The sequence below is a fragment of the Pseudomonas sp. Lb2C2 genome (genome assembly GCF_052112205.1).
In the GTDB taxonomy this organism is placed as follows: Bacteria; Pseudomonadota; Gammaproteobacteria; order Pseudomonadales; family Pseudomonadaceae; genus Aquipseudomonas; species Aquipseudomonas kilonensis.
Genome location: NZ_JAUTYW010000001.1, coordinates 574845 through 632515, shown reverse-complemented (window position 1 = coordinate 632515; position 57671 = coordinate 574845). Strand labels below are relative to the sequence as shown.

The 57671-nt window shown below is 62.1% G+C and carries 44 protein-coding genes and 1 pseudogene (2 of these 45 cut by a window edge); 13 read left to right on the top strand and 32 right to left on the bottom strand.

Features of this window, described 5'->3' with window-relative positions; translation table 11 throughout:
* Positions 1–469, bottom strand: the start of a protein-coding gene (locus Q7F16_RS02660; protein ID WP_409555573.1) for a methyltransferase. Its footprint begins 545 nt before the window's first position; 469 of the gene's 1014 nt are visible here — the first part of the coding sequence; it begins with the start codon at positions 467–469; the stop codon falls past the left edge of the window.
* Between the two features lie 10 nt (positions 470–479).
* Positions 480–1865 (bottom strand): iron-containing redox enzyme family protein, encoded by a 1386-nt coding sequence (locus tag Q7F16_RS02655; RefSeq protein WP_046062384.1) that lies wholly within the window; start codon positions 1863–1865, stop codon positions 480–482.
* Between the two features lie 379 nt (positions 1866–2244).
* Here Q7F16_RS02655 and Q7F16_RS02650 point away from each other — a divergent pair, with 379 nt between their 5' ends.
* A complete protein-coding gene (locus Q7F16_RS02650) occupies positions 2245–3582 on the top strand; it encodes a cation:proton antiporter (protein WP_046062383.1) in 1338 nt (445 codons plus the stop codon).
* 128 nt (positions 3583–3710) lie between these two features.
* On the opposite strand, the gene Q7F16_RS02645 is transcribed toward Q7F16_RS02650, so the two are convergent.
* Entirely contained in the window at positions 3711–4247 is a 537-nt protein-coding gene (locus tag Q7F16_RS02645) for a hypothetical protein (protein ID WP_014338386.1), read from the bottom strand.
* 153 nt (positions 4248–4400) lie between these two features.
* Here Q7F16_RS02645 and Q7F16_RS02640 point away from each other — a divergent pair, with 153 nt between their 5' ends.
* Complete coding sequence (locus Q7F16_RS02640; protein ID WP_409555572.1) at positions 4401–4631, top strand: hypothetical protein; 231 nt, start codon at positions 4401–4403, stop codon at positions 4629–4631.
* A 127-nt stretch (positions 4632–4758) separates the two neighbouring features.
* Here the strand turns inward: Q7F16_RS02640 and Q7F16_RS02635 are convergent, their stop codons facing one another.
* The 3 genes from Q7F16_RS02635 to Q7F16_RS02625 form a co-directional block, all read right to left on the bottom strand.
* Positions 4759–6300 (bottom strand): ATP-binding protein, encoded by a 1542-nt coding sequence (locus Q7F16_RS02635; protein WP_046062381.1) that lies wholly within the window; start codon positions 6298–6300, stop codon positions 4759–4761.
* A 117-nt stretch (positions 6301–6417) separates the two neighbouring features.
* Entirely contained in the window at positions 6418–8760 is a 2343-nt protein-coding gene (locus tag Q7F16_RS02630) for an ATP-dependent DNA helicase (protein WP_409555571.1), read from the bottom strand.
* On the bottom strand, positions 8757–10487 hold the full coding sequence (locus Q7F16_RS02625; RefSeq protein ID WP_409555570.1) for a VRR-NUC domain-containing protein: 1731 nt from the start codon (positions 10485–10487) through the stop codon (positions 8757–8759). Before Q7F16_RS02625 ends, Q7F16_RS02630 begins: the two co-directional genes overlap by 4 nt.
* A gap of 222 nt (positions 10488–10709) precedes the next feature.
* Here Q7F16_RS02625 and Q7F16_RS02620 point away from each other — a divergent pair, with 222 nt between their 5' ends.
* Positions 10710–10934, top strand: a complete 225-nt coding sequence (locus tag Q7F16_RS02620; protein WP_014338391.1) for a YgdI/YgdR family lipoprotein — start codon at positions 10710–10712, stop codon at positions 10932–10934.
* A 128-nt stretch (positions 10935–11062) separates the two neighbouring features.
* Here Q7F16_RS02620 and Q7F16_RS02615 read toward each other — a convergent pair whose 3' ends face one another.
* The 7 genes and pseudogenes from Q7F16_RS02615 to Q7F16_RS02585 all read right to left on the bottom strand — a co-directional run bounded on the left by Q7F16_RS02615 (position 11063) and on the right by Q7F16_RS02585 (position 20796).
* Complete coding sequence (locus Q7F16_RS02615) at positions 11063–12916, bottom strand: polyurethane esterase (protein ID WP_409555569.1); 1854 nt, start codon at positions 12914–12916, stop codon at positions 11063–11065.
* A gap of 55 nt (positions 12917–12971) precedes the next feature.
* A complete protein-coding gene (locus tag Q7F16_RS02610) occupies positions 12972–14321 on the bottom strand; it encodes a TolC family outer membrane protein (RefSeq protein WP_082097923.1) in 1350 nt (449 codons plus the stop codon).
* A 14-nt stretch (positions 14322–14335) separates the two neighbouring features.
* Positions 14336–15671 (bottom strand): annotated as a pseudogene (locus Q7F16_RS02605) (HlyD family type I secretion periplasmic adaptor subunit).
* A complete protein-coding gene (locus Q7F16_RS02600; RefSeq protein WP_409555568.1) occupies positions 15668–17467 on the bottom strand; it encodes a type I secretion system permease/ATPase in 1800 nt (599 codons plus the stop codon). Before Q7F16_RS02600 ends, Q7F16_RS02605 begins: the two are co-directional and overlap by 4 nt.
* 136 nt (positions 17468–17603) lie before the next feature.
* A complete protein-coding gene (locus Q7F16_RS02595) occupies positions 17604–18032 on the bottom strand; it encodes an AprI/Inh family metalloprotease inhibitor (protein WP_409555567.1) in 429 nt (142 codons plus the stop codon).
* Between the two features lie 67 nt (positions 18033–18099).
* Complete coding sequence (locus Q7F16_RS02590; protein ID WP_409555566.1) at positions 18100–19557, bottom strand: serralysin family metalloprotease; 1458 nt, start codon at positions 19555–19557, stop codon at positions 18100–18102.
* A 333-nt stretch (positions 19558–19890) separates the two neighbouring features.
* Positions 19891–20796, bottom strand: a complete 906-nt coding sequence (locus Q7F16_RS02585; RefSeq protein ID WP_409555565.1) for a LysR family transcriptional regulator — start codon at positions 20794–20796, stop codon at positions 19891–19893.
* 132 nt (positions 20797–20928) lie between these two features.
* On the opposite strand from Q7F16_RS02585, the gene Q7F16_RS02580 reads away from it, so the two are divergent.
* Entirely contained in the window at positions 20929–22392 is a 1464-nt protein-coding gene (locus tag Q7F16_RS02580) for an MFS transporter (protein WP_409555564.1), read from the top strand.
* A gap of 193 nt (positions 22393–22585) precedes the next feature.
* Positions 22586–22864, top strand: coding sequence for a DUF1652 domain-containing protein (locus tag Q7F16_RS02575; protein WP_003201764.1), 279 nt, complete (start codon positions 22586–22588; stop codon positions 22862–22864).
* A 177-nt stretch (positions 22865–23041) separates the two neighbouring features.
* On the opposite strand, the gene Q7F16_RS02570 is transcribed toward Q7F16_RS02575, so the two are convergent.
* The 6 genes from Q7F16_RS02570 to Q7F16_RS02545 all read right to left on the bottom strand — a co-directional run bounded on the left by Q7F16_RS02570 (position 23042) and on the right by Q7F16_RS02545 (position 32113).
* On the bottom strand, positions 23042–25462 hold the full coding sequence (locus tag Q7F16_RS02570) for an efflux RND transporter permease subunit (protein ID WP_046062371.1): 2421 nt from the start codon (positions 25460–25462) through the stop codon (positions 23042–23044).
* A 52-nt stretch (positions 25463–25514) separates the two neighbouring features.
* Positions 25515–26618 (bottom strand): WD40/YVTN/BNR-like repeat-containing protein, encoded by a 1104-nt coding sequence (locus tag Q7F16_RS02565; RefSeq protein WP_409555563.1) that lies wholly within the window; start codon positions 26616–26618, stop codon positions 25515–25517.
* A gap of 69 nt (positions 26619–26687) precedes the next feature.
* Entirely contained in the window at positions 26688–28049 is a 1362-nt protein-coding gene (locus tag Q7F16_RS02560) for a DUF1329 domain-containing protein (protein ID WP_409555562.1), read from the bottom strand.
* 15 nt (positions 28050–28064) lie between these two features.
* Entirely contained in the window at positions 28065–29714 is a 1650-nt protein-coding gene (locus tag Q7F16_RS02555; RefSeq protein WP_079303415.1) for a DUF1302 domain-containing protein, read from the bottom strand.
* An 89-nt stretch (positions 29715–29803) separates the two neighbouring features.
* Complete coding sequence (locus Q7F16_RS02550; protein ID WP_409555561.1) at positions 29804–30571, bottom strand: coniferyl-alcohol dehydrogenase; 768 nt, start codon at positions 30569–30571, stop codon at positions 29804–29806.
* A 69-nt stretch (positions 30572–30640) separates the two neighbouring features.
* Entirely contained in the window at positions 30641–32113 is a 1473-nt protein-coding gene (locus tag Q7F16_RS02545) for a benzaldehyde dehydrogenase (RefSeq protein WP_409555560.1), read from the bottom strand.
* A gap of 284 nt (positions 32114–32397) precedes the next feature.
* Here Q7F16_RS02545 and Q7F16_RS02540 point away from each other — a divergent pair, with 284 nt between their 5' ends.
* Positions 32398–34173 carry a sigma-54-dependent Fis family transcriptional regulator gene (locus Q7F16_RS02540; RefSeq protein WP_046062365.1) on the top strand — a complete coding sequence of 592 codons (1776 nt, stop codon included), beginning with the start codon at positions 32398–32400 and terminating at the stop codon, positions 34171–34173.
* A 257-nt stretch (positions 34174–34430) separates the two neighbouring features.
* Here the strand turns inward: Q7F16_RS02540 and Q7F16_RS02535 are convergent, their stop codons facing one another.
* A complete protein-coding gene (locus tag Q7F16_RS02535) occupies positions 34431–35333 on the bottom strand; it encodes an AraC family transcriptional regulator (RefSeq protein WP_409555559.1) in 903 nt (300 codons plus the stop codon).
* Positions 35334–35606: 273 nt separating this feature from the next.
* On the opposite strand from Q7F16_RS02535, the gene Q7F16_RS02530 reads away from it, so the two are divergent.
* From Q7F16_RS02530 to Q7F16_RS02520, 3 genes are all read left to right on the top strand, one after another.
* Positions 35607–36920: an ABC transporter substrate-binding protein gene (locus tag Q7F16_RS02530; RefSeq protein WP_409555558.1), complete on the top strand. Its 1314-nt coding sequence runs from the start codon at positions 35607–35609 to the stop codon at positions 36918–36920.
* A gap of 159 nt (positions 36921–37079) precedes the next feature.
* Positions 37080–37853 carry an L-iditol 2-dehydrogenase gene (locus Q7F16_RS02525; RefSeq protein ID WP_046062362.1) on the top strand — a complete coding sequence of 258 codons (774 nt, stop codon included), beginning with the start codon at positions 37080–37082 and terminating at the stop codon, positions 37851–37853.
* A gap of 194 nt (positions 37854–38047) precedes the next feature.
* Complete coding sequence (locus tag Q7F16_RS02520; protein WP_046062361.1) at positions 38048–38899, top strand: CAP domain-containing protein; 852 nt, start codon at positions 38048–38050, stop codon at positions 38897–38899.
* 130 nt (positions 38900–39029) lie between these two features.
* On the opposite strand, the gene Q7F16_RS02515 is transcribed toward Q7F16_RS02520, so the two are convergent.
* Positions 39030–39914: a LysR family transcriptional regulator gene (locus Q7F16_RS02515; RefSeq protein ID WP_082097922.1), complete on the bottom strand. Its 885-nt coding sequence runs from the start codon at positions 39912–39914 to the stop codon at positions 39030–39032.
* A 113-nt stretch (positions 39915–40027) separates the two neighbouring features.
* Here Q7F16_RS02515 and Q7F16_RS02510 point away from each other — a divergent pair, with 113 nt between their 5' ends.
* Genes Q7F16_RS02510 through Q7F16_RS02500 form a run of 3 tightly spaced genes read left to right on the top strand, consistent with a single transcriptional unit; the run spans position 40028 to position 43060 of the window.
* Entirely contained in the window at positions 40028–41377 is a 1350-nt protein-coding gene (locus Q7F16_RS02510) for an acyclic terpene utilization AtuA family protein (RefSeq protein ID WP_409555557.1), read from the top strand.
* Positions 41377–41700 (top strand): AtuA-related protein, encoded by a 324-nt coding sequence (locus Q7F16_RS02505; RefSeq protein WP_003201468.1) that lies wholly within the window; start codon positions 41377–41379, stop codon positions 41698–41700. Before Q7F16_RS02510 ends, Q7F16_RS02505 begins: the two co-directional genes overlap by 1 nt.
* A gap of 52 nt (positions 41701–41752) precedes the next feature.
* Positions 41753–43060: a CitMHS family transporter gene (locus Q7F16_RS02500; RefSeq protein ID WP_409555556.1), complete on the top strand. Its 1308-nt coding sequence runs from the start codon at positions 41753–41755 to the stop codon at positions 43058–43060.
* Between the two features lie 623 nt (positions 43061–43683).
* Here the strand turns inward: Q7F16_RS02500 and Q7F16_RS02495 are convergent.
* From Q7F16_RS02495 to pedF, 11 genes are all read right to left on the bottom strand, one after another.
* Complete coding sequence (locus Q7F16_RS02495; RefSeq protein ID WP_409555618.1) at positions 43684–43824, bottom strand: hypothetical protein; 141 nt, start codon at positions 43822–43824, stop codon at positions 43684–43686.
* 292 nt (positions 43825–44116) lie between these two features.
* Positions 44117–45760: a malate dehydrogenase (quinone) gene (gene mqo, locus Q7F16_RS02490; protein ID WP_409555555.1), complete on the bottom strand. Its 1644-nt coding sequence runs from the start codon at positions 45758–45760 to the stop codon at positions 44117–44119.
* Between the two features lie 519 nt (positions 45761–46279).
* Positions 46280–47650, bottom strand: coding sequence for a hybrid sensor histidine kinase/response regulator (locus Q7F16_RS02485; RefSeq protein WP_409555554.1), 1371 nt, complete (start codon positions 47648–47650; stop codon positions 46280–46282).
* The gene (ercA, locus tag Q7F16_RS02480; RefSeq protein ID WP_085982611.1) at positions 47634–48791 is read right to left on the bottom strand and encodes an alcohol dehydrogenase-like regulatory protein ErcA; all 1158 of its coding nucleotides are present in this window, start codon (positions 48789–48791) and stop codon (positions 47634–47636) included. Before ercA ends, Q7F16_RS02485 begins: the two co-directional genes overlap by 17 nt.
* A 132-nt stretch (positions 48792–48923) precedes the next feature.
* Entirely contained in the window at positions 48924–48995 is a 72-nt protein-coding gene (pqqA, locus tag Q7F16_RS02475) for a pyrroloquinoline quinone precursor peptide PqqA (protein ID WP_003243383.1), read from the bottom strand.
* Between the two features lie 278 nt (positions 48996–49273).
* Positions 49274–50794, bottom strand: a complete 1521-nt coding sequence (gene exaC / locus Q7F16_RS02470; protein ID WP_014338422.1) for an acetaldehyde dehydrogenase ExaC — start codon at positions 50792–50794, stop codon at positions 49274–49276.
* Positions 50795–51078: 284 nt separating this feature from the next.
* Positions 51079–52854, bottom strand: a complete 1776-nt coding sequence (locus Q7F16_RS02465) for a PQQ-dependent methanol/ethanol family dehydrogenase (RefSeq protein ID WP_046062357.1) — start codon at positions 52852–52854, stop codon at positions 51079–51081.
* 296 nt (positions 52855–53150) lie between these two features.
* Positions 53151–54086, bottom strand: a complete 936-nt coding sequence (locus tag Q7F16_RS02460; protein WP_046062356.1) for a quinoprotein relay system zinc metallohydrolase 1 — start codon at positions 54084–54086, stop codon at positions 53151–53153.
* A gap of 16 nt (positions 54087–54102) precedes the next feature.
* Complete coding sequence (locus tag Q7F16_RS02455; protein WP_079304617.1) at positions 54103–54861, bottom strand: quinoprotein dehydrogenase-associated SoxYZ-like carrier; 759 nt, start codon at positions 54859–54861, stop codon at positions 54103–54105.
* Between the two features lie 9 nt (positions 54862–54870).
* On the bottom strand, positions 54871–55746 hold the full coding sequence (locus Q7F16_RS02450) for a substrate-binding periplasmic protein (protein WP_409555553.1): 876 nt from the start codon (positions 55744–55746) through the stop codon (positions 54871–54873).
* Between the two features lie 5 nt (positions 55747–55751).
* Complete coding sequence (gene pedF, locus Q7F16_RS02445; protein ID WP_018604055.1) at positions 55752–56213, bottom strand: cytochrome c-550 PedF; 462 nt, start codon at positions 56211–56213, stop codon at positions 55752–55754.
* 254 nt (positions 56214–56467) lie between these two features.
* Here pedF and exaA point away from each other — a divergent pair, with 254 nt between their 5' ends.
* Positions 56468–57671, top strand: the 5' portion of a protein-coding gene (gene exaA, locus Q7F16_RS02440) for a quinoprotein ethanol dehydrogenase (RefSeq protein WP_409555552.1). The gene runs 662 nt beyond the window's last position; only the first 1204 of its 1866 coding nucleotides appear in the window; its start codon is at positions 56468–56470; its stop codon lies beyond the right edge, outside the window.

Genomic DNA, 57671 nt, shown 5'->3' with positions numbered 1-57671 from the left:
GGGCAATCACGATCGCACCAACGCCAGCGCCACAACCGATGTCCACGGCGCGATGCACCGCAGTGAAGTTCTGTTGCAGATGAGTATGGATCAGTTGGGCAAAGCGGTAGCTGTCAGGGCCGAAAAACACCGCATCGGTGGCCTGGGTGGGGAACTGCGAATGCGCGAACAGCAAGCCATCCAGGCTCGACCAGCGCACCCGGCTACGCAACAGGCCGTCGTGTGCTTCCAGCACCTGGGCGTCTTGCAGTTGCCGCTGTTCGTCGGTGCTGATCAGCCCCGGTGCAAACGGCCGTGACCAGCCGAACACGTCCCGCAAGGTCTTGGCGCGTTCATTGCCGGGCCGCTGGTTGACCCGCTCGTGGGTCAACGGCGTCGGGGTAATGAAACGGTAGCCGTCGGCTTGCAGGCGCCGGCCCAGTTGCAACAGCGCAAGGTCCGTCTCGGACAGGCGTTCTTCCTCATTCATGCAGGGCTCCCTAGCGAAGTGCGGACTTGAGTTCGATGAAGCGGCGAGTCGCCAACAGCCCGGCCGGATGGCTATGGCAACGGGCACAGAGCCAGGGCATCAGTACCTGCATCTGCGCGTCGGGCGTGCGGCCTTGCAGTGCCTGTTGCAGGCTTTGCACATCGGGATCATCCATCGGCGTCGTTGGCTCGCAAGCAGCAACCGGACCACGTCGGACGCCGGACCTTGTGCCCTCGTCCAACCAGTCACCGGCTATCCAATCGTGCAGCAGCTGTTTTTCGTAGGGGCTGAACACGCCGAACATGGCCGCGCCGGCCCCGTCGATCAGCGCCCAGAAGCGGCTGTTCAGCGGGTCTTCATGGCGTTTTATCCAGCCTTTGCTCTGCATTGCCGCCAAGAACCCTTCCAACTGGCCTGGCGCCGAAAGCCACTGGTTGACGGTCTTGCCCTCGAACTTGCAGTAATCGGAATGCATGTGCTGGCCGAACGGGCGTTTGCGTTCGAGCATGTCCAGCACTTCGTGCTCCAGGTCGAACGAGGCGATGATGTCCCGGCTGCCCTGCCCCAGGTCGTTGAGGCGATAGCCCAACGTGACCCGGTGCCAGAAGGCTTCACGGTCCGCCTCCATCGGCATCAGTTGCAGCAATGCCTGCACGGCCTTATGGGCGTGGCCGGTACTGGCGTTGTCGATGGTGACGTGAAGGGTGAAATAGTAGGGATCGATGTCCAGTTCGCTCAGCTCATAGGCGCTGATCAACAGATGCAAGGGCAATTGTTCATAGCCCAGGTTGTAGCCGATGACCTCTGGCAGGTATTCGTCACCGGCATAGCCCAAGGCCAGTTGCACGGCGCCTTGCAGATAAAGGTCATCGTCGATGTCCGGGGCATCCGACAGGTCGTGTTCGGCAAGCAACTTGCGATAGAGCACCACATGGTTCTGCGCGGGTTGACCGTCCCCCAGTTCTTCCAGGTAGGTGCACAGCAACCCTTCGAAACGGTGGTCGTGCCAGTGCTTGACCACGCCATACAGCCAGGCACCGTCGACCCGTTTGGTCGGCGCCACGGCCTGGAGGAAGTACAGGGCGTGGGCCTTGCCGCTGAAGAACTCCCGCGGGCCGCCGTTTTTGCGCCGCTCCAGGTAGTCAGCGTATTGCCGGGCCACACCGGTGCTGTGCTGCTCGACCCAGGCCTGCAGCGCCATGGGGTCATCGGGCATCTCCTGGGGAAGCGCCGCAGCCTTTGCGATGCATTGCTGGAGGAACGCTTGGGCGACGGCTTGCTTGTCGGCGTCGTCGGGGCCCTGGAACAGTCGCTCATAGCATTGGCGCACGTGTCCATTAGGGGGGACAGGCTGGACGGTGGCCGGCCGGGATTGAAGGGGTGTCAGCGCAGTCATAAGGGCCTCTTGGGTTCTCGGCGGACGCTGAATCAGAACGTCTCTTCTGTTGCAGAGCGCCGGCAACGGCGAAAAATTCCGTTGGGTTGAAAGGCAGGCGGATAAACGGGTTGTTCTCTCAAGGCGGGAACCCTCGTTTCGCTCCAGCCCTCGAATGAGGACAAGTGCGCCAATACCAGCAAGTGAACACCCTTGTGGCGAGGGGATTTATCCCCGCTGGGGCGCGAAGCGGCCCCCCTCATTCAATCTGATACACCGAAGCGTTAGTTCTATGGGGCCGCTTCGCAGCCCAGCGGGGATAAATCCCCTCGCCACAGAATTGTGCTTGGCGGTCGTACAGGGTGTTGCGACTGACTCCCCTGCTATCCAAGGAGCAACGATGACTTTCACGGTATGGGTAGCAGTGCTCGGTGCGGTGTTACTGACCCTGGCCCTGACCTCCTCCTATCTGCGCTGGATGCCGGTCACCACCTCGGCGATGTGCCTGGTGTTGGGCGTCGCCATCGGGCCGATGGGGTTGGACGTGCTGAAGCTGGACATCAGCGACTCCTCGGTCTGGATGGAACACCTCACGGAAGTCGCGGTGGTGTTTTCGCTGTTCGTCAGCGGCCTCAAGTTGCGTTTGCCGCTCAAGGACCGCACCTGGCGCGTGGCCTTTGGGCTGGCCGGGCCGGTGATGATCCTGAGCATCGCCGGCCTGTGCCTGGCATTGCATTATCTGTTCGGCCTCAGTTGGGGCGTGTCGATGCTGATCGGCGCGATATTGGCTCCCACCGATCCGGTATTGGCGGCGCTGGTGCAGGTCAACGATGCGCGGGATGACGACCGGGTGCGTTTCGGCCTGTCGGGCGAAGCGGGACTGAACGACGGCACCGCGTTTCCCTTTGTCATCCTCGGCCTGTTGATGCTGCGTGAAGACGGCAGCGGTTTTCTCGGCGAATGGCTGCTGCGTAACGTCCTCTGGGCGGTGCCGGCCGGTTTGCTGGTCGGCTATTGGATGGGACGCGGGATTGGCAAGCTGACCTTGTCGATGCGCATCAGGAATGCCGACAGCACCTTGTCGCCCAATGACTACCTGGCCCTGGCACTGATTGCCCTGGCCTACGTCGTGGCCGAGTGGATCCAGGGCTACGGCTTTCTCTCTGTATTCGCCGCCGGCCTGGGGCTGCGCCAGGCCGAGGTCAAATCCACCGATGAAGCGGCACCGCCGGCGGAGCACCTGGTGCAACCGGTGGTGGGCCACGAAACCGTCGAGCCCCAGCAGGCTGTCCTGGGCGATACCGAGTCGCTGGACGACGGTCAATTGGCCGCTGGAGTCATGATGAGCGACATGCTCGCGTTCGGCAGCCTGGTGGAGCGGTCGATGGAAGTCTTCCTGGTGACCCTGCTCGGTGTGGTGCTGGCCAACCATTGGGACTGGCGGGCCTTGGCGATCGGTGCCCTGCTGTTTGCCGTCATCCGCCCGTTGAGTGTGCTGGCGTTACCCTGGGGGCGACTGCTCGACGGACCGCAACGGCTACTGATCGGCTGGTTTGGCATCCGTGGGATCGGCAGTCTGTTCTATCTGTTTTTCGCCTTGAACCATGACCTGCAGCCGGAGGTGGCGCAACTGTGCATCAACCTCACCCTGTCGGTGGTGGCATTGAGTATTCTGGTCCATGGTGTCACGACCCAACCCACCCTGGCATGGTACGAGCGCCATAAGCAGCCGAGGTGAGGCAATCGTGGCGAGGGAGCTTGCTCCCGCTCGGGCGCGTAGCGCACGCCTGCTTTTGGGGCTGCTGCGCAGCCCAGCGGGAGCAAGCTCCCTCGCCACAATGATGTTCGTCCTCAAGAGCGTGTGACTCAACCGCCAGGATCGCCCATCTGGATATAGACCGAATACACCCCCAGCAACACCCAGAAGGTGGCGAAGATCCATGGCGTACGCACCGAGAACAGCAACGATTTGCGGTAGCCCTTGTGCGTCGACTCCCGTTCGCTGAACAACGGCGACTCGTCGTAGGCCAGGCCCATCAAGGGTTCGGCGCGCAATAACTCGCTCTGTTTGAAATGCCAGTGATCGATGATCTCGTAGGCAGCTCGAATGCCCGGCCAGGCGTTGAGTGAGCTCAAGAAGCCCAGCAAGGCCAGGAATGGCGGCACGATCAACGTGAACAACTTGCCCCACTCCGGGTTCAGGTTGGCCATGCACGAGGCAAAGGCGATCACCAGGAACGATTGGGCGGCCAGGTAAGCATCGGTTCGGTTGGCCAGGATGCTGGTTTCGTACTGGATCTCACGGCGATAGAAATCCAGTCGCTCCTTGGGCGAGCCGAACAGTTTGGCGTTGTGTTCCGTCAGTTCTTCTTCCGGGGTGGGCCCGGTGAGTATTCTGGGCATTGCGCAGGCGGTGCCTCGGTGATGATTCGGACTCATTAGAAGAACCCGGCGCGCGGCAAGTTCAAGCCAATGGACCGCAGGCGCATCAAACCTTCGAGGAAACGCGCCCCAACCGCCAAGGTCTCTAGTTCATAAGGGCAAGAGGATGCTTGTGTGGATTATCTTGGATGGATGCAATGGCCAGCGATGCTCGTCACGGTGCTGGCCTCCTGGCTGATCGGCTCACGCCAACCGCGACGCCGGGTGGCGGGATTCAGTTGTTTTATTGCCAGCAATATTCTGTGGGTGATCTGGGGGCTTCATACCCACGCGTATGCATTGATCGTGTTGCAGTTTTGCCTGTGTGCGATGAATTTGCGTGGGTTCAAGAAAAATACCGAATAAACACATGTTCTTGTGGCGAGGGAGCTTGCTCCCGCTCGGGCGCGTAGCGCTCGTCTGCTTTTGGGGCTGCTTCGCAGCCCAGCGGGAGCAAGCTCCCTCGCCACGGGGGAAAACATTGCATTCCTGACTACTTCATCGTCTGCCCAATGATCTGCACCAGGTCTATCTGCTTGAACGGCTTGATCAACCGAGGCAATTGCGTGGCGAAACCTTCCAGGCGTTCGGCATAACCGGTGGCCAGGATGATGGGCAGGGTCGGTTGGCGGTCGCGCAACAGTTTCGCCAACTGTGCACCGTCCATCTGCGGCATGGCCATGTCGGTGATCACCAGATCGATGTCCGGGTTGATCTCATACAGCTCCAGTGCCTGGGCGCCCGATGGCGCGCAAAGGACCCGGTGCCCGAGGTCTTCGATGAGCAGGCGCGTGCTGGTGAGCACCAGGCTGTCATCGTCGACCACCAGCACTTTCAACGCGTCGACCGGCGGCGTTGTTTCCTGGATCGACGCTTTGCCCGGTGCCGGGTTGTCGGCCACTGGTAGCCACAATTGCGCGGTGGTACCGACACCTTTCTGGCTGCTGAGCGTCAGGCGGCCACCCAACTGTTCCGCCAGGCCATGCACCATGGACAACCCCAGGCCCGTGCCCTTGCCGACACCCTTGGTGGTGAAGAACGGGTCTACGGCCAAGGCCAGCGTGGCCTCGTCCATGCCCTCGCCTTCATCGGCAATCGCCAGGCAAATGTAGCGCCCGGGGGGCATTGGTTTGTCCGGGCCAGCATCAGACCCTTGCCGCTCTTCGGCAGTAATCATGAGCTGGCCGCCATGGGGCATGGCGTCCCGGGCATTGGTCGCCAGGTTGAGAATCGCCAATTCCAGTTGGTTGACATCGGCCAGCACCGGCGGCAGTGCCTCGGCGAAACGGGTCTGGACGTGTATCGACGGGCCCAGGGAGCTTTGCAGCAGGCCGCTGATGCCCTGCACCAGGGCCGACAGCTCGACCGATTCGTAGGTCAGTTTCTGCCGGCGGGCAAACGCCAGCATGCGTTGGGTCAGCGAAACACCGCGCAGCGCGCCCTGGGTCGCGTTGTCCAGCAACTGAGTGAGTTTCGGGTCGCTGGGCATGCGCTTGCGCACGATCTCCAGATTGCCAAGGATGACCGTCAACAGGTTATTGAAATCATGGGCGATGCCGCCAGTGAGCTGGCCGATGGCTTGCAGTTTCTGGGATTGGAACAGTGCCTCACGGGCCTGCTCGAGGGCCTGTTGGGCCTGGGTGACATCGGTGATGTCGCGTGTGATCTTGGCAAAGCCCAACAGCGTGCCGGTGTCGCTGCGGATCGCATCGATGACCACGTGAGCCATGAAGCGCGTGCCGTCCTTGCGCACCCGCCAGCCCTCGCCCTCGAAGCGTCCCTCATGTACGGCCGTGTCCAGCGCCCGTTGCGGCAGGCCGGCGGCGCGATCCTGATCGGTGTAGAAACGGGAGAAGTGCTGGCCGAGGATCTCGGCTTCCTCGTAGCCCTTGAAACGCCTGGCGCCGGAGTTCCAACTGGTGATGATGCCCGACGGATCGGTCATGTAGATGGCGTAGTCGACCACAGCGTCGATGAGCAGGCGAAAGCGCTGTTCCTCGTTCATGAGTGGGGTCTTGGGGTCGTTCTCAAGCATCTGGCCGGGGCATCCGTGTGGATTCTTTTTTTGCGAAGTATGGAGCAAGTCGGGCGCCAGGAAAATTCCTCAAGCCTTCAACCCTGTGGGAGCGAGCTTGCTCGCGATAGCGCTGGGTCAGTTTGCATCAATGCTGGCTGACAGTCTGCCATCGCGAGCAAGCTCGCTCCCACAAGGGGATTTGTGGGCCTCTTGGGTAACTGACCACCAGCGCGGCAACAAGTGCTGCACCCTCGCCTCGCCAAACCGGTCGTCGATCAGCATCACCACCCCGCTATCCTGTTGGGTGCGGATGACGCGACCGGCCGCCTGCACGACTTTTTGCAGGCCGGGATACAGGTACGTGTAGTCGTAGCCATCGCCGAAGATCGCAGCCATGCGTTGTTTCATCTGCTCATTGACCGGGTTGAACTGCGCCAGCCCCAAGGTGGCGATGAACGCGCCGATCAGGCGTGAACCCGGCAAATCGATGCCCTCGCCGAACGCACCGCCCAGCACCGCAAAGCCAATGCCTTGGCTGTGCTCCATGAACCGCTCGAGAAACGCCTGCCGAGGCGCTTCACCCATGCCGCGCGATTGCGTCCAGAGCGTAATCTGCGGGTACCGTTCGGCAAACAGCCCAGCCACTTGCTGCAAGTAATCGAAGCTGCTGAAAAAAGCCAGGTAATTGCCTGGGCGCTCGCGGAACTGGCGAGCCATCAACGCGGCAATCGGCTCCAGGGACGCCTGGCGATGGGCAAAGCGGGTGGAAATGCGGCTGACCACCTGCACGTCCAGTTGTTCGGCCTTGAACGGCGATTCCACGTCGATCCACACCGTTTCGCCCGGCGTCCCCAACAAGTCTGCGTAGTAATGCCGAGGGCTCAGGGTTGCCGAGAACAGCACGGTACTGCGCGCTGCGGTCAGCCTGGGCCGCAGGAACGCGGCCGGCACCACGTTGCGCAGGCACAGCGTAGACAGGCTGCGCTGGCGGCCAAGTTCGCGCTTGTGGATGTCGAACAGAAAGTGCTCGTCGAAGGTTTCCGCCACCCGGCCAAACTGCAACGCGTCGAAGTAGAACGCCTGCAATCCGCTGTCCAGGCCTTGGGGATGGTCGTTGAGATAATCGCCGATAGCCGTCGTGCAGGTGGCCAGGGCCTGGAGCAGTTTTTCCGGCAGCTTTTCATAGGCCTGATAGGCCGCCACCTGGGGCGTATGCAAGGCATTCCACTGGCGATTGACCCTATCCAGGGATTTCTTCAGCGGTTCGGGGGCGGTTTTGCGCACGCTGGTCAACGTGGCCTGGTCGAGGGTGGCGCTGTACATCTGCCGCCCCCGGTCCACCAGGTTATGGGCCTCGTCCACCAGGGTCGCGACGGTCCAGTTATTGGCTTGGGCCAGGCCAAAGAGCAAGGCGCTGAAGTCGAAGTAATAGTTGTAGTCGGCCACCACCACGTCGGCCCAGCGGGCCATTTCCTGGCTGAGGTAATACGGGCAGACCTCATGGGCCAGCGCAATCTCGCGCAACGCCGCCTGGTCGAGCAAGGTGACCTGGCTCGCCGCCGCCCGGGCGCCCGGCAAGCGGTCGTAGAAACCACGGGCCAGCGGGCAGGACTCGCCATGGCAGGCTTTGTCCGGGTGTTCGCAGGCCTTGTCCCGGGCGATCATTTCCAGCACCCGCAATGGCATCGACGGCGCGCTGCGGGTGATCACGCGCGCCGCATCCAGGGCCAGCTTGCGCCCCGGGGTTTTGGCCGTGAGGAAGTACACCTTGTCCAGTTGCTGCGGCGCCAAAGCCTTGAGCATTGGGAATAAGGTACCGACGGTCTTGCCGATGCCCGTGGGCGCCTGGGCCATCAGGCAGCGGCCGGTACTGACCGCTTTGAACACTGATTCGGCCAGGTGCCGTTGCCCCGGTCTGAAACCCGCATGGGGAAATACCAGCGATTGCGCGCCGAGGTTGCGCGCCTGTCGATGGGCCATTTCCTGTTCGGCCCAGGCCAGGAACAACGCGCATTGCGCTTCGAAGAAGGCTTGCAACTGCGCCGCTTCGAAACGTTGGGTGATGCAGGTTTCCTTTTCGCTGACGATGTCGAAATACACCAGGGCCACGTCGATGTGCGGCAACTGCAGTTTCTGGCACATCAGCCAGCCATAGATTTTCGCCTGGGCCCAATGCAGCTGGCGATGGTTGGCCGGTTGTTTGCTCAGGTCGCCGCGGTAGGTTTTCACTTCTTCAAGGCACTGGTGGGCCGGGTCGTAGCCGTCGGCCCGGCCTTTGACTGTCAGTGTCTGGTAATGACCGTCGAGGGCCACCTCGGCCTGATAACCCTCGCTGCGCCGCGAGGCGACGGTACGATGGCCGGCAATGCCTTCCAGGGCCGTGGGCGATGGTGTGAAGCGCAGGTCGAGGTCACCCACCTTGGCGGTGAACTCACACAGCGCCCGTACGGCGATGCTGTAGCTCGGTGCCGGGTTCATGCGGCCCCATCGCGAGCAAGCTCGCTCCCACAGGTGATCTGTGGTGACTCATCCACTGTGGGAGCGAGCTCGCTCGCGATGGCTGACTCTGCCCATTGCACATAACAAACGGCAACGGGCATCTGGTGTTCATGGCAGAACTCCAGCCAGCGCAGTTGGTTGTCTTGCAGGCGATCACCGGGGCCTTTGACTTCGATCATGCGGTAGGTCTTGTGCTGCGGCCAGAACTGGATCAGGTCCGGCATGCCGGCGCGATTGGCCTTGATGTCCAGCAGCAGACGGTCAAACCAGTGCTTGAGATGCGCGGCCGGCAGGCAATCGAGCGCTTGCTCCAGCAAGGGCTCGGACAGCGCGCCCCAGAATACGAAAGGCGACTGCACGCCCCACTTTTCGGCGTAGCGACGGCCGATGGTCTGCCGATAGCGACCATCGTCCAACTCTGCCAGGCAGGCCGCAAACAACTCGGCGCGACGGGCGTGAAAATCTTCGTTGAGCAGGTCCACCGGCCCGCGTTGGAACGGGTGGAAAAACGCGCCCGGCAACGGCGCGAAAATCGCAGGCCAGCACAGCAGGCCGAACAGCGAATTGATCAGGCTGTTCTCGACGTAATGCACTGGCGCGGTTTCGTCGTGCAGGTGGGCCTGGACGTGGTACTCCACCGACAAACTGGGATCGACGCGAGACAGGTGCAGCTCCAGGCGTTCCACTTCCCGGGCCATGGCCCGTGGCACTGGCGGGCCGCCCAACTTGCGCCGCAGACGGGGCACGATCCGCAGCAAGGCCTGGGTTTCGGCGGCACTTTGCGGTGCCTGCGCCGCCGCCTCGCCCAGTTCGAGGGCCAGGGTGTACTCGCCGATACGCTCCAGCACCCGGACCATCCGCAAGCGCGCGCCCGGGTAGGTGCAATCGCGATAGATACCCAAGGCCAAGGCGAAATCGCCAATGCGCTCGCCGTGCTGGCCGATCAGGAACAACAACTTGGCCCGGCGCCGCTCCAGCCACGGATTGTCCGGGGACAGCTCGTTGATTTGGGCGACGATCTCTTCCAGGGGCTCGCCGGCTTCGAAGCGTTGCTGGCAGTCGTGCAGGAACACGCAGGCATCGACGTCTTCGCGGCTGCGCAAGCCCCGTGACTCGGCGCTGAACTCGACGGTTTCGTAGGTGAAGATGCCCAGGTCCGCCAGGACAAACTCCGACCAATCCTGGTAAAGGTTGCCGAAGAACATCAACCGCAGTCGGTCGCACAGATTCATGATCGTCAGGCTGTACAGCCGGTCGTCAAGCTGCGGGCACCAGGCATGGAACGGCTGGGGTTGGTTGAGGTGATCATCCAGGGCCTGGAGCCATTCGGTCTTTTTCGCCTTGGGGTGTTCGATCAGATGGCCCAGGCACAGGAGGATTTCCGGCTTGAGCAGCACCTCGAACAGCTCGACGAGCCCGATGGGGGCCTGTTCCTCGACCCAACCCAGCGCCAGCAGTGGCGCGACGGCGGCGCCGATGTCGCCAATTTCCGGGTAATGCAGCTTGCTATGACGAAACCGTAGCCCCTTGCGCATCACCATCCGCACCAGCAAGCCCCGGGCGCCACGCGGCAGCGCGGCGAAGTGCTCGATGAAGCGCTGCTCTTCAGTGCTGAGCACATCGGCATAACGCTGCGTCAACCAAGCGAGCACCTGCTGGAAGTTGTTCAGGTAGTAAAACGGATCGTCGAGAGAACGGGCTGCCACGGAAAGAAACGCCAAGGGAATCGGGGTACTGGTTATGCATACAGATAACAGCTGTAAACCAGCCAGGCAACAGCAAAAGATGAACGGTCTCCTATATTTAAGGTGAAATCCTTCAGCCAGCGATGAACTTTCCTACGGCAAGCGAGACCAATGGCGGTTAGCTAATGTGATGGCGCGGTCGAATCAGCTGCTCCGTGTCCTTTTGATTGAGAGGTTATGGTTATGAACATCAGGTTTCTGGGCCTGCCCATGGTCGCCGTGGCATTTCTGGCGCTGGCTGGCTGCGCGTCGCCCACTGTAGTGACCTTGCAGAACGGTACCCAGTATTTGACCAAGGACACCCCCAATACTCGCACCGTCGATGGTTTCTACGAGTTCGAGGATATTTCCGGGAGGAAAGTCCGGGTCCGCGCCGATGATGTGGCAACCATTCGCAAGGAAGACTGATTACCAGTGATTCGCCTGCCGCACCGCCATCGCGAGCAGGCTCGCTCCCACAAAAGCTCGGTGGTGAACACAAATCCTGCATACACCCGAGCCCCCCTGTGGGAGCGAGCCTGCTCGCGATAGCGATATCAGGCGAACACGATCCCTTCGCCCCCTACCTGACCCAGACCAACGCCCACCAGCGTCACGGAACTGTCGCCGACCTTGAGCAGCGTGTCATTGCCCACTTGTGACAGGTACTGGCTGTAGTCATATCCTGCCCCGGCACCTGGTACGCCAAGGAACACAAGCTTGTCCCCCGCGTCGTAGCCGCTGATCCGGTCCTGGCCGAAGGCGCCGTTGAAGAGGAAGGTGTCACTGCCGCCCCCCGCTTGCATCTGGTCATTGCCCGCCCCACCGACAAAGGTGTCGTTACCCGCGCCGCCCACCAGCACATCGTTGCCGTCCTGGCCGAACAGCCAGTCACCCTTCGCCCCCGCCACCAGTGTGTCGTTGGCCGCGCTGCCCTTGATCGAGGAGGCATACGCCGTCAGGTTGGCGCCGGCCACCAGGCCATTGGCGGTGACACTGTGGCTCACCTCATCCTTGAGCAGCCCCCAGAACAACCCAGGCTCCTTACTGACCAAGGTGCCAATGTCGCGGGTGATGCTGATCGCGCCATGGGCGTCGCGCATATACAGCGTTCCGGCCCCGTCGTGGGCGAAACTGAAATCCTTCACCGACTGCTGCAGTTGCAGGCTGTTGTTGCCCTGCCCGCCCAATATCACGTTGTAGCCACCGCCATCGCGAAAGGTGTCGTTGCCGGCGCGGCCCTCCAGGTAGTCGTTGCCCTGGCCGCCCTGGATCAGGTCATTGCTGTCGCTGCCGATGATGAACGTGCTGCCGGTGTGGGTTTCGGCATTGCGATTGAGGTCCTGCACCCAGGTATTGGCGCGCGCGGGGTCAGACAGGTTGGCGACGATGATGGTGGAGTCTTTTTCGGTGAGATCGTAGAACGCCGACCCCATGATCCGGCCCATGCCATCGCCATAGCCGGTAGGCAGGTGGGAAATCCAGGTGGGGATGTTGAGGATGGAAAACGGCAACACGTTCCATGCCGTCGAAGCGTAGTGGTCATTGAAGCTGACGATGTTGTTGGTGGCCGATTCCTGTTGCCCATCGTGCACACCCACCGACGCGAGGTTGAACGTCGAGCCGTCCAGGGCGCGGAACACCGGATCGTTCTCGTAACCGATGTTCAAGACCTTGTCGGTACTGCTCTGGGTTGGCGAGGCGTAGGCGATGTAGTTGGCATCGGCGTAGAACCCCGACCATTGGCTGGCGCTCAAGTCCGCCAGGCTGTTGACCGCCAACCCGCCCAGGCTGTGGCCGCTGACCAGCACGTCGTTGCCCGTCAGGCCATGGGCCTGGGCAAACTTCGCGACGTCCCCCAGCAGGTTGCCAAAGGCTTCGCCGGCGTAGTTTTTCGCGTAGTCCTTGGGCCCCAGCGCGGCCATCAGGTCGCTGATCACGTCGCCAATGGTGTCGCCAATCAGGTTTTCCCGAGGGCCGCTGGTGCCGCGAAACGACACGCCGATTTCCTGCAAGTGCCCCGCGGCATCGTACTTGCCGAGGATCTCGACCTGCGCGGTGGTATAGCCGGTTTTTTCACCAAAAAATGTCCCGCGATCATCCACCTTGCCGGCGTAGCCCAGTTGCGCGGCGCTGATGGGCGTCCAGCCGGCTTTCTGTACCGCCTCCAGGGCCAGTTTTTCCGAGTCGGGGTTCCACGGCACGCCGGGAATCACCCCTTGGGAATCGGTGCTCCCCAGCACCGCGGTGACCAGGGTCGCCGGCAGCCCGGCACCAAAGCCGTTGTGCTGGTACCCAGCGGCAAAACCGTTGTCGAGGTTGTGGTAGGAATACAGCATGATCGCCATTGCGTCGCTGACCAGTGCCTTGGATTCGGTGGTGCCGAGGTTCTTGTAGTCGTAGATACCCATGGTTGTTGCCCTCTTTTGTTGTTGGAATCCCCTCGCCACAACGGCATCCGCGCGGTCATTGAATACCTGCCCGGGACACAAACGCCTCATCCACCTTCGCCAGGTCCTGCGGGCCGAGGGTGCCGGCGTAGTAATGCAGCTTGGTCCAGGCCATGAGGTAGTCGTAACGGGCCTGGGCCAGGTCGCGGCGGGTGGTGTAGAGCTGTTGTTCGGCATTGAGCGCATCGAGGTTGACCCGCTCGCCGCCAAGGATGCTTTGCCGGGTCGAGACCACCAGCGCTTCGGCGGAGCTCAGGGCCTTCTGATAAGCGCGCAGTTTGTTCACCCCGGACACGCAGGCGCTGAACTGGCGGCGCAATTCGATCAGCGTCTCGCGGGTCTTGGCATCCAGCTCGTATTCGGCCTGTTCCATATTGCGGCTGGCCTGGCGGGTCGACGCCGAGACCCCGCCACCGGCGTACAGCGGCACACTGACTTCCAGGCCGATGGTGTTGGTGTCGTAGCGCTGGTTATAGGTGTTGCCACTTTCCGATTCGTTCTGGCGCATCGTTGCGTAGGCACTGACCTTGGGCAGGTGCCCGGCGCGGTTGCGCTCCACCTCGAAACGCGCCACGTCCACGGCTTGGCGCTGGGACGCCAGATTGGGGTTGTTGCTCACCGCCAGTTCGTGCCAGGTATCGAAACTGGCCGGCTGCAAGGCAAAGGTCTGGAAGGTGTCGTGCAGCGGCGCCAGGTCGCCGATATCCAGGGCCGGAACGCCAATCAGCGAGCCCAGTTCACGCAAGGCGGCGTCCTGCTCATCCCGCGCCTCGATCTCTTCGGCGATTGCCAGTTCATAGCGCGCCTGCGCCTCGAGGATGTCGGTGCGCGTCCCTTCGCCCTGGCGAAACAGATGCTCGTTCTGGTGGAATTGCTGCTCGAACGCCTTTTTCTTGGCCTGGGCAATGTCGATCTGGTCCTGGGCGAACAGCGCCTGGGTGTAATGACTCAGCACCCGCACCAACAACTCCTGGCTCTTGCCTCGAAAACTTTCGTCGGCGAACAGCGCCTGGGCCACGCCCTTTCGATAGGCGGCGTAAGCCTCGTAGTCCAGCAGCGGTTGTTGCAGCGTCAGGCTGGAGCCGTAGCTGCTGTAGTTGCGATCGTCATGCTGGCTGGCGCCACGGTCATTGAGGTACGTGACCTTGGATTGGTTGCGGCCCTTGTTGTAGCTGTAGCCCAGGTGCGGCAACAGCCCGGCGCGGCCAATGGCGCGGTTCTCCAGGCCCGCATCGCGCTCCTTGATCGCGCCCAGGTAGACCGGATCATTGCGCAGGGCCTGCTCGTAGAACTCGAAGGGCCCCATGGCCCAGGCGTTGTTGCACACGGAAACGGCCAGCACGGCCACCCAATAGAAACGCTTCATAGCGCCGGACATCCTTATTCTTCGGTCAACGCAGAGCCGGCTCGGTCGAGCAGCGGTTTGAACAGGTAGTTGAGCAACGAGCGCTCGCCCGTGCGCACGAACATCTCGGCCGGCATGCCGGGCTTGATCACCAGGCCGTTGAGCTTGTCCATCGCCACGTCACTGACGCTGCTGCGCAGGACGTAATACGGCGCGCCGGTCTTCTCATCGAGCATCTGGTCAGCGGAAATCAAGCTGACTTCCCCTGGCACCCTTGGCGTGCGGTTCTGGTTGAAGGCGGTAAACAGGATGTCCACCGGCAAATGCGGGCCGACCTTGTCGATCAGGTGCACCGGCAAATGCCCTTCCACTTCCAACCGCGTACCTTGGGGGACGATTTCCAGCAAGGTGTCGCCCTGACGCACCACCGCGCCCTCGGTGTGCACCCCCAGGTTGACCGCGATGCCGTCGGCGGTGGCGAGGATTTCGCTGTGTTGCAACTCGAAGCCGGCGGATTTCAGTTGCTGTTGCAGGGTTTCACTCTTGAGCTGGGCGTCGGCCAACTGGCTACGCACCTCTTTCTGGTATTCCTCGTGGTGCTGCTGCAGCTTCAGGCTGCGACTCGACGATTCCCTGCTCCACCCGCCCGCTTTCGCCGCTGTTCTGCGCCAGTTCCTGCTGTACTTGCGACAGCTGGCGTTGATAGTCCAGCAGGCGGTTGCGCGGGATGTAGCCGTTGTCCGCCAAGGGTTGCAGGTTGCCCAGTTGCAGGCGCAGGGATTCGGCCTGGGCGGTCAGGTCGCTGCGGGCCCGGCGCATGCCCGCCAATTGCGCCGCGGCGCCCTCGATGCTGGCGCGCAACGCCGCCTGCTCCCGGGCGAAGGCTTCGCGGCGGCTGCTGAACAGTTGCCGCTGGCCTTCAAGCACCAGGGCCAGGCCTGGATCGGGATCGCGACTCAGCTCGGCCGGAAAACTCACCTGCAACAAGTTGTCCCGCTCGCTTTGCCAACGCGCCAGGCTCGCCCAGGTCATCCGGTACTGCGCCTGCAGCGATTGCACATCGGCGGCGGCCTGGGTCTGGTCCAGACGGAACAGCGGCTGGCCCTGCTTCACCGCTTCGCCTTCGCGCACCAGGATCCGGCTGACTACGCCGGCGCTCATCGATTGCACCGCCTTGCGCTTGCCTGAAACCACCACGGTGCCTTGCACCGGGATGCCCTGGTCCAGCGGCGCGAGGCTGGCCCAGGTGAAAAAACTGCCCGCGCCAATGAGCGCCAATGCCCAGCCAATGCGGGTGAAGAAACGGGCGTCGCGCTCCGGCTGCTCAACGTCCTGAGAATGTTCTAGATTCATGTCGCGCTCCTTGCTCATGCGCCACCGGGTTTGCTGGCGGCCTGGTACTGGCGACTCATGCTCAGTTCGTTGGGGGCCACCTGGGGACTGTTCGGCGGTGAGCTGCGCGGCGAGTTGTCCTGTGGGCCCGACTGGCCGGAAAGCGCCCGCAACACTTGCTGGCTTGGGCCGAAGGCTTGTAGCCGGCCTTCGTCGAGCACCAGTAACTTGTCGGCCTGGGCCAATGCCGAGGAGCGATGGGTGACCAGCACGACACTGGTGCCCTGGGCCTTCATCTGCGCGATGGCACTGGCGAGCGCCGCTTCGCCAACCGTGTCGAGGTTGGAGTTGGGTTCGTCGAGCACCACCAGGCTCGGCCGGTCGTACATCGCCCGGGCCAGCGCAACCCGTTGTTTCTGCCCGCCGGACAAACCACCGCCGTCCTCCCCCAGCACCGTGTCATAGCCTTTGGGCAGGCGCAGGATCAGCTCATGGACCCCGGCCTGCTGCGCGGCGGCGACGACTTTTTGCGGATCGGCTTGGCGAAACCGGGCGATGTTCTCGGCAATGCTGCCGCTGAACAGCTCGATGTCCTGGGGCAGATAACCAACGTGCGGGCCGAGTTGCTCGCGATTCCAGCGATGAATGTCGGCCCCGTCGAGGCGCACCGTCCCCGCGAGGGTCGGCCACACCCCCACCAGGACTCGGGCCAGGGTGGACTTGCCGGAGCCGGACGCCCCCAGCACACCCAGCACTTCCCCGGCAGCCAAGCTGAAGCTGACCTGCTGCAGCGTCGCATTGCGTTGTCCTGGTGGTCCCGCGCTCACTTGTTCAAAACTCACCTGGCCCTTGGGCGCTGGCAGCGTCATGCCGTCGTCCTGAGGCGCAAACGCCTGCAACAGCGCATCGAGACGCCGGTAAGCCAGCTTGGCGCCGCTCCACTGTTTCCACACGGCGATCAACTGGTCGATGGGGCTCAATACCCGGCCCATCAGGATCGATCCGGCGATCATCATCCCAGCGGTCATGTCGCCCTTGATCACCAGCAGTGCCCCCAAGCCCAGCACCAGCGATTGCAGGCACAGGCGCAGGGTCTTGCTCAAGGAGCTGATCACCGCGCCGGTATCGCTGGCCTGGTTCTGCAAGCCGAGAAACCGTGAGTGCACGGCAAACCACCGGCTGCGCAGCGCGCCGAGCATGCCCATGGCCTGGATCGTCTCGGCGTTGTGCAAATGGCTGGTAGCCAGTTGGCTGGACTGTTGCGAGTAGACGCTGGCCTGCCCCAAGGCTTTTTTGGTCATGGCCTCATTCAGGCAGGCCAGGCCGATCAGCAGCAGCGTGCCGACGGAGGCAAACACGCCGAGCCACACGTTGAACAGGTAGATCACCAGCAGATAGATGGGAAACCACGGCGCGTCGAAGAAAGCGAACAGCGCCGGTCCGGTGAGGAATTGGCGAATATGCGTGAGGTCGCCCAGAGATTGCCCGGCGTTGCCTTCTCCCTGGCGCAGATTGCGCTCGAACGCGGCCTGGTACACCTGGAGATTGAAGCGTCTCTCCAACTGGCTGCCGATGCGGATGACCACGAAGCTGCGGACCATTTCCAGCAGCCCGATGAATACGAAGAAGCCGACGACCATCAATGACAACATCGCCAGCGTGGTTTCGTTTTGGGATGACAACCCGCGGTCATATACTTGGAGCATGTATATCGAAGGCGCAAGCATCAAGACGTTAATCAACGCAGTAAAACAACCGACACTGATCAGAATATTTTTATAAGCGCCCAGCGCTTTAAACAGCGGCACGGCGACAACGCCCTGGCTCTTAGTCATGACTCTTCCTGCTGTTGGCTTCGCCGGATATACGGCTGTTATGCACTACCAATCTTTAATTATTAAATCGGCCCCGGCCGATGCGCACGCCTGATTGAACATACGCGTCTTGTTCCGGGATAAACGTAACAATTTGTTAACGCTCGATCGGGCGCTCAAGCCTGAGTATCAGGCCGGACTTCAAAGTGACTTGATAATGATGTTCTTGGCGCATCCCCAGATGCACTCTAGAGTTCTGTCTGCCAATTAGGGAAAGACCATCGGGTTCGGTAAACCAATGGACCGGTTCATCCCCCAGCCAGCGACCCAGGCATTCGGTTTGCCCACCGAGGGTCTGGTCCGCCTTGAGCTCGACAAGGCAAGTGTTGGCCGGTTTGTCCTGCATCGTCTGGCTTTGTGCAGTGTCCTGCGGGCTCGACAAAACGGCCAGCCACTGACCGGCCAACTGCGAGGGTTCTGCTAACAACAGGCTGCGCGCCATGGCGACTTCTCCACAAAACATCATCAGCGTAGCGAGCAACCCGGCGGTTGCCTTAGCGCTACTGGGCATGAATTTTCTACGCATTTTTTCATCCTGGCCTGGGTCCTGTAGGCGCTGTCGAGCGAAGCGACAGCTCCTACAGGGTTTAGCATCAGGCCACGATATCCGAGACCGCTGCCTGGCCAACGGTGCTGACCAGGAAGTCAGCCACGCCGAGCCCGGAGAAGTCCACCGACAGCAGGCTGTTGCCACCCGATGTCGACAACACCGCATCGCCCGCCGCACCGGTGAACGCGCTCACGAAGTGCAGGCCCGCGCCCTTGGTGATACCGGTCAGGTCGATCTTGTCCAGGCCGCTGACGAAATCAAGGATCTGGTCCGTCGCCCCCGGCCGCGAATCGGAACTGGCGGTAAAAACAAAGGTGTCCGAACCCGAGCCACCCCAGAGCTTGTCTGCGCCACCAGCGCCCCAAAGGATATCGTTGCCCGCGCCGCCCTTGAGTTCGTTGGCCACCGTGTTGCCAATCAGCAAGTCGCTGCCCGAACCGCCGATGGCGTTTTCGATGACGGCACCCTGGGCGATGGACACGTTGCCCACCATGCCGCCAACATCGGAGAACGAGGCGTCATTGAGGTTGATTTTCTGGTTCTGGGTAAAACCGGAGAAATCCAGGGTATCGCGCCCGCCCGCGTCCCATACCGAAAACACCACTTTGTCCGACGACGAAGATGCACTGAGAAAATCGCGACCGGTGTTGGAGTTGAAGCCGTAGGTCGAATCGCCGGTACGGGTCGTGGTGTTGGCACCATAGAGCTTCTGGATGGCCGCGATGTCATCCATCAGCGGACCGGAGGCGTAGGCTTCGACGCCGCCCTTGCTGAAGTTCTGGTCGGTATTGCTTTCGCTCCAGTAGCTCATGAGGCTGTAGCCACGGGTGTCCTGGCCATACGTAGCGTCATCGTAGGTCGGGCTGCCTTCGCCAGCGTTGTAGTCACCCGGGTGGGCCAGGCCGAGGGTGTGACCGATTTCATGGGTCAGGGTCTGGCGGCCGTAGTTGTTCAGGTCCGGGTTCTTGTTCTGGGTGTAGCTGCTGTTGATCAGGTACCAGGAAGTCCCGTCATAGCCGGCCCCCGTCCCCGGTAGATAAGCGAACGCCGCTGCGCCATCCTGGCCGCCGCTGTAGTTGCCGAAGGTCATGTGACCGTCGCCGCCGCTGGCTTTTTCGGTGAAGGTGACATTGGCCACGTCCGCCCAGGATTGCATGGCCAGGGCTGCCTGGCCTTTCTGCTGCGCACTGAACTGGCTGAAGCCGCTGATCCCATGCTTGTTCATGGTGCTGGAAGAGGCGGACGTCAGGAAGGTGTAGGTCAGCTCGATCTTGCCGCTGCCGTCCCGGTCCAGGTAAGCCGCGCCGTCGCGCAGCAACTGAGTGGCCGCCTCGTCGACGGAGTACGACGGTTTGCCGTTGACGGTCAGGTTGCCGCCCCGGTCGTATTGGTGGCTGAAACTATTGATCTGGTTGAACGCATTACTGGGAGCCGCCAATGATTGCGGCGCCCAGAGGAGTTGTTCGGCAGAATCGATAGCGCTGCTTTTGACTTTCGACATAAACACACTTCCTTGTTTGCAAATGGAACAGTTTTAGTCAGACAGACAATCTCTGGCGAGATCGTCCTATCACTCGCCCAATGAGGACGTAAGAAACCTGACACAATTGGAAATCAAACGTCTAGCAATTTTTTCCGTTCAATTTCACGGCCTATCCGTTAACGCCAACAAACAATAGGTTTCTGCCTCGTTAGTGCGCGTGCTCAACTGCCTGAATTAAGGATTGTCAGACAAAATTCTATTTAAATATTAAATATCGATAACTAGCAATTTGCGGACGGCGTCGCACTTCTTCCAACTAAGTGCCAGCGAAATGCTATTAATCAATATCTACTAAACCTCTACTGTTTTACGTGCGCACACTTCCCGCAGACAGCCTCGAAGCCAGCGATGCACAGGGTCGGCGTCCATCCGAGGATGCCAGAGCATGGCGATCGTGAACCCAGGTACTGGAAACGGCAGCGCAAAACTGTGCAGGCCGACCCTCAGGCTCGCGGTGTAGCGTTCGGGCACGCTGGCAATCAGGTCGCTGGAGCGGGCCAAGCCCAGCGCCGAGGAAAAGCCTGGCACGCTGGTGACGATTTCCCGGGACAAGTTCAACGCCGCCAGCGCCTGGTCGATGAGGCCATGATCCAGGCCGCGCATCGACACACCGACATGCCTGCCTGCCGCATAATCGGCGGCGCTCACCACTGCCTGGCACAGCGGGTGACCCGCGCGCACCACGCCAATCAAGCGATCGCTGAACAACGCCTGGGTTCGCAGTTCCGGGCTGGTGTCCTTGTCCACGACGGCGGTCTCCAGGTCCACGGCGCCTTCGCGAAGCGCCGTGCTGTCGCGGTCGGTCTTTTCCACGAAGCGCAGGCGCACGCCGGGCGCTTGCTCGTGGATGCGGGTGATCAGGTCGATGGCAAAGTTTTCCACGAACCCTTCGCGGGTGCGCAACGTGAAGATTCGGCTCAAGCGCCCAAGATCCGGGGTAGTCACTGGCCGCAGCACTGCCTGGGCCTGCTGCACCAGGTGGCTGACTTGTTCGCGCAACTCCAGCGCACGGGGTGTCGGTACCAGCCCTCGCCCGGCCCGCACCAACAGCGGGTCACCGGTGGTTTCACGCAGCCGCGCCAGTGCCCGGCTCATGGCCGACGGGCTGAGCTGCAAGCGCCGGGCGGCCCTTGCCACGCTGCCTTCCGAGAGCAGCACATCAAGGGTGACGAGCAGATTGAGGTCGGGAGAGGACATGGCGGGATCTCGGATTTAACAGATGGCGTTTGGTGCAGCTATAACCTGCAAATGCTGCGTCTTCCGCCATGTTATGCCCAGGCGTAACGTTCTGACAGCTCCGTTTCGAGCGCTACGGATACAGGTGACACGATGAAACCCGTCAACACACCACAAACCCGGCCGGCAACCGCGTCCGCACACCGGCTCTTTTCACCCCGTTTGGCCTTGGTCAGCCTTGCGCTTTCGACACTGCTGGCCTCTCTGGGCGCCAGTGTGGCCGCGGTGGCGCTGCCGACGCTGGCCCAGGCGCTCGATGCCTCTTTCCAGCAGGTTCAATGGGTGGTGCTGGCCTATCTGCTGGCAATCACCACGCTGATTGTCAGTGTCGGCCGTCTGGGAGACCTGATGGGCCGGCGCAAGCTGTTATTGGTCGGCATCATCCTGTTCACCTTGGCATCGGCGGTGTGCGGCCTCGCGCCTTCGCTTTGGCTTCTGGTCGCCGGTCGGGCGCTGCAAGGCCTGGGGGCGGCCATCATGATGACGTTGACCCTGGCCCTGGTCGGCGAAACGGTCGCCCAGGAAAAAACCGGCGGCGCCATGGGGCTGCTGGCCACGCTGTCGGCGGTGGGAACGGCCCTTGGGCCATCCTTTGGCGGCATGTTGATCGGCGGATTCGGCTGGCAGGCCTTGTTTCTGGTCAACATCCCTCTCGGCCTGCTGACGTTAGGGCTGGCGTGGTACTCGCTACCGGTGCGGCAAGTGCCGCCGAAGACCGAAGCAACCCACTTCGATGTAACCGGTACCGTGCTGTTGGCGATGACACTCGCCGCCTATGCCTTGGCCATGACCTCCGGGCGCGGGAGCTTTGGTGGGCTGAACATGGTGTTGCTGCTGATCGCGCTCGTGGGCGGCGGACTGTTCATTCGGGCCCAGTCCCGGGCGGTGTCGCCGCTGATTCCCTTGGCAGTCTTTCGCGACCGACTGCTGGTCTCGGGCCTGGTGACGAGTGCCCTGGTCGCGACGGTCATGATGGCGACGCTGCTGGTCGGGCCTTTTTACCTGTCCATCGCCCTCGGACTGCCGGCGACTCTCGTCGGACTGGTGCTGGCGGCAGGGCCAAGCGTCGCGGCATTAGCTGGAGTGCCTGCCGGACGCCTGGCGGATCGCTTCGGCGTAACGCCCATGCGACTCGCCGGCCTGGCGGCCATGGTCCTCGGTTGCCTGATGCTCTCGCTGGTTCCCCCTGCCCTTGGCATCGTCGGCTACCTCACGGCCATCATCGTGACAACCCTGGGTTACGCGTTCTTCCAGACAGCCAACAACACGGCCGTCATGGCCGATGTAGCGGCCCAGAGGCGCGGCGTCATCGCCGGGCTGCTGAACCTGTCGCGCAACCTGGGTTTCTTCACAGGCGCTTCCGTGCTCGGCGCAGTGTTTGCGGCTGCCGCAGCGACGAATGACATCACCCGCGCCAGCCCCGAAGCGGTGACGAACGGCCTGCACACGACCTTCGCCGTCGCCTTGGCGATGGTGACCCTGGCCCTGCTCATCGCCTGGAAAAGCCGCGAGCCAGAGCCCTTGCCCAAGCCTCGGGACAACCCCAGCCAAGCGTGATGGCATTCTGAGCATTACCGCTTAAGTCGTGATCCAGATCAAAAAAAGTGAACCAATCGCAAAACGGACTGAAAAAATCCACATGAGCTTCATTTTCAGGTGCTATTTTTAGTTCTCACTGGTAGAGCCATGATGGCTCTTCCTTCCTGACATGGGCAAAAGGAAGCGCTCGATTGAAGAAGGCGGGCAACACATGAATAAAGGATCTTTCAGCAAGGTTACGTTCCCCAACGCTTGCCAGTTGATGCGCTGGCACTTCCATCCCATGGGATTCGAAGCGAGCATGGATGCGCCTGGCAGCATGGTTGCCAGGCTGTTTGACCGTGCCAGCGGCGAGACCATGATCGCCATTGCAGGTATCCCCTGCGCGACCGTGATGAATGCTCCCGATGTGGAACGAATAATCGAGGCAGTAGAGGCCGAGCTGGAAGCTTTTGTGCCACCGGTCGGGTTGCGGCGGTTTGCCTCCTGACAGAACGGGTCACTTGAACGCTATGCAAAAGCGGCGCCTCCCTTTTTTATGGGAAGGTGCCGTTTTTTCTTTGGATTGATTAGGGCATATCCGTTGCTGCGGTCATGGCTGCTGGGGTCCCCCAAGTAGCCATGACCGCAGAAACGGATATACACACCCCCCAAATACCACGCCCCCTCAACCTCTCACCCACCGCTCCTGCCGACTCAATTCAGGCTTTTTTAAAAACACCTTCTGTGGCAGCAGCAACCAGGCCAAGGCCGGCAGTAGAATCAAGGCGCCAAGCATGTTCACCAGGAACATAAAGGCCAGCAAGATCCCCATGTCAGCCTGAAACTTGATCGGCGAGAAAGCCCAGGTCGACACCGCCACAGCCAAAGTCATCCCCGTCAGCAACACCACTTTACCGGTGAACAGAAGCGCCTGGTAATACGCCTGTGCCAGCGTATCGCCAGCACGCATTCGCGCCAGGATCACGCTCAACACGTAAAGCGCATAATCGACACCGATGCCCACGCCCAGTGCGATGACCGGCAATGTGGCGACTTTCACCCCCATGCCCAACCCCACCATCAGCGCCTCGCACAGGATCGAGGTGAGCATCAGCGGCAGCATCGCGCACAGGGTTGCGCGCCAGCTGCGGAAGGTCACCAGACACAGCAGACTGACGGCACCATAGACCCAGAACAGCATCTCGCGCATGGATTTCTTCACCACGATATTGGTCGCCGCTTCGATCCCCGCGCTGCCGGCTGCGAGCATGAACTTGACCTCCGGCATCTGGTGCCCAGCGATAAAGTTTTCACTGGCCTCCACCACCCGGTTCAAGGTGTCAGCCTTGTGATCGGCCAGGTAGACGTACAGCGACAGCATCGAACAACCCTGGTTGAACAGCTCTCGCGGGGCACGGGTTTGCACAGCACCCAGCGCGCCGTCGTTGGGGATCAGTTCATACCATTTGAAGTTGCCTTCGTTATAACCGGCCGTGGCGATCTTGCTCAGCGCGGCCATCGAGGTGGTCGATTCCACGCCGGGCAATTGCTCCAGTTGCCAGGCCAGCGCGTCTACCGCGGACAGGCTGGCGTAACGGGTGCATTGATCCTCGGGGGTCTTGATCATGACCACGAAAATATCCGAGCTGGCCGCATAGTTCTGGGTCATGAACAGCGCATCGCGGTTGTAGCGCGAGTCGGCACGCAGCTCCGGGGCACCGGGGTCCAGATCGCCGATTTTCAGCTGCAGGCTCACGGCAAAACCAAACGCGGCCAACAGCAAGCCAACCAACATGGCGCCAATCGCCCAGCGCCGTTGGGTGAACAGATCCAGCACCCGCCACAGGGGATGCTTGACCTGCGCCTGTTGCTCGGTGGTTTCCGCACTCAGGCTGCGTTGCGCCGCCGCTGGGCTGACGCCGATATAGCTGAGCAGGATCGGCAGCAGGATCAGGTTGGTGAAGATCAGCACCGCCACCCCGAGGCTGGCAGTGACCGCCAGGTCCTGGATCACCCGAATGTTGATCAGCAGCAACACGGCAAAGCCCACCGCATCGCAAAGCAAAGCGGTGATGCCGGCGGCGAACAGTCGGCGGAAGGTATAGCGCGCGGCAACCACCCGGTGGGTGCCGCGACCAATGTCCTGCATGATGCCATTCATCTTCTGCGCGCCATGGCTCATGCCAATGGCGAACACCAGGAACGGCACCAATGCCGAATAGGGGTCCAGTTCATAACCGAGCAGGGCTAGCAGCCCCAGTTGCCAAAGCACCGCCGCCAGTGAGCAGGTCACCACCACCAGGGTACTGCGTGCGCAACGGGTGTAGCCAAACAGCACCAAGACCGTCACCAGTACCGCCACCACGAAGAACAGCAGTACCTGGGTCATGCCCTCGATCAGGTCGCCGACGATCTTGGTAAAGCCGGTGATATGAATCCGCAGGTCATCGGTCTGGTACTTGTCTCGCAACGCCTCCAGTTGCCGGGAGAACTCGCCATAGTCCAGCGCCTTGCCCGTCTGCGGATTGATTTCCAGCAACGGCACGAAGATCACGCTGGACTTGAAGTTGCCGGCGACCAATTGTCCGACTTCACCGGAGCGGGCCACGTTGGTCCGCACCTGCTCGAGGCTGGTCGTCGACCCATCGTAGTCGTCGGGGATCACCGTGCCGCCGTCGAGCCCCTCCTCGGTCACGGCGGTCCAGCGCGTGGTCGGGGTCCATAACGATTTCATGTAGGGGCGGTCGACACCGGGCAGCAGATAGAGCTCGTCGTTGAGCTTGGCCAGGGTATCGAGGTAGTCCTTGGTGAAAATACTCCCCTGCTTGACCTCCACGGCGATGCGCAGCGAGTTGCCCAGGCCGCTCAACTCTTGGCGATTCTCCAGGAAATTGGCGACGTAGGGATGTCCGGTGGGAATGGTCTTCTCGTAACTGGCATTGATGCCGATGCGCGTGGCTTGCCAGCCGAGCACCAATGTCACTAGCAGGCACAGCAGGATCACCAGCGGTCGATGGTTGAAGATCGCCCGCTCAGCGAAGTTGCCTGACGCCCGGTCGAAGTCTTCCTGGCGGCCGATCACGGTTTGGGTTCTGTCGTCTTTCAAGTTTGACTCCTGTTGCACGAGCCGTGGCTCGATAGCGCTACACCGTGAAGTTTCAAGGTTTACCGGAGGCCCGCGGATCCTGGTCAGCGGCCACGCCGGTCAAGCCGACGCTGGCCAGGCTGCCGTCGACCGCCTGTTGCACGGCAGCGAGCGTCCCGCCGCTGCGGCTCTGACGCTTGTCAAAGCTTCGACCCTGGTCATGGCTGAATAAAAGTTCACCACTCTGGCTGGCCAACAGCAGGCCGCCGTCGCGCAGTTCGACGGCGCTCGCCAGTGTCGACTCGATACCGGTATCAAGGCGTCGCCAAGTGTTGCCACGATCCCCGGACCACCAGGCGTTTCCGCGCAAGCCATAGACCACCAAGGCCCCATCACGGGTGCCGAGCAGGCCGAAAAAGCTGCCCTCGTAAGGTGACCTCAAGGCCTGGAATGATTGCCCGGCATCGGTCGAGCGCAACAGCAAACCGCGCTCCCCCACCAACCACAGATCGTTGCCCAAGGCGCGGATGCCATACAGGTTCAAGCCCTGCGGATTGTCCACATGCCGCATCCACGGCTGCCAGCTTCGCCCGCCGTCGTCGGTACGGTAGATCTGGTTGTAGGCGCCCACGACGTAGCCGTGCAAACGGTCACTGAAGTACAGGTCGAGAAACGGTTTATCCGGTCCGTCATCGAGCATGCGCCGCGCCTGCGCCAAGTGGCTGGCACCGTCGGGTTGATTGACATCGCGCTCAGCAATCTGCACCGCCAAGGCGATGGCACGCCGACCGTCGAGTTGCTTTTGCCAGGTCTCCCCGCCGTCCCGGGTGTGCAGCACCACCCCCAGATGACCGACTGCCCAGCCTTGCTCGGCATCGACGAATTGCACCGCCGTCAGGCTGACGCTGACCGGCACTTTGGCCTGGCGCCAGTTGACTCCAGCGTCATCGGAGAGCAGCACGATCCCGCGCTCACCGACCGCCACCAGACGCTCGCCGGCCCGGGCCAGTCCGAGCAACACCGAGCGCTGGGCCTTGGCGGTCGGCAAAGCCGGCTGTTGCAGCACGGCCAATGTCGTGGCCTGTGCAACCAAGGGCACGCTCACCAACAGGCTCCCCACCAAGGCACAAACACCCCATAGCGGACTGCGGCGCGCTAAAAATTTTTCAACGTTCATATCGTTATTCCGCCCGGAAAATCGTAAGCGACCGCGACGAACCGCCTCCTCGCCACGGCCGCCACTGGTTCAACGCATGTTTTCGTTGGCCATGGCATCCGGCGTGTAATAGGACGCCGAAGGTCTCGCGATCTTCTGGTACTGCACCGCCAGGTCATTGCTCGATGCGTTGAGGAAGTAGGCCCCGGTGTCGAGGTTGTAGCTGCCCCACATGACCTGTGCGGTGAGGACCGGCATATCCGGCGCCAGCAGCGTCAGCGAATACATCTGCCGGCCGAGCTTGCCCTGGGCGTCATAACCGTCGGCCATCAGGATCTGCCAGGAGTCTTCGTCGAGGTAGTAGGTCCGACGCGGCACGACATGGCGCTTGCCGGATTTGAGCGTGGCCTCGACCACCCAGACCCGATGCTTCTCCCAACGCACCAGATCAGGATTGAGGAAGTTCGCCTTGACCAGGTCGTCGCTCTTGGCCAGCGCGGCGCGGTTATTGTTGTAGCCGACGATCAGCTCTTTCTTGCCCACCAGCTTGAGGTCATAGCGATCGGTAGGTCCGAACAGCATGAACGCTTCGTCGAACAGGCCGACGCCGGAGGTCACGAAGTCCGGCGTGTCATAGGCAATGTTCGGCGCCCGGCGAACCCGGCGCTGGCCGACCAGATACTGCCAGGCCGCCCGATTGGCCGGGTCCATGTCCCAATGGGTCATCAGGCCTTCGCCGGCCTTGGATGACGGCAACTCAGTCAACAGCTTGCCCACCTGGTACTTGCCCGCATAGTTTTCCAGGCTGCCGCCTTCGAAGTAGTAGGGAAACTGATAGGAGAACTGGGCCCGGGTCGCCTGGACTTTCTTGCCACCGGCGGTCATCAGCCAGGTATCGAAAGGCGCGCTGATGGTGTCGCCACCCTGCCAGGACAACCGGTAGTTCCACAGCACTTGGGCACCGTTTTCCGGGATTGGGAACGGGATACCACCATAGGCGTTGGAGACTTTCTCGCTGGCCACGTCCAGTGTGGCGCGGGTGGCGTTCTTGCTGGTGTTGTCATACACCCATTGTGGGGCGGCGGCCGAGCGATGGGTCGGGTACACGTCCAGGCGATAGTCCGGGTATTTCTTCAATAGCAGCTTGGTCCCTTCGGCCAATTCGCTGGCGTACTGCTCCATGTTGGAAGCTTTGATCGAATACAGCGGTTTCTCGCCGGCGAATGGATCGGGGCGCTTGTCACCCGGTTTATAGCCGGGTGTGACCTGGGTATAACCGCCCTGCCAAGCCGGGATACTGCCATCGGCATTGCCGGCACGCTCGCCACCCAAGGGGGTCAGATCGGTTTTCAAGCGCGCGGCCTGCTCAGGCGACACCGCTGCCTGCGCCAGCCCCATGCCAGCAAGGGCCAGGGTCAGGACGCAGGTGTTCAGGAATGTTGTGTTCTGCATGGCGAATCCACCTTATTAGAATGAGGTTTTCACGTAGAGCGAGACGAAGTCGCGGTCGGCCAACGACTGTCCGTAACTGAAATTACCGTCCTCGCGCAGCCCGGCTTTCGGTGCGCCGAAGAAGTTCACGTAATTGAGGCCGACATCCCAGCGTTGCAGATAGGTGGCTTTGAGCCCGACACTCCAGTCACCGGAATGGGTGTTGCCGAAGCCGGATTTATTGACCGCCGATGAACGCCCATCGAGCACTATCCCCATGCCGATCGGCACGGTCAGGTCGATTCCGTCGACAATCTGGAAGTACGCCGGCTCGATCAATACCCGCAGCGCCGTGGCATCGCGGGTGGTGTTGGAGTCCAGCGCGGCAGCGTTCTTGGTCACGCTCAGGGTGCGGTTCCAGGCCAGTTCGGCCAAGGCCGAGCCGCCGTCCCAGAACGCGGTGGGCGACAGCAGGTAGATCGCCGACAAGTTGGCGTGGGCGGTCTTGCCCCTGGCGAACAACTCATTGTCGCCACCATCGGCCGCCATGCCGGGGGTCACTACTTGCAGATTGCTCACCAGCGGCGCGTTCCAGCGCAGCGACGTTTCACCGGCAAAGTTGAACGGACCGTAGGCAGTGGAGAAACTGACGCCGGCGGTCTTGATGTCTTCGGCGTAGACCTGACGATAGGAACCCAGGATCGGCAAGCCGCTGGCCGCAGACGCCGGACCGTCCAGGTAGGCGTACAACCCGATCGGCGCTTTATCGTGATACTGGGCCGCGTAGAACCCCAGCTCCAGCTCAGTGCCGGTGGGTTTGTAGCGGATCTGCATGCCGCCCTGCCCCGAATTGCGCGGTTTCAAATCTCCGCCATTGACCGTGTCGTTGCCAAACACTTCGCGCAGTGGGCCACTGCCGTAACCGATGGCATCGACGTCGCTCAAGTAGCTGCCGGCGCCGGGCAGATTGGAACGTTCCCACTCAAACTGATAGTAAGCGCCCACCGACAGCTGCGGGTTGATCTGCAACTGCCCGGAGATCTGATTGACCGGGCGCAGAATCTCCTTGAATTGAGTCCCCGGTACGCTGAGCAACTTGACGACATCGGTCGGCCCCTGGGCATTGGCAATGCCGTTGCCACCGTAGAACAGGCTTTCCCCATAGATCAGGCTGTGTCGGCCCAGGCGCGCCACGCCCTGGGAATCTTCACCGAGGTCACCGCGCAAGAACACGAAGGCATCGAGAATTTCCGCGTCGCGACCATGGAGCTTGCGGGTTTCACTGAGGAAATGCGGTTGCTCGCTGCTGTCGGTGTCCTGGTTGTAGATATCGTCGTACCAGGCTGCGCCGCTCACGCGCAGACCATAGTTTTGCCGGCTCAGGTCCATTTCGGAAAACAGGTCCAGGCGGTTGGAGACCAGGCCACGGCTGAAATTCTTGTCACCCTGGCTCTGGATCGAGGGGTACAGGCCGTTGGCAGTTGGCGCGTTGACCAAGCGGCTGTCCTGTCCTTGCAGGCGCCAGGCCTGACTGTACTTGATGGTGTTGTCCCAGCGCAGTTTCCAGTCGGAGTCACCCAGGTCCATTTGCATGGCCTGGACCCTTTCGACCATCACACCGGTGCTGCATAACGCCAGGAACAGGGCGCAATGTTTGAAACCAAAGCAATCTTTGAGGTTATCCATGGACGCTTCTCGTTATTGTTATTTTTTGGCATGGCTTTGCAGCCAACACGCTCAGGTAGCGGCTTGCGCCGCCTTCTACGGCTGCGCATTCAGATGTAGGTGGAGGCCAAGCCACCATCGACCGGCAGGTTGACGCCGTTGATCCAGCGCGACTCGTCGGCACACAGGAAAGCGATCACTGCCGCCACCTCATCGGCGTAAGCGGGACGTTTCATGCGATGGGCATCGGCCTGGGTCCGGGCCTCGCCGAGCATGCTCACGAAGTCGTCGAGGATGGGCGTGAACACCGGGCCCGGGGCGACACTGTTCATGCGCACCGAATGCTCAAGGAACCAGGGTTGGGCCTGCAGGTAGGTCCAGACGATCAAGGCTTCCTTGAAGTACTGGTAGCAGGTCTGGTCCGGCACCGGGTGGTCGGCCAGCCAGGCTTGCGCGGCGGCAAAATCTTCGATGCGCGCCAGCGCCTTGTGCTGTTCAAGGCGCAACGGCCATTCGGCGCCGAGGATCGAGGCGATATTGACGATGCTGCCGCCAGCGTTGATGCGCGGCAGCAGCGCATGGCTCAAGTGGCGCAACCCAAGGTAGTTGACCCGCGCCAGCAGTTGCGGGTTGGCGGTGCCCGGCACCCCGGCAACATTGCACAGGCTGTCGATCCGCGCGGGCAGTTGCGGCAGCAACCGTTCGATGTTTTCGGCACTGCTCAAATCACCCTGCACAAAACCGTCCAGGGTCATGTGCGGCGCCTTGAGGTCCACGCCAATCACTTGGGCGCCATGGGCACGCAGCAGGCTCGCCGTGGCAGCACCAATGCCTGACGAGACACCGGTCACCAGCACAATCTTGTTGTCGAGTTTCATGTTGAGTCCTCTTATTATTTTTGTGTACTCGCAGGGCCCTCAGCTCATCGGGCCCTGTAAACCTGCCTGTCAGAACGGGTAGACCGGCGCCTGGTCCTTGACCGTCACCCACTGCCATTGCGTGTATTCGTCCCAGTCCGCCGGGCCACCGACGCTGCCGCCATTGCCCGAGGCGCCGCGCCCGCCGAACGGGTTGATGCACTCATCGGCGACGGTCTGGTCATTGATGTGCAACATGCCGCACTGCAACCGCTCACCGATAGCCATGGCCCGACCCACCGACGGCGAAATGATCGCCGCCGCCAAACCGTACTCGGTGCGGTTGGCCAACTCGACGGCTTCATCATCGGTAGCGAAGCTGACCACCGTTGCCACGGGCCCGAAGACCTCCTCGTCGAAGGCCCGCATGCCCGGTTTCACGCCGCTGAGCACGGTGGCCTGATAGAACAGCCGGTCGTGCTCGCCACCTGCCTCCAGCCTAGCCCCGGCGCGCACGGAGTCGCTGACGATGTCGTGCACCCGTTTGAGCTGGCGCTGATTGATCAGCGGCCCCAAAGCAGCTTCGCCCTGGGCGGCGTTGCCGACGGTCAAGGCCCGGGCTTTTTCCACCAGTTTGCGGGTCAGTTCTTCGGCGATGGATTCATGGGCGAGGATCAACCCGGTGGCCATGCAGATCTGCCCTTGATGCAGCCAGGCGCCCCAGGCCGCGTTCCGGGCCGCGAGGTCGAGGTCGGCGTCTTCAAGAATGATCAGTGGGTTCTTGCCGCCCAACTCCAGCGCGACCTTCTTCAGGTTGCGCCCGGCGACTTCAGCGACCTTGCGACCGGCGCCGGTGGAACCGGTGAAGGCGATCATGCGTACGTTAGGGTCGCGGCATAGCGCCTCACCGGCATCCGCCGCGCCGGGCAATACTTGCAACAGGCCCTTGGGCAGCCCCGCTACCTCGAATAACCGAGCGATCAGGAAACCGCCGCTCACTGGGGTCTGCGGATCCGGCTTGAGCACCACCGCATTGCCCGCCGCCAGGGCTGGCGCGACGGAGCGCATGGACAGCACCAGGGGAAAGTTGAAGGGCGAAATCACCCCGACCACGCCATGGGGTTGGCGCCGCGCATAAGACAGGCGCCCTGCCTCGCTGGGCAGGACCACCCCATGGGCCTGGGACAGCAGGCCAGCGGCCTGATGCAACAGCACGATGGCTTCGCGCACTTCATGTTGGCCCTTGAACAGCGCGGCGCCGGTCTCCCGGGCCACGTACAGCGCCAGTTCGTCGAAGGACTGCTCAGCCACGTCAGCGGCCTTGCGGAAGATCGCCGCGCGTTGCCGCGGGCCCAGCGCCGCCCACCCCGGCTGCGCCACGGCGGCGTCGCGGCTGGCCTTGGCAATGTCGGCGGAGTCGGCCGTGGCACAGCGCATCAGCCGCTCACCGGTGGCCGGTTCAATGATCGATTGCAGCGGACCCGAGGCAGGCACCCAGTCACCGTTGAAGACACATTCCGACTCGATCACCTGGGACAACAGGTGGCTTTTGGATGCAGACATTTAACACTCCCGGCTCTTTGTTGTTGTCATCGTTTGCCGCACCTGGAAGGTATCGACGCAAACGCCGTGCTAGTGCTTGAGCAAGCGCTGTGCCGGTTTTGCCTGCGGACCTTGATAAACCTGGCGCACGGCTCTGGATCAATGGTCTGCATCGAATACAAGGTTCATGGCGCCTCTGCCGACGTGGCCGTTGGCCAGCTGCCGCTTGTTCATTTGATAAAGTTATGCTTAATAACTATCTCGCCAGATGATCATTTCGATCACCCGCCATCAGGGGCATAACAATGAATAATCCCCACTGCCAGTTGCCGGATCACCGGATCGCCACCGAGCACTTCCGTCCACGGGGTGACAGCAACGAGCTGACCGACAGCAGTTCGCCCACGACGGCAGAACTCACCGCGTGCCTGTTTTTCTCCCCCGACGACGGCCGTATCTGGCTCAACGACCAGCGCATGTTGCTGCTGCACAGTTCATCCTTCGGTGCGTTGCGCCGGGAAATCATCGAACGCCAGGGGCTGGAGCAGGCCCGTGGCATGCTCACCCGCACCGGCTATTCCTCCGGTGCCCGCGATGCTCGGCTGATTCGCGAGCGCTGGCCCCACGCCGACGCCGCGGCGGTGTTTCGCGCCGGCACGCATTTGCACACCCTCGAAGGCATGACCAAGGTCGAGCCGCTGCATTTCAAGTTCGATGCCGACTCCGGGTTCTATGAAGGGGAGTTTCTCTGGCACCACTCCTGTGAGGCCGACGAGCATGTCGCCGCCTATGGCACCGGGCAGGACCCGGTGTGCTGGACCGAACTGGGCTACGCCATCGGTTTCGTCAGCGGGCTGTTCGGGCAATTGGTGATCTTCCGCGAAGTGGAATGCCGAGGCATGGGGCACGAACGCTGCCGTGTCGTCGGCAAGACCGCCGAGCAATGGGGAGACATTGAGCAGGACCTGAATTACCTCAACGCCTCACCGCCGACGGTCGTTCCGCGCGCCGACACCCAAGCCGACAGTGTGGCCGGAACCGCCCCGCTACCGGACAGCGAACAACCGCTGATTGGTGCCAGCGCGGCCTTCAACGCCGCGACCCAGGCCTTGCAACGGGTGGCCTTGACGCCCGCCACCGTGCTGGTCAGCGGCGAATCCGGCGTCGGCAAGGAGATGTTCGCCCGCCAGTTGCACCAATTGAGTCGCCGACGCGATGGTCCGTTCATCGCCCTCAACTGCGCGGCCATCCCCGACAACCTGATCGAGGCCGAACTGTTTGGCGTCGAACGCGGTGCCTATACCGGGGCCACCCATTCACGCCCCGGGCGTTTCGAGCGCGCCCATGGCGGCACGTTGTTCCTGGACGAGATCACCTGCCTGAGCCTGGCCGGGCAAAGCAAGTTGCTGCGCGCCTTGCAGGAACGGGAAATCGAACGGGTCGGTGGCGGCCACGGCATCAAGGTCGATGTGCGGGTCGTGGCGGCCACCAACATCGACCTGCGCAAAGCCGTGGCGGACGGCGCATTCCGTGAAGACCTGTTCTACCGGCTCAACGTCTACCCCATCGCCCTGCCGCCCTTGCGCGAGCGTCGCGATGACATACCGTTGCTGATCAATGCCTTCCTCAAGCGCTTTTGCCAGGAATACGGCCGCACCCCGATGGGCCTGACCATGCGCGCGTTGAAGGTCCTGCTGCGGTATGACTTTCCGGGCAACGTGCGGGAATTGCAGAACCTCATCGAGCGCGGCCTGATCGCCAGCGAAGAAGGCCAGGCGATTGACCTGGTCCACCTGTTTCGCAATGAGCACCTGCCGGTGGACGCGTATTCCGTGGACCTGCACGGCGGTCTCTCGCCGATGGGCATGGCCGCCAACGACGCTGCGGAAAAACCGGCCCTGCTGCAGTCCCTCAGCCAGTTGGACTCGGATTTCTCCATTGACGGCCTGGAGTCACGACTGATCAACGAAGCCCTGCAACTGAGCAGCGGCAACCTGGCAGCGGCCGCACGCTCACTGGGGCTGAGCCGGGCACAGTTTGCGTATCGGTTGAAGAAGCATCAACGGGGTGTCCCGGACTAACCCCCGAACCTGGGGTCACCACAAATCCCCTGTGGGAGCGAGCTTGCTCGCGATGGCGGTGGATCAGCTGACATTGATGTTGGCTGTGCTGACGCCATCGCGAGCAGGCTCGCTCCCACACTGGTTTCTGGGTGACTGCAAGGTCTGTGTCCGACACAAATCCCCCTGTGGGAGCGAGCCTGTTCGCGATGGCGGTGGATCGTGCTCGTCGCTGGCTGTCCCGTCGAGGCCTCGGCGGGCTCACATGACCGTCTCCATCAAGCAGGGGAAAAGGCGCCCCGCCGGTACTCGCTGGGGGTCTGGTTCATCTCTATCCGAAAATGCCGGTTGAAGTTGGACAGGTTGTTGTAGCCCACTTCAAAACAGATATCGGTCACCGGCATTTCACTCTGTAACAGCAAGCGACAGGCACGCTGGATCCGCAGCTTGCGCATCAGGTCAATGAAGCCGTGCCCGGTGATGCGCTTGAAGAATCGCGAGAAACCCGGCTCGCTCATGTCCAATTGACGAGCGATCACCGACAGGCGCAGGTCGCCGGTGAGTTCGGCTTGCAGGTATTCGAAGGCTTTATGGATGCGCTCGGAGCTGCGCGCATCGAGGGTCGGCGCGTAGCAAGGGCTCGCCAGGCTCAAGGCCTCGTCATCAGGGGCTTGGTTAAGGGTGTGCAGCAGTTCCAGGAACAGCGCCAACCGCGCCAGTCCCTGGGCCGGGCCGATGGCTTCCAGCAGCTGCGCGGCCTGCCGCGCGGTGTCGCCGCCGAAGGCCAGGCCGCGACGGGCGCGTTCGAATAGGCCCTGCAGATCCCCCAGTTCGGGCAGGGTTCGGCGCAAGGTCAGCAGCGTGGCACCATCGAATTGCAAGACCACGTCGCGCCCGGGCAGGTGCTCGCCCGGTGCCAGGTCGCCCATCCAATCGTGGGGCAAGTCCGGGCCAATCATCGCTACATGGCCAGGGCCAAACGGGCCGATGTAGTCGCCCGCCAGCAGTTTGCCGCTGCCCTGGCGGATCAGGTGGATTTCAAATTCAGGGTGATGGTTCCAGCGCGCCATCGGGTACGGGTAGTCATGTTCGTACCAGCGAAAACTATGCTCGGGCTCAGGCAGGATGACTTCCAGTTCGGCTGGTCGCTGCTCGAACAGGGGCGTTCGGTGATCAGGCATGTCGCGCCTCTTTTATCGTTATAGCGGGCACCTTACGCCGAGTGCGCAGCGGTTCGCCAGCCTCGGCCTGACCGGCCACCGATACTTTTTTAACCCGCACCTGCCGCACTCGAGGGCGTTAAAAAAGTATCAACACACGATCCTCCCTGCGTTTGTCGGTCTCCACGTGCACTGCTGTAATCGGCTTGCCATTGGCGACAAACCGCTCAGACCGACGCCACGGCCCCCACAACAATAATAATTCTGCGCCCAGGCGCAGCTCTGGAGAAGCTCATGAAAACAGTGCCCAAGGCGCTTGTCATGTTCGCGGGATTGTCGTTTGCCCTGGCCGGACAGGCCGCCGAGACCCTCACCATCGCCACGGTGAACAACGCCGACATGATCCGCATGCAAAAACTCTCGAAAACCTTCGAGAGCGAGCACCCGGACATCACGCTGAACTGGGTGGTACTCGAAGAAAATGTCCTGCGCCAGCGCCTGACCACCGACATCGCAACCCAGGGCGGGCAGTTCGACGTGCTGACCATCGGTACCTACGAAACCCCGCTGTGGGGGGCCAAGCACTGGCTCGAACCGATGACCAACCTGCCTGCCGAGTATGACCTGGAGGACATTTTCCCTGCCGTTCGCCAAGGCCTCTCGGTCAACGACACGCTCTACGCCCTGCCCTTTTACGGCGAAAGCACCGTCACTTATTACCGCACGGACCTGTTCAAACAGGCCGGCCTGAGCATGCCCGAGCAACCGACCTGGAGCCAGCTTGGTGAATTCGCTGCCAAATTGCACCAACCTGACCAGGGCCAGTACGGCCTGTGCCTGCGGGGAAAGGCCGGTTGGGGCGAGAACATGGCGCTGCTCAGTACCCTGGCCAACACCTTCGGCGCCCGTTGGTTCGATGAGCAATGGAAACCGCAGTTCGACAGCCCGCAATGGAAGGCCGCCGCGCAGTTCTACGTCGATACGCTGAAAAAATACGGCCCACCGGGCCTGACCAGCAACGGGTTCAACGAAACCCTGGCGCTGTTCAACAGCGGTAAATGTGCGATCTGGGTTGATGCCAGCGTCGCCGGCTCCTTCATCACCGACACCAGCCAAAGCAAGGTCGCTGACCGTGTGGGTTTCGCTGCCGCCCCCATCGAAGTGACCCATAAAGGTGCTTCCTGGCTGTATGCCTGGTCACTGGCGATTCCCACCAGCTCCCGGCACAAGGACGCCGCCAAGGCGTTCGTGGCCTGGGCCACGTCCAAGGACTACATCCAGTTGGTCGCCAAGCAGGACGGCATCAGCAATGTCCCGCCCGGCACGCGCATGTCCACCTACAGCGACGCCTACCTGAACGCCGCACCGTTCGCCCGGATCACCTTGAAAATGATGCAGAACGCCGATCCGACCCACCCCACCGCCGAACCGGTGCCGTACGTGGGCATCCAGTACGTGACGATTCCAGAGTTCCAAGCCATCGGTACGTCCGTCGGCAAGCTGTTTACCGCCGCCCTCACCGGACAGATCACGGTGGAACAGGCACTGGCCTCGGCGCAATCGAGTACCGAGCGGGAGATGAAGCGGGCCGGGTATCCCAAGAAGTAACGATTGGCACCCACCCCTTGGCCAGAAGGTTTACCCCTCTGTGGGAGCAAAGCTTGCTCGCGATACAGGCACCTCGATTTCTGAGAGACCGCATTTGCTTCATCGCGGGCAAGCCTTGCTCCCACAGGATTTTTTTCGTACTTCGAAAAGGACAACCCCATGAAACGACTGGAAGGAAAAAGTGCCCTGGTGACCGGCGCCGCCCGTGGTATCGGCAGGACGTTCGCCCAGGCCTATCTCAACGAGGGCGCCACAGTGGCGATCGCCGATATCGACCTGGAGCGGGCGCAGGCCACCGCCGCCGAACTGGGCGACAGCGCCTACGCAGTCAAAATGGACGTGACGGACCAGGCTTCGATCGACCAGGCCATCGAGGTCGTGGTGGCCCGGGTGGGCAAGCTGGATATCCTGATCAACAACGCCGCGCTGTTCGACCTGGCGCCCATCGTGGAAATCACCCGCCAGAGCTACGAGCGGCTGTTTTCCATCAACGTCGCCGGCACGCTGTTCACCCTGCAAGCGGCGGCGCGGCAGATGATCCGCCAGGGCCATGGCGGCCGGATCATCAACATGGCCAGCCAGGCCGGTCGGCGTGGCGAAGCGCTGGTCGGTGTCTATTGCGCCACCAAGGCAGCGGTGATCAGCCTGACCCAGTCCGCCGGGCTGGATCTGATCAAGCATCGGATCAACGTCAACGCCATCGCCCCCGGCGTGGTGGATGGCGAGCATTGGGATGGTGTGGATGCGCTGTTCGCCCGCCACGAAAACCTGCCGCTGGGGGAAAAGAAGCGCCAGGTCGGGCAGCAGGTGCCCTATGGCCGGATGGGCACCGCGGAGGACCTCACCGGCATGGCGATTTTCCTGGCCTCGGCGGAGAGCGAGTACGTGGTGGCGCAGACCTATAACGTTGATGGGGGGAACTGGATGAGCTGATAATCTGGGTTTTTATGGCCTTGAAACGACGGAAATGGACTTATTCGCCTGAAAGTTGATCCCACTATTTGAGGATTATCCCGAACGCTACCCAACGGTGCCGTTCCAAGGGATTTCAAGAGAGCGTGAATACCGTTGCCCCAGCGGGGCAAAAATTGCGCATCATAGGCGCCGTCCGCTCAAGGGAGATTTACATGCGTGCCATTTCATCCGTCGTGGGTCTTGTCGTGCTGTCGCTGGGCATGGTGTTCGCCACCAGTGCCGCGGCCACCGAAGAGACGCAACTGGTCGAGTCCATCAATCTTTACCGCAGCCAGTCCCAAAGCTGCGCCGGCCAGGCCTCGCTGGAGTTGCCACCGCTGGCGATGGATTCCCGGCTGATCCTGTCGGCCAATGGCATCGGCGACCTGCAGCAGGCGCTGGCGCGGGCGGCCTATCCAATGGTCAACGTGCAGGCCATCAGCCTCTCCGGGCCGCGTGATGCGCAATCGGCCATGAAAGCCGTCCAGGAAAGCTTCTGCCAGGTGGTGCTCGACCCGCAGTTCGTCGACATCGGCGTCAGCCGCCTGGACCGCGAATGGCGCATCGTGCTGGCGCGCCCACTGTTGTCGGCGCGCCTGGGTGATTGGCAAGCCGAGGGCCAGAAGCTGCTGAAGCTGATCAACAGTGCCCGCACCCAGCCGCGTCGCTGTGGCACCGAAACCTTCGCCGCCACCACGCCGCTGGCCTGGAACGCCACCTTGGCCCTGGCCGCCGTGACTCACACCCGGGCCATGGCCAACAACAACTTTTTCGACCACAAGGACCGCGATAACCGCATGCCGGGCGACCGCGCCGAACTGGCCGGCTATCTGGGCCAATTGATCGGCGAGAACATTGCCGCAGGGCAGGACACCGCGCTCAAGGTGGTGGATGGCTGGCTGGCCAGCCCGGGGCACTGCGCCAACCTGATGAACCCGCAGTTTCGCGAATTGGGCGCCGGGTATGCGACCGATCCCAAAAGCGATGCAGGGATCTATTGGACGGCGATGTTTGGCACTCAATAGCGCGTGGCCGGGCCATCGCTATCGCGAGCAAGCTCGCTCCCACAGGGGCTTCTTTGGCCGCGGAATCTGCGTCAGGCACGAACCTCCTGTGGGAGCGAGCTTGCTCGCGATAGCCATTGCTCGATCAACCTCAGTGTCCGTGGCTGAGCAGTACCTGCCGCAAGTGCTGCATGAACTGGCTCAACGAAGGTGATTGGGCCAGCGGCTTGCGTTGCAACAAGCCGATCGAGCGTTTCGCCGGCTGGTCGATGGCGGTCACAGCACACTGCTCACCGATGTTGAACACCGCCGTGCAGCTGGCCGGCAACAGAGAAAATCCCAACCCTTCGCGCACCAGGGCCGTGGCCGTGCTCATGTGCGCCACTTCCCAGGCCGGCACAGGATCGACGTTCAAATAGCGCAACGCAGCGTCTGCCAGGGGCCGGATGCTGGTGTCAGGCGTGAGGGCAATATAGGGTTGCCGCTTCCAGTCGTCCTGGCCGTCACGCTGCGGGTCCTTGTAGCTCAGCAACACCAGATTGTCGTCCAACAGGCGCACAAAGCTCAGTCCGGACAGATCGTCAGGCAACGAACTGATGCCGGCGTCCACCTCTCCCCGCTGCACCCAGCCCATGATTTCCCCGGCGCGGCCGTCCAGCAAGCTCACCGTCACACCAGGGTTTTCACGCTGGAAAGCAGCAATGGCGAGCGGCAGGAACGACGCGGCAGCAGTGGGCAAGGCTGCCAATCGGAGCGTGCCACGGCTCAGGCTCAGGGTGTCGCGAGCATCGCGCACGGCGTCGTTCATGTCCCGCAGCATGCGCCGGGCCTGGGGCAAGAAGTGCTCACCGGCGGGCGTCAGCTCGACGCTGCGGGTGTTACGCGCGAGCAACTGCAACCCCATGCTCTCTTCCAGTTTACGGACGCTATAGCTAAGCGCTGGCTGGGACAGGTGCAACTGTTCGGCCGTGCGGGTAAAGCTCGAAGTCTCGGCAATAAGGATGAAGGCACGAAGCTGACGAAAAGAAACGTTCATGACCAACTCATAAAATTAATGAATCAATTGATTCTATCTTTAAAATTCACAGAATAATCCAGTCTCTCCACTATGGGGCCACCCTTCAATGCCACCCCTCAGTGGAAAGCGACATGACAAAAACAATTCTCGTCGGCTGCGGTGCCGGTTTTGCCAATGATCGACCCGATGCCGCCCTGCGCCTGGCCCAAGACCTGGCACAACGCAGCGGCCAGCGCTACATCATGCTGGAACTGCTGGCCGAACGGACCCTGGCCGAGGCGCAGCTACGCAAGCGCCTGGACCCGCAGGCGGGATACTCCGCGCGCCTGTTCGATTTCCTTGAACCCATGCTGGATGTGTGCATCGAGGCCGGCATCCCGATCATTACCAACGGCGGCGCCGCCAATCCCAGGGCGGCCGCGCAACGACTGCGCCAGACGCTGGCGGGCCGCTTCCCTGCACTGAAAATCGCCTGCGTGCTGGGTGATGACCTGTTGGAAGAAACACCGCCCCGTTACGAACGCTGGTTGTCCTCAGGTCCCGAGGAGCACCCGGTTTCAGTGAACGTCTACACCGGGGCCGACGGTATCGCCCAGGCGTTGGCCGAGGGCGCTGGCATCGTGCTGTGTGGCCGGGTCGCGGATCCGTCGTTGGCCGTGGGGGCGATCCGCCATGGGTTGGGTTGGTCGGCCGACGATTGGCAGAAAATGGCCATCGCCACCACAGCCGGTCATCTGCTGGAGTGCTGCACCCAGGTCACCGGTGGCTATTTTGCTCATCCTGGGATGAAAGACGTTCCGGACCCGGCCAATCTCGGCTGCCCCATTGCCGAAATCCATCAGGATGGCCGCCTGATCATTGGCAAGACCCGCCACTGCGGCGGACGGGTCAGCGAACAGACCGTCAAGGAACAACTCCTTTACGAAGTACACGACCCTCGACGCTATCTGACGCCGGATGTCGTGCTGGACCTGGGCCAGGCCCGTGTACAGGACTTGGGCGATGACCGTGTTGAAATCAGTGGCCTGCTGGGTCATCCGCGTCCCGACACGCTCAAGGGCTTGGCGGGTGTGCGCGGCCTCTGGTTCGGTGAGGCGGAAATATCCTACGCAGGCCCCGGCGCCGTGGCGCGTGCCGCTCTGGCGCGGGAAATCCTGCTGCAGCGCTTCGACCAGTTGGCACCCGGGGTCCAACCCTGGATCGACCTGTCCGGGATCGCCGGCCTCTTCAACGATCAGGGCGGCCGTTATCTGCAACAACAACTGGCCCAGGCGCCCGCCCTGGAGGATGTGCGCGTGCGGATCGGCCTGACTCACACCGATCGACGGTTGGTGGAGGCCCTGCTGGCAGAGGTCGAGTCGCTCTACACCAACGGGCCGGCGGGTGGCGGTGGCGTCCGCCGGCATCTCACCGAGACCGTTACCACCCGCAGTTTCCTGCTGCCGCGAGATGAAATCCATACAGCCCTGGAGTGGTACTGATGAACCTGGTCACCCTCGCCGACTATGCCCATGCCCGTGCTGGCGACAAAGGCAACATTCTCAGCATCGCCCTGTTCCCCCACGATCCGGCCCACTATCCCTGGCTGCTACGAGAACTGACCTGCGCCCGAGTGGCCGAGCAATTCGCGACGCGACAGCCCTCCAAGGTGCATCGCTATGAACTGCCGAACCTGAATGCGCTGAATTTTGTGCTCGAGGACGCTCTGGAGGGGGGGGTGAACCGCAGTTGCGGTCTTGATCGCCACGGCAAGAGCCTGAGTTACCTGCTTCTGGCCTTGCGCCTGCCCGGACCGCAAGGCTGATCGACTCACCGCCCGCGAACCTTCGACAACAATAAAAAAGAGAGGCTGCAACATGATTACAACCCTGGGTTTCCTGATGATGCTCGCCATTATCGGATTGATATTGCTGCGCAGGATCAGTCCGGTGGTGGCGTTCACCACCCTTCCCGTGATCGTTTGCCTGTTGGCTGGCTTCAATCTCGGGCAAATCGGTGAGTTCATCAAGGCCGGCCTGATCACGGTGGCCCCGACCGCAGCACTGTTCCTGTTTGCCATCCTGTTCTTCGGCATCATGCGTGACCGGGGATTGTTCGATCCCTTGGTCAACCTGCTGATCCGCAGCACTGGCGGCAAACCGCTGGCTGTGGCACTGGTGACGGTATTGGTGACGTCAGTGGTCCATCTCGACGGCGTCGGCGCCGCCACGTTCTTGCTGACCATCCCGGCTCTGCTGCCCTTGTATAAGCGCCTGAACATGAGCCCGGCGATGCTGTTGTGCCTGGTTGGCACCACGGCCGGCGTGATCAATATGGTCCCTTGGGGTGGAACGACTGCACGCGCCGCCGCCGTGTCGGGGCTGGATGCCACCCAACTGTGGCTAGGCTTGCTGCCGGTGCAGATGGTGGGCCTGACGTGCATGCTCGTTGTCGCGACCGTATTGGGCTTGCGCGCCCAGCGTCGCCAACCGATGTCGCTGGGGGCGGCTGCAACGTGTGACATGGACAGCCTGCAACCCCAAGACCGCGAATTCGCCCTCTCTCCCCGGGAGCTGCGCTACTGGCTGAACGTGGCGCTGACCGGTGGGATCCTGGCGTGCCTGTTCACCGGCATCTTTCCTTTGTATGCCTGTTTCATGGTGGGACTGGGCATCGCCCTGCCCTTGAACTTCCCGTCCCTGGACGCCCAGGCCGAACGCCTCAAGGCTCATGCCTCCGATGCGCTGCAAATGGTCCTGGTGATGATGGCCGCTGCCGTCCTGCTGGGCGTGCTCTCCGGCGCGAAGATGTCCGATGGCATGGCATTGGCACTGATCGATATCATGCCAGCGGGCGCTGCCCAGTATCTGCATGTGATCGTCGGCTTCTTCGGCGTTCCCCTGGGGATGATCTTCTCACCGGACGCCTACTATTTCGCCCTGCTGCCGGTGATCAAGGACGTGGCCGCTGCCGCGGGTGTCCCCCTCGAGGCCGTGGCCCGGGCCATGCTGATCGGCGAGAACACCGGATTCTCCATCAGCCCGGTGGTGCCCAGCGTGTACCTGGCGCTGGCGTTGTCCGGCGTAGAGCTGCGCAAGCACATCGCCTATACGTTCTTCTGGGCCTGGGGCGTCAGCCTGGTGATGCTCGCCTTCGCCGTGATGACTGGAGCGGTACAGGTGTGACGGATGCGTTTGATGAGGCCCAGGCACTGCTGCTCAAGCGTTTGGGGGCGATTGTCCTTTGGGATCGGTGTGTATATCCGTTGTTGCGGTCACGGCCACTTAGGGTTCCGCCCTGACGGCGGGTCACTTTCGAAAAGCCCGGAAGCCGGCCCAGTCGAAAGTAACCAAAGCGCTTTTGCCCCACCACTTGGTGCCTCGCTTAGGCTCGGCATGCCCTCACTCCGGCATTGCTCCGTGGGCCCGCCGCGAAGGGCCATCCATGGCCCAGCGCGGCTAACCCGGCATCCATGCCGGGTTGCCCACTGCGCAATACCTGCGTTCGGCCAGCGTGGTTAACGGGGCGCCGAGATCAACGTCCACCGCGAGGCGGCCTAACAGCCGACCTGGTTCTGGGTGATCGCGTTTCTCCTGTGGGAACTTCTCCTGTGGGAGCGAGCTTGCTCGCGATTGCAATTCATCATTCAATTCGAATACTGACTGACACACCGCTATCGCGAGCAAGCTCGCACACAATAAGATCGGGGGTACGGCCGGAGAGATAGGCCGGTTGTTAGGCCCCCTCGCGAGCAAGCTTTGCTCCCACAGATCAGAGGGGTGTACGACCGGGAGAACCAGGCCGGCTGTTAGGCCCCCTCGCTTTTGATCTTGATCTGGGGCGCCCCGTTAACCACGATGGCCGAACGCAGGCATTGCGCAGTGGGCACCTCGGCATGGATGCCGAGGTAGCCGCGCTGGGCCATGGATGGCCCTTCGCGGCGGCCCACGGAGCAATGCCGGAGTGAGGGCACACCGAGCCTAGGCGAGGTGCCAAGTGGTGGGGCAAGAGCGTTTTGCTTACTTTTGACTGGGCCGGCTCCCGGGCTTTTCAAAAGTGAGCCGCCGTCAGGGCGGAACCCTAAGCCGCCGTTACCGCAGCAAAGGATATGTACCCAACACCAACACCAACACCAAAGAAAACGGCGCCTTCCCCTCCCTCGGAAAAAGCGCCGTATCCTTAAGTGAACAGCATTACGCTCAATGCGCAGCGTTCTTGTACCTCACCAGACAGCGTCCGGCTTACAGCGCCATGTCAGCCGCTGGATTCGCTTGCGGGGCTGCGCCCGGCTTGGCCGGTGCCACGTTAGCGGCTGGCTTGCCGATTGCCGGTGGCGGGTCCAGTTGCAGAACCTCGCTGGTATACGCCCATTCCTGGGCAACACGCTCAGGGCTTTCGTTAAGCTTGGTGCCGTAGCTCGGCACGATCTGGCGCAGTTTTTCCTGCCAGGCCGGGCTGGCAACCTTGTCCTTGAAGACTTTCTCAAGCACGGTCAGCATGATCGGTGCAGCGGTCGAAGCGCCTGGCGAGGCACCCAGCAGGCCGGCGATGCTGCCGTCCTGGGACGCGACCACTTCGGTGCCGAGTTTCAGCACGCCGCCCTTCTCTTCGTCACGCTTGATGATCTGCACGCGCTGGCCAGCCTGCCACAGGCGCCAGTCTTCCTGCTTGGCCTCCGGGAAGTACTCTTTCAGGGCGTTGAAGCGATCTTCATCCGACAGCATCAGTTGACCGGCCAGGTACTCGACCAGTGGGTACTGTTCGATACCAACCTTGGTCATCGGCCACACGTTGTGCGTGGTGGTGCTGGTCAGCAGGTCGAAGTACGAACCATTCTTCAGGAACTTGGTGGAGAAGGTTGCGAACGGGCCAAACAGGATCACGCGCTTGCCGTCGAGCACACGGGTGTCCAGGTGCGGAACAGACATCGGCGGTGCGCCCACCGAAGCCTTGCCGTAGGCCTTGGCCAGGTGCAACTGGGCGACGGTCGGGTTCTCGGTGACCAGGAACGAACCACCCACCGGGAAACCTGCGTACTCACGCGCTTCCGGGATGTCGGACTTCTGCAGCAGGTGCAAGGCACCGCCGCCGGCGCCGATGAACACGAACTTGGCGTCGGTCTCGGTTTCGGTACCGTCTTTGAGGTTCTTGTACGAAACGCGCCAGGTGCCGTCTTCGTTGCGGGTGATCTCTTCCACTTCGCTGGACAGCTTGAGGGAGAAGTTCGGCTTGGTTTGCAGGTAAGCCGCGAACTGGCGGGTGATTTCGCCGAAGTTCACGTCGGTGCCCAGTGGACTCCAGGTGGCCGCGACTTTCTGGCCCGGGTCACGCCCTTGCATCATCAGCGGAACCCACTTGCTGATCTGCTCGCGATCTTCGGAATACTGCATGCCGGCGAACAACGGGCTGGCCTGGAGGGCTTCGTAGCGCTTCTTCAGGAACGCGATGTTGTCATCACCCCAAACGAAGCTCATGTGCGGCGTGGAGTTGATGAACGAACGCGGGTTCTTCAGCACACCGTTCTTGACCTGCCAGGACCAGAATTGACGGGAGATCTGGAAAGCTTCGTTGATTTCAACGGCCTTGACGATCTCGACCTTGCCGTTCTTGTCTTCCGGCGTGTAGTTCAGCTCGGCCAGCGCAGAGTGACCAGTACCGGCATTGTTCCAGCCGTTGGAGCTCTCTTCGGCAACACCGTCCAGGCGCTCGACCATTTCCATGGTCCAGCCCGGCTCCAGCTCATTGAGCCAGACGCCGAGTGTCGAACTCATGATGCCCCCACCAATGAGCAAGACATCCACTTTTTTTGGCTCGGCGGCGTGCGTGGTCGCAAGACCCATCGCCATCGCCAGGCCCAGTAGCGCCGTGTGTGTTTTCTTCAACATGTGTGTATCCCTAGGATGAACGCCATTCCGTCCACCTGTCCTGATCAAGGATAGACCACGGCCATGGCCGGCAACGCCAGCAGGGCGGCTATCGAGAAGGACCGGAGGATGGACCTACAGGGCCGAGCAATACGTCGGCCTCTCGTTTATGTCTCTCCGGCGCTGACTTCTTGTAGGTCTTGGCTTCAGCTGGGGTGAGGGATGCTGCAAACGGTGTTCATCGGGCCTGGCATGGCCGTGCCCGATTGTCGCAGCGGGGGGAGTTTACATAAGGAAATAAACAGATCGAAGCGTCTTTTTACATTCCGGGCAAAAACGCCGACCAAATGACGGCATTTTAATGGCCCTCGGGACCGATTCGCGTAGGAGTTGAGTGGGATCTGTGTAGGAGCTGTCGAGTGCAGCGAGGCTGCGATCTTTTAATTCATTCGCTTAAGACTCAAGCGGCCAGGGCAAGATCGCAGCCTCGCTGCACTCGACAGCTCCTACACAGCCCTACAGAGTATCTACAGCACCAACCTATCCGAGCATCTGACTCAACACCGCCCGCAACTTGCCAGGCTTGACCGGCTTGTTGAGCAGCGGCGCATCCAGCTTGCGCAAGGCGCGGCGGCATTGGTCGCTGCGGTCGGCGGTGATGATCACGGCCGGGATCGCCTGGTGGAAATGCTCGCGCAGGTGCTTGACCACTTCACACCCCACAACCCCATGATCCAAGTGGAAATCCGCCAGGATCAACTCCGGCGCGCGCCCTTGCAGCACATCAAGGGCGCCCGCTTCGTCGGTGGCGGTCAAGACTTCGCAGCCCCACTGCCCCAACAGCGCGGCCATGCTTTGCAGGATGCTCAGTTCGTTGTCGATCACCAATAGACGGCGCCCCGGCAGCGGGTTGCCGGCGACCGCCTGTACCGGGACCTGGGACACGGGCAGTGGTTTTTCGGCGGACAGCGGCACCTCGATACTGAACACCGAGCCCCGCCCCGGCCGAGAACGCACCTGGACCCGGTAACCGAGGATGTGGGCGATGCGTTCGACAATCGCCAACCCCAGGCCCACGCCTTTTCGATCCGCCGCCCGACCAACGTCGAGCTGATTGAACTCGAGGAAAATCGACTCCAGGCAATCGGCCGCGATGCCCCGCCCTGTGTCCCAGACCTCAATGCTCAACTGCCCTCCCCGGCGCCGGGCCGCCAGCAGAATTGCGCCCTGAGCGGTGTAGCGGCAGGCATTGCTCAGCAGGTTGCGCAGGATACGGCTGATCAATCGCAGGTCGGTCAGCACCGCTTCGTCGCCAAAGCGCACCCGCAGCTCCAACCCCGCGGCGCCGGCCACCGATTGAAACTCGGAAACCAGCGGCCCCAACAACTCATCCAGCCGATACGGCGCCAGGTCGGGCTTGACGGCGGCCTGGTCCAGCCGGGAAATGTCCAACAGGTCGGTGAGCAGGTCTTCTGCCCCTTCGAGCGCCTGATGAGTGCGTTCGACCAACACATGCTCGGCGGCAGGCAATTGGCGTTCACGCAAGGTGGCGATCAGCAGGCGTGCCGCGTTGAGTGGCTGCAACAGGTCATGGCTGGCGGCGGCCAGGTATTTATCCTTGCTGCGGTTGGCGGCCTGGGCGACGTCACGGGCATCGCGCAATTGCTGTTCGACCAGCTCACGCTGGGCAATCTGCTGCTGCAGGTTGTGGTTGGCTTCCAACAGCGCATCGGTGCGCTCGGCCACCCGCTGTTCCAGTTGATCATTGAGCTGTTGCAGGTGTTGCCGGGCCTGCTCCAGCTCATCGAGGCGCGCCGCCAGTTCCGGATAGTGACTCTTGCGCGTCGAGTGATTGCCCAGCCCCAGCAGCCCTTCCAGGGCTTTTTGCTGCTCGTCAGAGGGCTTCGCCATAGACGACCTCGACATCCCGCTGGCTCGACTCCCGAGGGTTGGTGAGGATGCACGGGTCGTGCATCGCATGTTGCGACAGGAACGGAATGTCCGAGGTGCTCACGCCGTGCAGGCCCAGGGTCTCGTGGAAGCCGATGGTGCGCTTGAGGGCAATCAGGTGTTCCACCAACCGAGTGCGGATCTGTCGGTGGTTGAGCCCCCGGCAGTCGATGCCCAGTGTCTCGGCAATCACCTTGAAACGGTCCGGTGCCGAGTTGTAGTTGAACGCCACCACATGCTCCACCAGCACCGCATTGCACAAGCCATGGGGCAAATCGAGGAAACCGCCCAGGCTGTGGGACATCGCGTGCACGGCCCCAAGGATTGCGTTGGAGAACGCCAGCCCGGCCTGCATGCTGCCCAGCATGATTTTTTCCCGCAGGGCGATGTCCGCCGGGTTGGCGATCATCTGCACCAGGTTGCCGTTGATCAGGCGCATCGCTTCCAGCGCATGGGGGTCGGTCAACGGGCCGTGACCGGTGGACACGAACGCCTCGATGGCATGCACCAGGGCGTCGATGCCGGTACAGGCGGACAGGAACGGGTCCATGCTCAGGGTGGTTTCCGGGTCGATCAACGATACATCCGGCACCGCCGCCTTGCTGACAATGGAGAATTTCATCCGCTCTTGCTGGTTGGAGATGATCACGAATTGCGACACATCAGCCGACGTCCCCGCCGTGGTGGGAATCAGGATCAGCGGCGGGCTGGGCACGTGCAGGGTGTCGACGCCTTCGAACTCGAGGATGTTGCGACCGTGGGCAACGACAATGCCGATGCCTTTGCCGCAATCCATGGGGCTGCCACCGCCCACCGCGACGATGACATCGCAATGGTTTTCCCGGTAAAGGTCGGCACCGAGCATCACTTCCTCGACCCGCGGATTGGGCGAGACCGCGCTGTAGACGCAGTAATCGATGCCTTGGGCCTGGAGACTGGCTTCGACGTCAGCCACCCAACCGGCGGCGATGACCCCCGGATCAGTGACGATCAGCACCTTGCGTGCACCGAAGGTCTTGGCGTAATTGCCGACATTGTGCCGACAACCGGCACCGAACATGATTTCAGGAGAAACGAACTTGCGCAGCGGGCTGAGGCTCATCTTTTCAGGTACGTGGCTCATCGGTAAGCCTGTTGTTATTGTCTTGGGATACCTTGAGCCTAAAGCATCCCACCGTGATTGCAATCAGACCATTGGGTAGCCCGGCCTGAACGCGTCAGGCCGGGCCGGCACTCATCGGTTGGCGAAGTACATCGTCACTTCAAAGCCAATACGCAGGTCGGTGTACGCGGGTTTAGTCCACATGGGTCTTTCCTCTTCTTGTACCGGGCGATTCCGGCAAGGTCATTAATGCACGCCACGCCTGGGGCTCGAATGCTACTTTCGAAGCGGTGGGTGGGGTGCGTTGGTAGCAATTCAGGAGAGCGACAAACCCCATTGTGAGAGCAAGGCTTACTGTGGGAGCAAAGCTTGCTCGCGATGAGTCGCCTCGGCCTGACCGGAGACCGAGTCGCCTGTATCGCGGGCAAGCCTTGCTCCCACAGCAAGCTCGCTCCCACAAGGTGTCGTGCTGTGTTATCGGGTTAGAAGAACCCCAACGGATTGATGTCGTAGCTCACCAGCAGGTTCTTGGTCTGCTGGTAGTGGTCGAGCATCATCTTGTGCGTCTCACGACCCACGCCAGATTTCTTGTAGCCACCAAACGCGGCGTGCGCCGGGTACAGGTGGTAGCAGTTGGTCCACACACGACCGGCCTTGATCGCACGGCCCATGCGATAGGCGCGGTTGATGTCACGGGTCCACAGGCCGGCGCCGAGGCCGAACTCGGTGTCGTTGGCGATTGCCAGGGCTTCGGCTTCGTCCTTGAAGGTGGTCACGCCCACTACCGGGCCGAAGATCTCTTCCTGGAACACGCGCATTTTGTTGTGGCCCTTGAGCAGGGTCGGCTGGATGTAATAGCCGCTCGACAAATCCCCCTCAAGTCGCTCGGCAGCACCGCCAGTGAGCAACTCGGCACCCTCTTGCTGGGCAATTTCAAGGTACGAGAGGATCTTGTCGAATTGCTGCTCGGATGCCTGGGCGCCGACCATGGTTTCGGTGTCCAGCGGGTTGCCACGCTTGATCTTGGCGATTTTTTTCATCACCTCGGCCATGAACGGCACGTAGATCGACTCTTGCACCAGGGCGCGAGATGGGCAGGTGCAGACTTCGCCCTGGTTGAAGAACGCCAGTACCAGGCCTTCGGCGGCTTTCTCGATGAAGGCCGGCTCGGCCTGCATGATGTCTTCAAAGAAGATGTTCGGCGACTTGCCGCCCAGTTCCACGGTGGACGGGATGATGTTCTCGGCGGCGCATTTCATGATGTGCGAGCCCACCGGGGTGGAACCGGTGAAGGCGATCTTGGCGATGCGCTTGCTGGTGGCCAAGGCTTCACCAGCTTCGCGACCGAAACCATGGACGATATTCAGCACGCCGGGCGGCAGCAGGTCGGCGACCAGCTCGATGAAGACCATGATCGACAGCGGCGTCTGTTCAGCCGGCTTGAGCACGATGCAGTTACCCGCGGCCAGGGCCGGGGCGAGTTTCCAGGCAGCCATCAGCAGCGGGAAGTTCCACGGGATGATCTGCCCGACCACACCCAGCGGCTCGTGGAAATGATAGGCCGTGGTCAGTTCGTTGATCTCGGCCGCTCCACCCTCTTGGGCGCGGATGCAGCCGGCGAAATAACGGAAATGGTCGGCCGCCAGCGGCACGTCGGCATTGAGGGTTTCGCGCACGGCCTTGCCGTTGTCCCAGGTTTCGCTGACAGCGAGGATTTCCAGATTTTGCTCGATACGGTCGGCGATTTTCAGCAGCACCAGGGAACGGTCCTGCACCGAGGTCTTGCCCCAGGCATCAGCTGCGGCGTGTGCGGCATCCAGTGCCTTGTCGATGTCGGCGGCGCTGGAGCGCGGGAATTCGGCAATGACTTCGCCATTGACCGGGGAGCTGTTCGTGAAGTACTCGCCGTTGACCGGCGCGACGAATTCGCCGCCGATGAAATTGCCATAGCGCGGCTTGAAGGTAACGACGGCGCCTGGGGTTCCGGGTTGTGCGTAGATCATGATGGGGCCTCTGCCTGGTCGATGCCTGTCACGGGACAGGCGATAGGCCGATGGTAGAGAGCCCCGGCTGCCGGACGAATGCGTCGTTGGCAGGGGGGACTCTCGTTATTTGGTCGTAGATTTCAAGCATTGGGACGAGGCTATTTGGCGAAACGTCTGTGGGAGCAAGGCTTGCCCGCGATGAAGGCGATGCGGTCTCCCAGGAAACCGAGGCGACTGCATCGCGAGCAAGCTTTGCTCCCACAGAGCAGTCGCCACAAGGGCAACGCTCGGCTCATTATTTACTAGCGCTTGACCACCAAGTCCTTCGGCAACTTGAAGGTCCAGAGCATGCCGCCCTGGTTGAAGTCCTTCACGCGCTTGGCCACCTCACCGCCCCACAGCGGCACCGCGCCGCCCCAGCCGGAGACCACGGAGACGTATTGCTCGCCGTCCATTTCCCAGGTGATGGGCGAGCCGAGCACGCCGGAGCCGGTCTGGAATTCCCAGACCTTTTCCCCGGTCTTGGCGTTGAACGCCTGCAGGAACCCTTCAGGCGTGCCGGTGAACACCAGGTTGCCCTTGGTGGTCAGGACCCCACCCCACAGCGGCGCGTAGTTCTTGTGGCGCCAGACTTCCTTGCCAGTCTTGGGATCGATGGCCCGCAGCACGCCGATGTACTCCTCGTTCAGCGGCTTGATGGTGAAACCGGCGCCGAGGAACGCCGCGCCTTTCTTGTAGGCGATGCCTTCGTTCCAGATGTCCATGCCCCATTCGTTGGACGGCACGTAGAACAGGCCAGTGTCCTGGTTGTAGGCCATCGGCATCCAGTTTTTTGCACCGAGGAACGCCGGTGCAACGAACACCGAACTGCCCTTGGCTTCGCTGCCCGGCGCACCCGGACGGCTGGCCTCGTTGTAGATCGGCCGCCCATCCTTGTCCAGGCCAGTGGCCCAGGTGATCTTGTCGACAAACGGGAAGCCACGGATGAACTTGCCGTTGGTGCGGTCAAGCACGTAGAAGAAGCCGTTACGGTCAGCAGTCGCTGCCGCCTTGATGTCCTTGCCGCCTTCCTTGTAGTTGAACGAGATCAGTTCATTGACGCCGTCATAGTCCCAGCCGTCGTGAGGCGTGCTCTGGAAGTGCCACTTGATGGTGCCGTCGTCCGGGTTCAGGGCCAGGCGCGACGACGAATAGAGGTTGTCGCCAGGACGCAGGTGGGAGTTCCATGGAGCCGGGTTGCCGGTGCCGAACAGCAGCAGGTTCGTTTCCGGGTCGTAGTAGCCGCCCAGCCAAGGTGCGGCGCCGCCGGTTTTCCAGAGGTCGCCCGGCCAGGTCTTGCCGGCTTCGCCGCCGGAGATGCCGTTCTCGACCGCCTTGCCGTCCTTGTAGACGTAGCCCATGTGGCCTTCCACGGTCGGCCGGGTCCACAGCAATGCGCCATTTTTCGGATCGAACGCGCTGATCTGGCCAACCACGCCGAACTCGCCCCCGGCCACGCCAGTGATGAGTTTGCCATTCACGATCATGGGCGCGGCGCTGATGGAATAACCTTCCTTGTGGTCGGCCACCTTCTTGCTCCACACCACCTTGCCGGTGTCCTTGTTCAAGGCCACCAGCTTGGCATCGAGGGTGCCGAAGAACACCAGGTCGCCATACAAGGCCACGCCGCGATTGATCACGTCGCAGCAAGGGCGGATGTCATCGGGCAGGCGCGCATCGTATTGCCACAGCTTCTTGCCGGTGCGCGCATCCACCGCGAACACCCGCGAATAGGAACCGGTGAGGTACATCACCCCGTCCTTGATCATCGGTTGGGCCTGCTGGCCGCGCTGCTTTTCGCCACCGAAGGAGAACGCCCAGACCGGGCGCAGATCCTTGACGTTATTGACATTGAGGGTATCGAGCGGGCTGTAGCGCTGGCCCTGGACGCCCAGGCCGTTGGTCACGATCTGCTGCGGGTTTTTCGGGTCCTGGAGAATTTCCTGATCGGTCACGGCTGCAAGGGCCGAACCGGACAGCAGCATGGCACTGAGCAGCAGGCTCACGGCGAAGGGTTGGCGACGTGCGGGATGACTCATGACGGCTACCTCTGCGGTTATTGTTATACCCGGGAATTTTTCCCGGTCTGCCACAGATTCTTGGGCTCGGGGCCGTTGCCAACAATTACCCGCTGTGTTGAGTTTTCTAGTTCCTTGGTACACATAGAGGTAAGCGGACACCTCCTGTGGCGAGGGAGCTTGCTCCCGCTGGGCTGCATAGCAGCCCCCTGGGTCAGTCACCCTGGCTATCAATGTCGACTGGACTATTTTCAGGGCCGCTACGCGCCCCAGCGGGAGCAAGCTCCCTCGCCACAGGGGACTGTGATACCCCGGAATTACTGTGGCTTGGCATCCACCCGCTTCATCCCCGCCCGTTCATAACGTGGATAGAGATGGCTGACGCTACGAATCAGCTCATACTTACTCAAGCTGATCCCGGCAAAGCGCTCGGGGATGGGGCTGCGGATCATCTCGGCCATGTCGTCACCCCGCGCCGCGCCGTCGCGCATCAGTTGGTCGAGCCAGCCCAGGTAGTCGCGCATCTGCGCAAAGGGCCTAGCGTCGCTCGTGACCGGGCCATGGCCGGGCACGATCTGTTTCCAGGGCAAGGCCTGCAAGGTGTCCAGGTCCTGGAGCCAGACCTCCAGCCCCGGGCTGTTGGGGGTGGTCAGGGCCCGCTCGTAAAATACCAGGTCGCCGGCGAACAGCACACCAGTGGTTTCGTCGAGGATCGCCAGGTCGGCCCCGGTGTGCCCGGCCAGTGGCAGCAAGCGCAACGAATGGTCGCCGACGGTCAGCGTCCCGGCAGCCAGCTCCCGGGTCGGTAACACGACCTCGGTGCCGCGCATCCAGTCGCCCACCAGCCGGTACATGTTTTCCGCCAGCGCATCACCCTGTTGCCGCAGCAGGTCGGTGGTGCCCGCCAAGGCACCAATGGGCACGTCGCTAAAGGCCTGGTTGCCCAAGACGTGATCGGGGTGATGATGGGTCAGCAAGACCTGGATGACCGGTTTATCGGTGGTCGCGGCAATGGCCTCGCGCAGCGCCTCGCCGTAGCGCTTCGACGGCCCGGTATCGATCACCACCACGCCGGCATCGGTGACGATGAACGCGGTGTTGACGATGTTGCCGCCGTTGGCCTTGGCAAAATTCTCGGTGCTGCCTTCCAGCAGCCAGGTGCCTTCGGCAATCTGCCGGGGCTTGAGTGCGTAGTCCGTACCGGCCCACGTCGGCCAGCACAGGCTCAGGAACATCAGCAACAACCAGCGCATGGCGCGCTCCTTGTGGTCAGGGAATCGCCGCCTCGAACGTATTGCCGCTGTTATCGCGCAGCAACAGGCGAGTCTGGCCGGGGCCTGGGATGTCGAAACCCAGGTTGGGGTTTTCGCTGACCGCCGGGAACAGTTCCAGGCGCGCCAACACCTGGCCGTCGGCGTCCAGCAGTTGTGCCTGGTTGAGGAAAAACTCCGGAATGCCGCTCACCAGGCCGTTATCCATCGGATGGGCCACCTGCAGGCGCAGGCGGCTCGACTCGCCTCGTGGATAGCGGGCACCCAGCACCTCGCCCAAGTGTTCCTCCCAACCCGGCTGGGTACGCACCACGCTGGGCGCGGTGCAGCCGCCACCGGCCGCGTCGATCAGCGTCGAACCGACGTGCCACAGGCCATCGCGGGTCTGCACGGCGGCGCGCAGCGGCGTGGCTTGCTCGATACGAATGCGGATCGACAGCCAGGGCAGCACCCGCTCCCCCGGTTGGAAGTCGACGATTTTCGGCAATGGGTTCAGTTCGGCCCAGGCCAACACCCGCACGACGTCGCCAGTGAAGGCCCGGGCATCGATTTCCAGTGGCACCTGGCGTGCGTCTTCGGCAAAGGGTGGCGCCAGCAGGCGCACCCGGTCATCGAACACGAACGGCGCGTCCCCCAGCAATTGCTTGTGATAGAAGGCCCACATCACCGACGGCACCGGGTCCTTCCCTGGCTCGACCGCCGCCCACGCGGTCATTGGCAGGCCACACCACAGCAGGCACCACACGACCCATTTCATCCCGGGCTCCTATTGATACATCTCCGGCACTTCATAACGCAGGCCGTAATGGGCATAGACGGTCTTGACGCTGCCGTCGCGGATCAAGCCTTCCAGCGCCTCTTCCACCGCATAGGCCAGCTGACGGTTGCTTTCATGCACCGCCATGCCGATTTCCCAACGTTGCTTGCCCATGTTCGGGTAGGCGTTTTCCGCCAGCGCCAGTTGCGGATCGGCCGCCTCGTGCACTTGCCAATCGACCTCACCGCGCATGGCCATGACGGCGTCCACCTCCCCGGCCTGCATGGCCTTGAAGGCCTGGCTGACACCGGGGTAATGGTGGGTCTTGGCCCGGAGCATGCCGTTGAACACCGACGTCAGGTAGAACGACGGCACGCTGTCGACTTCAACGCCAATGGGGTGCTGCTGGAACACCGCGACACTGCCCACCGAATCCAACCGGCTCCGGTCGTACGCCACCTGCCAGCACTCCTGCTGATAAGGTCCGAACATCACCACCTGGGCGTTTGCCAGTTCGCCGATGTCGTTGCGCTTTTGCGCATAGTCGTGGTCGTAAGGCACGCGCATCATCAGGTCGGCCAATTGCCGCTCGTGCAACGGGCTGCTGCGCCAGATGTAATCGCGCAGGTCGTCATCGAGTTTTTCGCCCGGCGGTGCCCACATCAATCGCAGGCGCACGCCAAGCGCCTTGGCCAGAGCCTGGGCCAGTTCCACGTCCACGCCCCTGGGTTGGCCGTGGTCCTCGAAACTGTAGGGCGCGAAGTCCTTGTAGACCGCGACCTTCAACTCACCGGCGGCGATCATCTGGTCGTAGCTGCGCACCTGCGCCTGCGCCGCCTGGCCCCACAGGAGCAGGCTGCACATTACCCACGCGAACAGGCGCATGACGATCACTCCTCGACGTGCACGCTGTCGAGATAGGTGCGCACCGCCCACAAGGCTTCCTGGCTCAGGTAGTCGGCCATTTTCGGCATGTAGACCCGGCCGTCGCGTACCGCGCCGTGACGTACGCGTTCGACAAACCACTCATCGCCGACTTCGGCGGCGTCGAGCATGCGCAGGTCCGGAGCGATCCCGCCCGACTTGGCTTCCAGGCCATGGCAGGCCGCGCAGTTCTGGTTGTAGGCCGAGGCACCGATTTCCACGGCTTTTTCACGCTCGGGAGAGTTGCGATACGGGTTCTGGGCAGCCCACCCATCAGCGTCCAACGGCAAGTTGGCGTCCTTGATCGGGGTCAGTCCCTTGGTTTCCACTGCCTGGGGCACTACGTTGCCATGGGCCCATGCGGAGCCTGCGCCGGTCAGCCCCATCAGCAGTGCGGTAGCGATGATGGCGTTGCGTTTTGTTGTCATTGTTATGCCCTCTGGATTGCACGCAAGACCTCTTTGCGGAGGCCGTGCCGTCATCTTAGGAACCCTGCGGCACCAGCCGAATGCTGCTTTGGTGGCCGGGGTCTAGTTCCTTGGTAGCAGGCCATCCGACGCAGGTCGTAAAGACAGGCGGTTCGGGAAGTCTTCCCGGCAAGGGCGGGACTTTTTCCGTATCGGCCAGGCCTTGGCGCAACTCACCCTAGTCAGGCCAAAACCTTTCACTGGGAACTGCCACCATGAGAATAAAAACGCTACCCGCCCTCTCCTCCCTGACCGTTGCCTTGCTGCTCGCTGGCAGTCTGTCGCTGAGCCCCTTGGCCCGCGCCGCAGCACCAGGAGTCAGTTGGGAAGACATCGCCAACGACCACCTGACCACCCAGGACGTGCTGCAATACGGCATGGGCACCAACGCCCAGCGCTGGAGCCCGCTGGCCCAGGTCAACGACAAGAACGTGTTCAAGCTGACCCCGGCCTGGTCCTACTCATTCGGCGACGAGAAGCAGCGCGGCCAGGAGTCCCAGGCCATCGTCAGCGACGGCGTGGTGTACGTCACCGGCTCGTACTCGCGGGTGTTCGCCCTCGACGCCAGGACCGGCAAGCGCCTGTGGACCTACAGCCACCGGCTGCCGGACAACATTCGCCCGTGCTGCGACGTGGTCAACCGCGGCGCGGCCATCTATGGCGACAAGATCTACTTCGGTACCCTGGACGCGCGAGTCGTCGCCCTGGATAAAAACACCGGCAAGGTGGTGTGGAACAAGAAGTTCGGTGACCACGCCGGCGGCTACACCATGACCGGCGCCCCGGTGCTGATCAAGGACAAGACCAGTGGCAAGGTCCTGCTGATCCATGGCAGTTCCGGCGACGAGTTCGGTGTGGTCGGGCAACTGTTCGCCCGCGACCCGGACACCGGCGAAGAAGTCTGGATGCGCCCGTTTGTCGAAGGCCACATGGGCCGCCTCAACGGCAAGAACAGCACGCCGACCGGCGACGTCAAGGCGCCCTCCTGGCCTGACGACAAGACCACTGAAACCGGCAAGGTCGAAGCCTGGAGTCACGGCGGCGGCGCACCTTGGCAGAGCGCCAGTTTCGATCCCGAGACCAACACCATCATCGTCGGCGCAGGCAACCCTGGCCCGTGGAACACCTGGGCGCGCACGTCCAAGGACGGCAACCCTCACGATTACGACAGCCTCTACACCTCCGGCCAGGTCGGAGTCGACCCAAGCACTGGCGAAGTGAAGTGGTTCTACCAACACACGCCCAACGACGCCTGGGACTTCTCTGGCAACAACGAGCTGGTGCTGTTCGACTACAAGGACAAGGACGGCAAAGTGGTCAAAGCCACTGCCCACGCCGACCGCAACGGTTTCTTCTACGTGGTGGACCGCAACAACGGCAAGCTGCAGAACGCCTTCCCGTTCGTCGACAACATCACCT

Coding starts and splice junctions, on each gene's coding strand:
- Q7F16_RS02655 (WP_046062384.1), bottom strand. CDS start 1,865: ATGACTGCGCTGACACCCCTTCAATCCCGGCCGGCCACCGTCCAGCCT.
- Q7F16_RS02650 (WP_046062383.1), top strand. CDS start 2,245: ATGACTTTCACGGTATGGGTAGCAGTGCTCGGTGCGGTGTTACTGACC.
- Q7F16_RS02645 (WP_014338386.1), bottom strand. CDS start 4,247: ATGCCCAGAATACTCACCGGGCCCACCCCGGAAGAAGAACTGACGGAA.
- Q7F16_RS02635 (WP_046062381.1), bottom strand. CDS start 6,300: ATGCTTGAGAACGACCCCAAGACCCCACTCATGAACGAGGAACAGCGC.
- Q7F16_RS02630 (WP_409555571.1), bottom strand. CDS start 8,760: ATGAACCCGGCACCGAGCTACAGCATCGCCGTACGGGCGCTGTGTGAG.
- Q7F16_RS02620 (WP_014338391.1), top strand. CDS start 10,710: ATGAACATCAGGTTTCTGGGCCTGCCCATGGTCGCCGTGGCATTTCTG.
- Q7F16_RS02615 (WP_409555569.1), bottom strand. CDS start 12,916: ATGGGTATCTACGACTACAAGAACCTCGGCACCACCGAATCCAAGGCA.
- Q7F16_RS02610 (WP_082097923.1), bottom strand. CDS start 14,321: ATGAAGCGTTTCTATTGGGTGGCCGTGCTGGCCGTTTCCGTGTGCAAC.
- Q7F16_RS02600 (WP_409555568.1), bottom strand. CDS start 17,467: ATGACTAAGAGCCAGGGCGTTGTCGCCGTGCCGCTGTTTAAAGCGCTG.
- Q7F16_RS02595 (WP_409555567.1), bottom strand. CDS start 18,032: ATGCGTAGAAAATTCATGCCCAGTAGCGCTAAGGCAACCGCCGGGTTG.
- Q7F16_RS02590 (WP_409555566.1), bottom strand. CDS start 19,557: ATGTCGAAAGTCAAAAGCAGCGCTATCGATTCTGCCGAACAACTCCTC.
- Q7F16_RS02585 (WP_409555565.1), bottom strand. CDS start 20,796: ATGTCCTCTCCCGACCTCAATCTGCTCGTCACCCTTGATGTGCTGCTC.
- Q7F16_RS02580 (WP_409555564.1), top strand. CDS start 20,929: ATGAAACCCGTCAACACACCACAAACCCGGCCGGCAACCGCGTCCGCA.
- Q7F16_RS02575 (WP_003201764.1), top strand. CDS start 22,586: ATGAATAAAGGATCTTTCAGCAAGGTTACGTTCCCCAACGCTTGCCAG.
- Q7F16_RS02565 (WP_409555563.1), bottom strand. CDS start 26,618: ATGAACGTTGAAAAATTTTTAGCGCGCCGCAGTCCGCTATGGGGTGTT.
- Q7F16_RS02560 (WP_409555562.1), bottom strand. CDS start 28,049: ATGCAGAACACAACATTCCTGAACACCTGCGTCCTGACCCTGGCCCTT.
- Q7F16_RS02555 (WP_079303415.1), bottom strand. CDS start 29,714: ATGGATAACCTCAAAGATTGCTTTGGTTTCAAACATTGCGCCCTGTTC.
- Q7F16_RS02550 (WP_409555561.1), bottom strand. CDS start 30,571: ATGAAACTCGACAACAAGATTGTGCTGGTGACCGGTGTCTCGTCAGGC.
- Q7F16_RS02545 (WP_409555560.1), bottom strand. CDS start 32,113: ATGTCTGCATCCAAAAGCCACCTGTTGTCCCAGGTGATCGAGTCGGAA.
- Q7F16_RS02540 (WP_046062365.1), top strand. CDS start 32,398: ATGAATAATCCCCACTGCCAGTTGCCGGATCACCGGATCGCCACCGAG.
- Q7F16_RS02535 (WP_409555559.1), bottom strand. CDS start 35,333: ATGCCTGATCACCGAACGCCCCTGTTCGAGCAGCGACCAGCCGAACTG.
- Q7F16_RS02530 (WP_409555558.1), top strand. CDS start 35,607: ATGAAAACAGTGCCCAAGGCGCTTGTCATGTTCGCGGGATTGTCGTTT.
- Q7F16_RS02525 (WP_046062362.1), top strand. CDS start 37,080: ATGAAACGACTGGAAGGAAAAAGTGCCCTGGTGACCGGCGCCGCCCGT.
- Q7F16_RS02520 (WP_046062361.1), top strand. CDS start 38,048: ATGCGTGCCATTTCATCCGTCGTGGGTCTTGTCGTGCTGTCGCTGGGC.
- Q7F16_RS02515 (WP_082097922.1), bottom strand. CDS start 39,914: ATGAACGTTTCTTTTCGTCAGCTTCGTGCCTTCATCCTTATTGCCGAG.
- Q7F16_RS02510 (WP_409555557.1), top strand. CDS start 40,028: ATGACAAAAACAATTCTCGTCGGCTGCGGTGCCGGTTTTGCCAATGAT.
- Q7F16_RS02505 (WP_003201468.1), top strand. CDS start 41,377: ATGAACCTGGTCACCCTCGCCGACTATGCCCATGCCCGTGCTGGCGAC.
- Q7F16_RS02500 (WP_409555556.1), top strand. CDS start 41,753: ATGATTACAACCCTGGGTTTCCTGATGATGCTCGCCATTATCGGATTG.
- mqo (WP_409555555.1), bottom strand. CDS start 45,760: ATGTTGAAGAAAACACACACGGCGCTACTGGGCCTGGCGATGGCGATG.
- Q7F16_RS02485 (WP_409555554.1), bottom strand. CDS start 47,650: ATGGCGAAGCCCTCTGACGAGCAGCAAAAAGCCCTGGAAGGGCTGCTG.
- ercA (WP_085982611.1), bottom strand. CDS start 48,791: ATGAGCCTCAGCCCGCTGCGCAAGTTCGTTTCTCCTGAAATCATGTTC.
- exaC (WP_014338422.1), bottom strand. CDS start 50,794: ATGATCTACGCACAACCCGGAACCCCAGGCGCCGTCGTTACCTTCAAG.
- Q7F16_RS02465 (WP_046062357.1), bottom strand. CDS start 52,854: ATGAGTCATCCCGCACGTCGCCAACCCTTCGCCGTGAGCCTGCTGCTC.
- Q7F16_RS02460 (WP_046062356.1), bottom strand. CDS start 54,086: ATGCGCTGGTTGTTGCTGATGTTCCTGAGCCTGTGCTGGCCGACGTGG.
- Q7F16_RS02455 (WP_079304617.1), bottom strand. CDS start 54,861: ATGAAATGGGTCGTGTGGTGCCTGCTGTGGTGTGGCCTGCCAATGACC.
- Q7F16_RS02450 (WP_409555553.1), bottom strand. CDS start 55,746: ATGCGCCTGTTCGCGTGGGTAATGTGCAGCCTGCTCCTGTGGGGCCAG.
- pedF (WP_018604055.1), bottom strand. CDS start 56,213: ATGACAACAAAACGCAACGCCATCATCGCTACCGCACTGCTGATGGGG.